The 57671-nt window shown below is 34.1% G+C and carries 53 protein-coding genes, 2 tRNA genes and 1 other RNA gene (2 of these 56 cut by a window edge); 32 read left to right on the plus strand and 24 right to left on the minus strand.

Annotation, left to right across the window (positions count from 1 at the left end; genetic code table 11):
• The 3 genes from C8N37_RS00255 to C8N37_RS00265 form a co-directional block, all read left to right on the plus strand.
• A protein-coding gene (locus tag C8N37_RS00255; RefSeq protein ID WP_108157023.1) for a Gfo/Idh/MocA family oxidoreductase crosses the window boundary here: on the plus strand, positions 1 to 903 show its 3' portion. 123 nt of this gene lie to the left of the window's left edge; the window shows 903 of its 1026 coding nt (coding positions 124-1026); the start codon falls outside the window, past its left edge; it ends in the stop codon at positions 901 to 903.
• Positions 904 to 1062: 159 nt separating this feature from the next.
• Entirely contained in the window at positions 1063 to 1950 is an 888-nt protein-coding gene (locus C8N37_RS00260; protein WP_108157024.1) for a Ppx/GppA phosphatase family protein, read from the plus strand.
• 80 nt (positions 1951 to 2030) lie between these two features.
• Positions 2031 to 2114 (plus strand) — tRNA-Leu (locus C8N37_RS00265).
• A 47-nt stretch (positions 2115 to 2161) separates the two neighbouring features.
• Here C8N37_RS00265 and C8N37_RS00270 read toward each other — a convergent pair.
• From C8N37_RS00270 to C8N37_RS00305, 8 genes are all read right to left on the minus strand, one after another.
• Positions 2162 to 2956, minus strand: coding sequence for a (Fe-S)-binding protein (locus C8N37_RS00270; protein WP_108157025.1), 795 nt, complete (start codon positions 2954 to 2956; stop codon positions 2162 to 2164).
• Positions 2957 to 2977: 21 nt separating this feature from the next.
• Complete coding sequence (locus C8N37_RS00275) at positions 2978 to 4276, minus strand: (Fe-S)-binding protein (RefSeq protein ID WP_108157026.1); 1299 nt, start codon at positions 4274 to 4276, stop codon at positions 2978 to 2980.
• 485 nt (positions 4277 to 4761) lie between these two features.
• Complete coding sequence (locus tag C8N37_RS00280; protein WP_228115839.1) at positions 4762 to 5334, minus strand: OmpH family outer membrane protein; 573 nt, start codon at positions 5332 to 5334, stop codon at positions 4762 to 4764.
• 108 nt (positions 5335 to 5442) lie between these two features.
• Complete coding sequence (locus C8N37_RS00285) at positions 5443 to 5976, minus strand: OmpH family outer membrane protein (protein ID WP_108157027.1); 534 nt, start codon at positions 5974 to 5976, stop codon at positions 5443 to 5445.
• 78 nt (positions 5977 to 6054) lie between these two features.
• A complete protein-coding gene (bamA, locus tag C8N37_RS00290) occupies positions 6055 to 8622 on the minus strand; it encodes an outer membrane protein assembly factor BamA (RefSeq protein ID WP_108157028.1) in 2568 nt (855 codons plus the stop codon).
• Between the two features lie 122 nt (positions 8623 to 8744).
• Positions 8745 to 9482, minus strand: a complete 738-nt coding sequence (locus tag C8N37_RS00295) for an isoprenyl transferase (RefSeq protein WP_108157029.1) — start codon at positions 9480 to 9482, stop codon at positions 8745 to 8747.
• 417 nt (positions 9483 to 9899) lie between these two features.
• Positions 9900 to 10787 (minus strand): NAD kinase, encoded by an 888-nt coding sequence (locus C8N37_RS00300; protein ID WP_108157030.1) that lies wholly within the window; start codon positions 10785 to 10787, stop codon positions 9900 to 9902.
• Between the two features lie 74 nt (positions 10788 to 10861).
• On the minus strand, positions 10862 to 11524 hold the full coding sequence (locus tag C8N37_RS00305) for a CBS domain-containing protein (RefSeq protein WP_108157031.1): 663 nt from the start codon (positions 11522 to 11524) through the stop codon (positions 10862 to 10864).
• Positions 11525 to 11755: 231 nt separating this feature from the next.
• Between C8N37_RS00305 and C8N37_RS00310 the strand changes: the two genes are divergently transcribed.
• Positions 11756 to 12589, plus strand: a complete 834-nt coding sequence (locus C8N37_RS00310) for a 1-acyl-sn-glycerol-3-phosphate acyltransferase (protein ID WP_108157032.1) — start codon at positions 11756 to 11758, stop codon at positions 12587 to 12589.
• Between the two features lie 4 nt (positions 12590 to 12593).
• A complete protein-coding gene (locus C8N37_RS00315; RefSeq protein WP_108157033.1) occupies positions 12594 to 13553 on the plus strand; it encodes a GNAT family N-acetyltransferase in 960 nt (319 codons plus the stop codon).
• A 28-nt stretch (positions 13554 to 13581) separates the two neighbouring features.
• On the opposite strand, the gene C8N37_RS00320 is transcribed toward C8N37_RS00315, so the two are convergent.
• The 4 genes from C8N37_RS00320 to C8N37_RS00335 form a co-directional block, all read right to left on the minus strand.
• Entirely contained in the window at positions 13582 to 14895 is a 1314-nt protein-coding gene (locus C8N37_RS00320) for a DEAD/DEAH box helicase (protein ID WP_108157034.1), read from the minus strand.
• 106 nt (positions 14896 to 15001) lie between these two features.
• Positions 15002 to 15322, minus strand: a complete 321-nt coding sequence (locus tag C8N37_RS00325) for a GNAT family N-acetyltransferase (protein WP_108157035.1) — start codon at positions 15320 to 15322, stop codon at positions 15002 to 15004.
• A 170-nt stretch (positions 15323 to 15492) separates the two neighbouring features.
• Complete coding sequence (locus tag C8N37_RS00330) at positions 15493 to 15909, minus strand: VOC family protein (protein ID WP_108157036.1); 417 nt, start codon at positions 15907 to 15909, stop codon at positions 15493 to 15495.
• Positions 15910 to 16036: 127 nt separating this feature from the next.
• Positions 16037 to 17428, minus strand: a complete 1392-nt coding sequence (locus C8N37_RS00335) for an arginine decarboxylase (RefSeq protein ID WP_045752429.1) — start codon at positions 17426 to 17428, stop codon at positions 16037 to 16039.
• 109 nt (positions 17429 to 17537) lie between these two features.
• Here C8N37_RS00335 and argS point away from each other — a divergent pair, with 109 nt between their 5' ends.
• The 5 genes from argS (at position 17538) to C8N37_RS00360 (ending at position 23534) form a co-directional block, all read left to right on the plus strand.
• Positions 17538 to 19322, plus strand: a complete 1785-nt coding sequence (gene argS, locus C8N37_RS00340) for an arginine--tRNA ligase (protein ID WP_108157037.1) — start codon at positions 17538 to 17540, stop codon at positions 19320 to 19322.
• Positions 19323 to 19330: 8 nt separating this feature from the next.
• Positions 19331 to 20413, plus strand: a complete 1083-nt coding sequence (locus C8N37_RS00345) for an oxidoreductase (protein WP_228115838.1) — start codon at positions 19331 to 19333, stop codon at positions 20411 to 20413.
• A gap of 9 nt (positions 20414 to 20422) precedes the next feature.
• Positions 20423 to 21616: a BaiN/RdsA family NAD(P)/FAD-dependent oxidoreductase gene (locus C8N37_RS00350; protein ID WP_108157038.1), complete on the plus strand. Its 1194-nt coding sequence runs from the start codon at positions 20423 to 20425 to the stop codon at positions 21614 to 21616.
• Positions 21617 to 21683: 67 nt separating this feature from the next.
• An RNA gene (gene rnpB / locus C8N37_RS00355) (RNase P RNA component class A) lies at positions 21684 to 22064 on the plus strand.
• A gap of 57 nt (positions 22065 to 22121) precedes the next feature.
• Positions 22122 to 23534: a sigma-54-dependent transcriptional regulator gene (locus tag C8N37_RS00360; protein WP_108157039.1), complete on the plus strand. Its 1413-nt coding sequence runs from the start codon at positions 22122 to 22124 to the stop codon at positions 23532 to 23534.
• A 109-nt stretch (positions 23535 to 23643) separates the two neighbouring features.
• Here the strand turns inward: C8N37_RS00360 and C8N37_RS00365 are convergent, their stop codons facing one another.
• From C8N37_RS00365 to C8N37_RS00375, 3 genes are all read right to left on the minus strand, one after another.
• On the minus strand, positions 23644 to 24306 hold the full coding sequence (locus C8N37_RS00365) for an HAD family hydrolase (protein ID WP_108157040.1): 663 nt from the start codon (positions 24304 to 24306) through the stop codon (positions 23644 to 23646).
• A 75-nt stretch (positions 24307 to 24381) separates the two neighbouring features.
• On the minus strand, positions 24382 to 25392 hold the full coding sequence (locus C8N37_RS23240) for an acyltransferase family protein (RefSeq protein WP_108157041.1): 1011 nt from the start codon (positions 25390 to 25392) through the stop codon (positions 24382 to 24384).
• 148 nt (positions 25393 to 25540) lie between these two features.
• Positions 25541 to 25915, minus strand: a complete 375-nt coding sequence (locus tag C8N37_RS00375; protein WP_108157042.1) for a hypothetical protein — start codon at positions 25913 to 25915, stop codon at positions 25541 to 25543.
• Positions 25916 to 26387: 472 nt separating this feature from the next.
• Between C8N37_RS00375 and C8N37_RS00380 the strand changes: the two genes are divergently transcribed.
• Entirely contained in the window at positions 26388 to 26885 is a 498-nt protein-coding gene (locus C8N37_RS00380; protein WP_108157043.1) for a hypothetical protein, read from the plus strand.
• Between the two features lie 175 nt (positions 26886 to 27060).
• Positions 27061 to 27720: a sterol desaturase family protein gene (locus C8N37_RS00385; protein ID WP_228116016.1), complete on the plus strand. Its 660-nt coding sequence runs from the start codon at positions 27061 to 27063 to the stop codon at positions 27718 to 27720.
• 179 nt (positions 27721 to 27899) lie between these two features.
• On the opposite strand, the gene C8N37_RS00390 is transcribed toward C8N37_RS00385, so the two are convergent.
• Together C8N37_RS00390 and C8N37_RS00395 are read right to left on the minus strand one after the other, a co-directional pair.
• Positions 27900 to 27987, minus strand: a tRNA-Ser gene (locus C8N37_RS00390).
• Positions 27988 to 28110: 123 nt separating this feature from the next.
• Entirely contained in the window at positions 28111 to 28995 is an 885-nt protein-coding gene (locus tag C8N37_RS00395) for a bestrophin family protein (protein ID WP_108157044.1), read from the minus strand.
• Positions 28996 to 29063: 68 nt separating this feature from the next.
• Between C8N37_RS00395 and C8N37_RS00400 the strand changes: the two genes are divergently transcribed.
• The 3 genes from C8N37_RS00400 to trxA all read left to right on the plus strand — a co-directional run bounded on the left by C8N37_RS00400 (position 29064) and on the right by trxA (position 31083).
• A complete protein-coding gene (locus tag C8N37_RS00400; protein WP_108157045.1) occupies positions 29064 to 29918 on the plus strand; it encodes a glycoside hydrolase family 25 protein in 855 nt (284 codons plus the stop codon).
• 131 nt (positions 29919 to 30049) lie between these two features.
• Positions 30050 to 30787: a rhodanese-like domain-containing protein gene (locus C8N37_RS00405; protein ID WP_108157046.1), complete on the plus strand. Its 738-nt coding sequence runs from the start codon at positions 30050 to 30052 to the stop codon at positions 30785 to 30787.
• Positions 30787 to 31083 carry a thioredoxin gene (gene trxA, locus C8N37_RS00410; RefSeq protein ID WP_153197976.1) on the plus strand — a complete coding sequence of 99 codons (297 nt, stop codon included), beginning with the start codon at positions 30787 to 30789 and terminating at the stop codon, positions 31081 to 31083. Before C8N37_RS00405 ends, trxA begins: the two co-directional genes overlap by 1 nt.
• 15 nt (positions 31084 to 31098) lie before the next feature.
• Here trxA and C8N37_RS00415 read toward each other — a convergent pair whose 3' ends face one another.
• Complete coding sequence (locus tag C8N37_RS00415; RefSeq protein WP_108157048.1) at positions 31099 to 32397, minus strand: hemolysin family protein; 1299 nt, start codon at positions 32395 to 32397, stop codon at positions 31099 to 31101.
• 140 nt (positions 32398 to 32537) lie between these two features.
• Complete coding sequence (locus C8N37_RS00420) at positions 32538 to 33881, minus strand: Gfo/Idh/MocA family protein (RefSeq protein ID WP_108157049.1); 1344 nt, start codon at positions 33879 to 33881, stop codon at positions 32538 to 32540.
• 252 nt (positions 33882 to 34133) lie between these two features.
• On the opposite strand from C8N37_RS00420, the gene C8N37_RS00425 reads away from it, so the two are divergent.
• Entirely contained in the window at positions 34134 to 35246 is a 1113-nt protein-coding gene (locus C8N37_RS00425) for a phosphotransferase enzyme family protein (RefSeq protein WP_108157050.1), read from the plus strand.
• A 66-nt stretch (positions 35247 to 35312) separates the two neighbouring features.
• Entirely contained in the window at positions 35313 to 35966 is a 654-nt protein-coding gene (locus C8N37_RS00430) for a carbohydrate-binding family 9-like protein (protein WP_170114443.1), read from the plus strand.
• Between the two features lie 26 nt (positions 35967 to 35992).
• Here C8N37_RS00430 and C8N37_RS00435 read toward each other — a convergent pair whose 3' ends face one another.
• Complete coding sequence (locus C8N37_RS00435; RefSeq protein WP_108157052.1) at positions 35993 to 36331, minus strand: DUF2853 family protein; 339 nt, start codon at positions 36329 to 36331, stop codon at positions 35993 to 35995.
• Positions 36332 to 36568: 237 nt separating this feature from the next.
• On the opposite strand from C8N37_RS00435, the gene C8N37_RS00440 reads away from it, so the two are divergent.
• The 6 genes from C8N37_RS00440 to C8N37_RS00465 all read left to right on the plus strand — a co-directional run bounded on the left by C8N37_RS00440 (position 36569) and on the right by C8N37_RS00465 (position 41518).
• Positions 36569 to 36817, plus strand: a complete 249-nt coding sequence (locus C8N37_RS00440) for a type B 50S ribosomal protein L31 (RefSeq protein ID WP_084405389.1) — start codon at positions 36569 to 36571, stop codon at positions 36815 to 36817.
• 78 nt (positions 36818 to 36895) lie between these two features.
• On the plus strand, positions 36896 to 38116 hold the full coding sequence (locus C8N37_RS00445) for a putative sugar nucleotidyl transferase (RefSeq protein ID WP_108157053.1): 1221 nt from the start codon (positions 36896 to 36898) through the stop codon (positions 38114 to 38116).
• Positions 38117 to 38122: 6 nt separating this feature from the next.
• Complete coding sequence (tpiA, locus tag C8N37_RS00450; RefSeq protein ID WP_108157054.1) at positions 38123 to 38890, plus strand: triose-phosphate isomerase; 768 nt, start codon at positions 38123 to 38125, stop codon at positions 38888 to 38890.
• A gap of 9 nt (positions 38891 to 38899) precedes the next feature.
• Positions 38900 to 39739 carry a 50S ribosomal protein L11 methyltransferase gene (gene prmA, locus C8N37_RS00455; protein ID WP_108157055.1) on the plus strand — a complete coding sequence of 280 codons (840 nt, stop codon included), beginning with the start codon at positions 38900 to 38902 and terminating at the stop codon, positions 39737 to 39739.
• A 4-nt stretch (positions 39740 to 39743) separates the two neighbouring features.
• The gene (locus C8N37_RS00460) at positions 39744 to 41114 is read left to right on the plus strand and encodes a Mur ligase family protein (RefSeq protein ID WP_108157056.1); all 1371 of its coding nucleotides are present in this window, start codon (positions 39744 to 39746) and stop codon (positions 41112 to 41114) included.
• 74 nt (positions 41115 to 41188) lie between these two features.
• Complete coding sequence (locus C8N37_RS00465; protein WP_045753225.1) at positions 41189 to 41518, plus strand: helix-turn-helix domain-containing protein; 330 nt, start codon at positions 41189 to 41191, stop codon at positions 41516 to 41518.
• A gap of 118 nt (positions 41519 to 41636) precedes the next feature.
• Here C8N37_RS00465 and C8N37_RS22700 read toward each other — a convergent pair whose 3' ends face one another.
• The 3 genes from C8N37_RS22700 to C8N37_RS00475 form a co-directional block, all read right to left on the minus strand.
• The gene (locus tag C8N37_RS22700; RefSeq protein WP_153197523.1) at positions 41637 to 41810 is read right to left on the minus strand and encodes a hypothetical protein; all 174 of its coding nucleotides are present in this window, start codon (positions 41808 to 41810) and stop codon (positions 41637 to 41639) included.
• A gap of 154 nt (positions 41811 to 41964) precedes the next feature.
• Complete coding sequence (gene scpB / locus C8N37_RS00470; protein ID WP_108157057.1) at positions 41965 to 42525, minus strand: SMC-Scp complex subunit ScpB; 561 nt, start codon at positions 42523 to 42525, stop codon at positions 41965 to 41967.
• 3 nt (positions 42526 to 42528) lie between these two features.
• Entirely contained in the window at positions 42529 to 43653 is a 1125-nt protein-coding gene (locus C8N37_RS00475; protein ID WP_108157058.1) for a CofH family radical SAM protein, read from the minus strand.
• Between the two features lie 263 nt (positions 43654 to 43916).
• On the opposite strand from C8N37_RS00475, the gene C8N37_RS00480 reads away from it, so the two are divergent.
• The 8 genes from C8N37_RS00480 to C8N37_RS00515 all read left to right on the plus strand — a co-directional run bounded on the left by C8N37_RS00480 (position 43917) and on the right by C8N37_RS00515 (position 55354).
• Complete coding sequence (locus C8N37_RS00480) at positions 43917 to 45233, plus strand: D-alanyl-D-alanine carboxypeptidase (protein WP_108157059.1); 1317 nt, start codon at positions 43917 to 43919, stop codon at positions 45231 to 45233.
• A 51-nt stretch (positions 45234 to 45284) separates the two neighbouring features.
• Positions 45285 to 46583, plus strand: a complete 1299-nt coding sequence (locus C8N37_RS00485; RefSeq protein ID WP_108157060.1) for an MFS transporter — start codon at positions 45285 to 45287, stop codon at positions 46581 to 46583.
• Positions 46584 to 46606: 23 nt separating this feature from the next.
• Positions 46607 to 47335 (plus strand): (Fe-S)-binding protein, encoded by a 729-nt coding sequence (locus tag C8N37_RS00490; protein ID WP_108157061.1) that lies wholly within the window; start codon positions 46607 to 46609, stop codon positions 47333 to 47335.
• A gap of 26 nt (positions 47336 to 47361) precedes the next feature.
• A complete protein-coding gene (locus C8N37_RS00495) occupies positions 47362 to 48249 on the plus strand; it encodes a sugar phosphate isomerase/epimerase family protein (protein WP_108157062.1) in 888 nt (295 codons plus the stop codon).
• A 337-nt stretch (positions 48250 to 48586) separates the two neighbouring features.
• A complete protein-coding gene (locus C8N37_RS00500; protein WP_108157063.1) occupies positions 48587 to 50170 on the plus strand; it encodes a peptide MFS transporter in 1584 nt (527 codons plus the stop codon).
• A 60-nt stretch (positions 50171 to 50230) separates the two neighbouring features.
• Complete coding sequence (locus C8N37_RS00505) at positions 50231 to 51823, plus strand: peptide MFS transporter (RefSeq protein ID WP_108157064.1); 1593 nt, start codon at positions 50231 to 50233, stop codon at positions 51821 to 51823.
• Between the two features lie 180 nt (positions 51824 to 52003).
• On the plus strand, positions 52004 to 53770 hold the full coding sequence (locus C8N37_RS00510) for a peptide MFS transporter (RefSeq protein WP_108157065.1): 1767 nt from the start codon (positions 52004 to 52006) through the stop codon (positions 53768 to 53770).
• A gap of 51 nt (positions 53771 to 53821) precedes the next feature.
• A complete protein-coding gene (locus C8N37_RS00515; RefSeq protein ID WP_094772830.1) occupies positions 53822 to 55354 on the plus strand; it encodes a peptide MFS transporter in 1533 nt (510 codons plus the stop codon).
• A gap of 59 nt (positions 55355 to 55413) precedes the next feature.
• Here the strand turns inward: C8N37_RS00515 and C8N37_RS00520 are convergent, their stop codons facing one another.
• Complete coding sequence (locus C8N37_RS00520; RefSeq protein WP_045753215.1) at positions 55414 to 56415, minus strand: acyl-ACP desaturase; 1002 nt, start codon at positions 56413 to 56415, stop codon at positions 55414 to 55416.
• A 183-nt stretch (positions 56416 to 56598) separates the two neighbouring features.
• On the opposite strand from C8N37_RS00520, the gene C8N37_RS00525 reads away from it, so the two are divergent.
• A protein-coding gene (locus C8N37_RS00525; protein WP_186812873.1) for a cysteine desulfurase crosses the window boundary here: on the plus strand, positions 56599 to 57671 show its 5' portion. 166 nt of this gene lie beyond the right edge of the window; the window shows 1073 of its 1239 coding nt (coding positions 1-1073); the start codon lies at positions 56599 to 56601; its stop codon lies off the right edge, out of view.

The raw sequence follows: 57671 nt of genomic DNA on the forward strand, positions 1-57671 counted from the left end.
AAGAATGCGCATGTAGATTATCCTTCAATTATCAGTTATGATCGCGTTGATGATCTGTTAGCAGATAAGGAAATTGAACTAGTTATTGTCAATACGCCCAATGATACACACGTAGCATTTGCAAAGCAAGCTTTATTAGCGGGAAAACATGTATTGATAGAAAAACCATTTGCACCAACGGTCGCAGAAGCGAAAGAATTGTTTGATCTGGGAAGAAAGGTTGGTAAATTTGTGCTGCCGTACCACAATAGACGATTTGATTCGGATTTTAATTCTTTAAAGTCTGTTTTAGAATCCAATAAGTTGGGCGGACCGGTTGAACTTCATTTACGATTTGATCGTTATCGTGCAGAAATAGGTCAAAAGGTTTTCAAAGAAACTAAACGTCCTGCTGCGGGTATCTTATTTGACTTGGGGTCACACCTATTGGATCAGGTGATCTCTTTATTTGGGAAACCTATTTCTGCAGTGAAAAGAACATCTATTCATCGTAAAGATTCGGAGGTGGATGATTTTGCAACCTTATTGCTGACTTTTGATCAAGGGCTGACTGTATTTATTACAGTGAGTATGTTGGTTTTGGAATCACAATATAGTTTTTTGCTACATGGTACAAACGGAACTTTTGTGAAGAACCGTACCGACGTTCAAGAAAATCAATTACTTGCTGGTGTCAGTCCAATTGATGATCACTATGGCGAGGAAAATGATGATGCGCTAGGCTTATTGACTTATCTAGAGCATGACAATTTGATTTCTGAGCACATAAAAGCACTGAAAGGTGATTATATGCAACTTTTTGATGCTGTATATGATCAAATCAGAAATCATAAAGCATACTTTGTTACAGAAGAACAGATTTATTGGCAGTTGGAAATATTGGAGCAGCCATCCCTATGTTAAATTATTATTTTGTTTATAATAATTTAACATAAAATGCATCTTGGCTTCATTTATTATTTATATTTTCGAAACAATTAAAGAGGTATTGTTGAAAAGGCATAAGTTATTCCCTTTCAATAAGAAATCAATTTCATTTTTATTTACTTTAACTGTATTAATGTGAGGTATGCTGCGATCGATATCGGCTCAAATGCTGTCAGACTTTTAATTGCTGATATTATTCAAGAAAAGGATGGTTTTTCATTTAAAAAGAATACTCTTTTAAGGGTGCCACTTCGTCTTGGTGATGATGCTTTTATTCATCAAAAATTATCGCCAAAGAAAGCGGAGAATTTAGTGAAGACTATGCGTGCTTTCCGAGATCTGATGGATGTGTATAATGTTGAAGATTATATGGCTTGCGCTACATCTGCTATGCGCGACGTATCTAATGGCCCTGAAGTAGTTAAGAAAGTAAGTGAAATTGGCATAGACATCGCTATTATTGATGGCACTACAGAGGCTGAAATCATCTACAATAGTCACTTGGAGGCAAAGATGGATCTGGATAAGGTGTATTTATATATTGATGTTGGTGGAGGTAGTACAGAGTTATCTTTATTTGCGAACGCAAAACTTGTGAATTCTAAATCTTTTAATTTGGGCACAATTCGTATTCTAGATAATAAAGATGAACAGGAAACGTGGGATGATCTAAAAGAATGGGTAACTAACAATACAAAAATGTACAAACAGGTATATGGTATTGGTACGGGTGGAAATATCAATAAACTTTCCCGATTGGCTAGTGAAAAAGCTGATAAACCTATTTCTTATGCAAAATTGAAAGCCCTTTATCATTATTTAACATCGTATTCTTTAAAAGAGCGTATTACGTTATTGGGTTTAAATGATGATCGTGCTGATGTTATTATTCCTGCTACAGAGATTTTCATGACAATCATGAAGTATGGACATTTAAAACAGATCATGGTGCCACGTGTGGGGTTAGTTGATGGGGTGATCCATACCTTAATAAAAAAGAATTTATTAAATCAGGGTGGATAAAATAAAAATTAGGATCTAAGTAAAAAATACTTGCAGATTTTAAAAAAACGTTTAAATTTGCGTTACCATTTTGAAAATAGGCCCAGGTGGCGAAATTGGTAGACGCACCATCTTGAGGGGGTGGCGCCTGTATGGGTGTGGCAGTTCGAATCTGCTTCTGGGTACATCATATTGATGATATAAAAAAGGTCTGGATATTTCCAGACCTTTTTTATATATTATTGGCTCTTACCGTTATTTCTGCAATGTCTAAGACCTCTATCTCTGATTCCTTTTCTTTGATTTTGACACCATCTTTAAGCATTGTCATACAAAATGGACAAGCAGCAGCAACAATTGTTGCCTGACTGTCGATAACTTCTTCGATTCGCTCTATATTGACGTCTTTTGTCCCTTTCTCGGGTTCTTTGAACATCTGACCTCCACCAGCTCCACAACATAGCCCATTGCTCTTACATCTCTTCAATTCAATTAATTGTGCATCTAGACTTTCCAATACTTTTCTAGGAGCCTCATATACTTCATTTGCACGACCTAAATAACATGGATCATGATATGTAATCTTTTTGCCCTGAAATATGTTTCCATCTGCTGGTTTTAACTTTCCTTCATCAATCAACCCTTGGATCAATTGGGTATGGTGAATGAGTTCATAATTGCCTCCTAGAGCTGGATATTCATTTTTAAGAGTGTTAAAACAATGTGGGCAAGCGGTAACTATTTTTTTTACATGGTATCCATCCAATACCTGAATGTTCATCATGGCTTGCATTTGGAATAGAAACTCATTTCCAGCACGTTTTGCAGGATCTCCTGTACAGCTTTCTTCTGTACCTAATATTGCATATTTGATGCCCACATGTTGTAAAATACGACAAATGTCACGGGTTATTTTCTGCGCTCTTTCATCAAAACTTCCGGCACAACCTACCCAAAATAGAATATCTGCGGTTTCACCTTTAGCCGTTAATTCGGCCATAGTTGGGACGTGTAATTCTTTTTCCATGATTTTAGTTTTATAAAAGTATTATTGTTGGGAGGTCCAGTTTGCACGATCCATCTGTGAATATTTCCATGGAGCACCGTTATTCTCTACATTTCCAAACATGGCGTTGATGCTCGCTGGCGCTTGAGATTCTTCCATGACAGCATACCTTCTTAATTCAACAATAATTTCAAGGGGATTAATATTAACAGGACATTGTTCTACGCATGCATTACAGCTCGTACAAGCCCATAGTTCTTCACGTGTTATGTACGTGTCTAATAACGATTTTCCATCGTCGACAAAGGTTCCATTTGCCCTTATATTTTTACCTACTTCATCTACACGATCACGGGTATCCATCATGATCTTTCTAGGGGATAATAACTTGCCTGTGATATTAGCTGGACAAGAGGCTGTACAGCGACCGCATTCGGTGCAGGTGTAGGCATCAAGTAGATTTTTCCATGTCAAGTCTTGGACATCTTTTGCTCCAAATCGAACTGGCTCATCTGTAGTAGGAGGGGTAAAGCTAGGATCGAGCATTGCTTTTACCTCATTTGTTACATTTTCCATATTCGTTAATTCTCCCTTAGGTTTTAAATTTGAAAAGTACGTATTGGGAAATGCCAAAAGGATGTGTAAATGTTTTGAATAGGGTAAATAATTGAGGAAGGCAAATACACCTAAAATATGGAACCACCAACAAATTCGCTCAATAAGAATTAAAGATGAAGGATCGGATGGTAAAAAGGAAATGATATACTGACTGATTGGAAAAGATCCTGCTGTGATGTAATGTGATTCGCCATACAGCTGTAATTTTTGATCTGCTGCATTCATGAGTAGGAAAGCCGTCATTAACAGAATTTCTGCAATTAAAATAAGATTGGCATCAGTCTTGGGCCAATTTTTCAACTCAGGGCTATTGAGACGTTTTAGATGAACGACATTTCTACGCATGAAGAAAATGATACAGCTTACAAGTACCCCAAATGCTAACCATTCAAATGATGCAATCAAAAAATTATAAGAACCTCCTAAAAATGATAAAAATCGATGTGTTCCAAACATTCCATCAATGACAATTTCGATCATTTCAATATTAATGATGCAAAAACCGATATAGACGAAAAGATGCAAAACTGCAGGTACAATTCTCTTGAACATTTTCTTTTGGCCGAAAGCGACCAATAGCATGGTCTTAAGTCGTTCTGCAGGTTTATCGTTTCTATTGAGCGCTCTTCCTATTTTAATATTTTTATATATCTGTCTTGCATTTCTTGCAAACAGAATAATCGCGCTAACAAAGCATAATATAAATATAAGTTGGCTAATCATATCTTTTTATAACAGTATATACACAAATATAATATAAATAATATATTATGCTTGCATAATATATTATTTAGAATTTTTAAAAATTAATGGCTTATTTGAATAAAATGGTTTATTTCCATCTTTAAGGTATTTGATCAGAAAGCATATTAGCATTGACAATCTGATGGTCCATTTGTTTATCTTTTAAAATTAAATATTTGCTGTATTGATTTTTTGTCTAACATACCAATATGAATGTTGTGATGATGGTCAATTTAAGTGAAATTATTTTACAAATAAGCCAGTCATAGAGTAAGGTAAGGTAAGGTAAGGTAAGGTAAGGTAAGGTAAGGTAAGGTAAGGTAAGGTAAGGTAAGGTAAGGTAAGGTAAGGTAAGGTAAGGTAAGGTAAGGTAAGGTAAGGTAAGGTAAAACAAAAAACAGCAATCCTTGTGGAGATTGCTGTTTTTTGTTTTTATTCTGAAAAATCTTTCAGAGACAATTCACTTATTTTTTTGCTGGAGTAGGAGCAGCAGTAGCTGAAATACCTAATTTGGTTTTCACAGCAGCAGTTAAATCATCACCACCTTGAAAATAAGGAATGTTTGTACTTGAAATATCAAAAACATAAGCATATCCTTTTTCTTTGGATACGTTATTAAGTGCTTCTGACACTTTTCTATGAATCGGAGAAATTAACTCTTCTTCTTTTTTGTTTAAATCTTCTTGAGCAACACGTTGATTTTCGTTGATACGAGTTTCGATATCACGTAATTCAGTTCCTAGTTTTTGCAATTCAGCATCTACCGTTTCTTTGTTTGCTTCACTTCTATTACGTGCTTTGTCATTTGCTTCTTTTTGTTTTGTTTGATACATAGCATACATATCTTGAAGCTCTTTTGTTTTTCCATCACTTAACGTTTTCAATTGGCCTTCAGCCGTTTTGAATTCTGGAGTTGATTGAATAATTTCTGCAAAATTGATATGACCAATTTTTTGTTGTGCATGAGCTAACTGAGTTGCAAAAAAAACTGCTACAAATGCAATAGCACCTTTAAATAAATTTTTCATTCTTTTCATGTTAATCTTAAATCGTCTCTTTAAATTATTTCGAGACAAATTTTTGTGTTTCTAATTTAATACTTAATAATACTCCTATTCGTTCTCGCAATATTAATAAACTAATATCTAGTTTGCAAGTGCAGGATTAGGTTTTAATCCTAATTTAATAATGACATCATTACTTTTGTCGAGTTTTGGATTAGCATAAAGAAACGTCACTTCTTGACCTCTATCTAATATGATATCTAAACTTTGTGCTTGAGCTAAATCTTGAATTGCTTTAGAGACACGTTGTTGTATGGGTTGAACCAGTTTTTCACGTTGCTTAAATAACTCACCTTCAAAACCAAATTTTTGCTTTTGATAATCTTTAACATCTTTTTCTTTTTTCACGATTTCATCTTCACGACGTCTACGCATATCTTCGTTTAATAAAACTTGATCATTTTGATATGCTTTATACAGTTTTTCTATTTCAGCGTATTGCTGATCGACATCTTGTTGCCATTTTTGAGATAAATCATCTAATTGTTTTTGAGCAGACGTATATTCAGGAATATGTTTTAAAATATATTCTGAATTCACATATGCAAAATTTTGTGCAAAAGTAGCTGATACGGTAACTACAACAAATGCTATTACTAAAACTATTTTTTTCATGTTATTTATGTTATACTTTCAACTAATATATGAATTTCTTCTTTATGACATTTAATATTGCAAAAAGTTTAAGCGAGATTAAAATCCTCCCATGTTTTGCATAATACTAAATGTAAAGTTTTGTTTCCATGTACTGCTTGGTAAGCCTGGGATCGGATCAAATGCATGACCGTAATCAATACCTAACATACCAAATATAGGTAAGAAGATACGTGCTCCAACACCTGCTGAGCGTCTTACTTTGAATGGATTATATTCTGAAAACTTATTCCAAGTATTACCTGCTTCAGCAAAAGCTAATACGAAAACCGTTGCTTGTTCATTTAACATTACAGGATGTCTCAATTCCATTTGGTATTTGGTATAAATTGGACTTCCTGAATTTCTTGCAATATTAACATTTTGAGTCCCTTCTGGAATAATAACACCATTTGCATAACCACGCATCGCGATGATCTCAGATCCTTGTAAGAAGTCAAACCCTTGCATACCATCACCACCGACTTTGAAACGTTCAAATGTAGAAATGCCTGTTTTATTAGAATAACTACCTAAGAAACCAAATTGTGCCTGTGCTTTGAATACCAATTTACCAGCAATTTTTGCATACCATTGTGAATCAAATTTCCATTTATGATATTCTGTCCATTTGTATTTCACATTATTTTCTGCTGTTTCATAATTGATATTATTAAATAGCGAGTATGGTGGCGTAACTTGAACGGAGAACTTAAGGTTAGATCCTGAAGTTGGATAGATCGGCGCATCAATTGTATTACGGCTGAATTCCTGTGTTAAGTTTATATTGTATGCTGTACCATTGTCAAATAAGAAATAGTTGGCATAATTCTGCAATTTGTAACGTTGAAACGATAGGGAAGTGTTGGCTTGGAACCAGTTATCTGGCCATTGTAAACGCTTACCTAAGGTTGCGGTTACACCTGTCATCCATATCCGGTTCAGTTCTGAATCTTTTACCGTTTGCTCTCCAGTATAGTAATTAAAACCTCCATATGATGAACTAGATGTATAGGCGCTTAAACCAAAATAGATTGGTTTTTTACCACCTAACCATGGCTCTGTAAAGGAGAAACTATAGGATTGGTAACGTTTACCTGAAGTCTGTCCACGGATACTTAATTTTTGTCCGTCACCACGCGGCAATGGCTTCCAAGAGCTCTTATTGAAAAGATTACTTGTCGAGAAGTTATTGAAGGTCAATCCTAAAGTACCGATGATCTGTCCGGCACCGTAACCTCCTGATAGCTCCACTTGATCTGAGGGCTTCTCTGCTACGTTATATAAGATATCTACTGTTCCTTCAGCATGGTTTAAATTTGTAGGAACTGGATTTGTCTTTTGCTCATCAAAATTACCCAATTGTGCAATTTCTCGAACAGAAGTCATAATTGCTTCTTTTGAAAACTTTTGACCTGGCTTGGTACGAATGGATCTTAATACCACACGGTCATTGGTCACATCGTTTCCTTTTATTAATACATTATTAATAGTATACTGTGCACCTTCATATACGCGTAAATTGAGATCAATCGTATCGTTATATATGCGTGTTTGTTCTGGATCAATCGAGAATGTCAAATAGCCATCATTCATATATAATGAAGAAATGTCATCACTATTTCTACCACCGCCCAACAATTTAGTATTCAGTTTTTCTTCGCTAAAAATATCACCTTTGCGTATACCTAAAATTCTATTTAAAACGGTGTCTGTATATTTCGCATTTCCAGACCATTTGATATTACCCACATAATATTTAGGACCTTCATATACATCAATATTGACTAAGACATTTTTATCGTCAACTTTAATGACAGAGTCTTGTATGATTTCTGCATCTCGGAAACCTTTGTTCTGCATTTTAGAAACCAAAGTTTCCTTTGCTTCTTTATATTTTTCTTCTTTGAATTTTCCAGGACCAAAAATACGGAACCATGCTTTTTGCTTAACTCCTTTTAAATTCTTTCGGAGTTGTTTCTGTGTAAATTCTTTATTGCCTGTGAATGTTATCTTTTTTACACGAACTTTGTTTTTACGATCTACATCGGCAATTAATATCTCATTATTGGCCTGAGCACTATCTTTTTCGGTGCTAATTTTAATTTCTGGATATAAATAAGCTTTCTCTCTTAAGAAACGTTGGATGGTATTGCGTGTGGTATTGATCAAATTTTCATTGACAACTTTACCGGCGTTATCATTTAATCTTTTACGAACTTCTTCTGTTTGGCTTTTACTCAAACCTTTAATATCTATTCGCGTTAAACGAGGTCTTTCAACAACACGAATGTTTAGAAAAATGGTTTCACCTTCTATTTTTTCTGACCATAATTGTACGTCATCAAAAAGCCCTTGAGCCATCATCACTTTCACTACATTGGATGTGGCTTCACTAGGAACTTCAATGTATTGCCCCACAACAAGTTTAGATATCGTAATTAATACATTGTTGTCAAGATGCTGCGTTCCTGAAACTGTCACACCACCAATGATATAGTCTTTAGGGGATAAATAACTTATTTGGTTGGGATCATTCAGGTTTATAGCAGTTCCATTCACTTGAGCTTGTGCGAATTGTGGTTGGGTACATGCTAAAAATAATATAACAATAAGTATGCGCTTCATTTATAAATTTTTATTGATGCTAAAGTACATCAATCAGTTGTTAATTTTTGTTAATTAAGAAAAATTTAAGAACCAGCAAAATATGAAGGTTTAAAATCAGTCAGCAAAGTTACTAATAAAGATTAGATCTGCTCACTTGTTTTTCCAAATCTTCTCTCACGCTGTTGATAATCAAGAATAGCCTTAAATAGATCTTCTTGTTCAAATTCTGGCCACATCTTATCTAAGAAACAAAATTCAGCATAGGCAATCTGCCATAAAAGGAAGTTGCTAATTCTGTATTCTCCACTTGTACGTATTAATAAATCAGGGTTTGGTATGTTGGATGTATAGAGATTTTGTTGAAATACTTCAGTTGTAATCTCGTCGACGTTAAGTTCACCTTTTAATACTTTTTCTGCAATATTTTTTGTGGCCTGTACAATTTCCTCTTGAGAACTATAGCTTAATGCCAGCGTTAACACACAATTGGTATTGTGTGCAGTCATATCCATTGTTTCTTGTAATTTTTCTTGACAATTTTTAGGAAGTTTAGACAGATCTCCGATGGCATTTAGACGGACACCGTTTTTCTGAAAAGTTTTGATTTCTTTTTTTAGTGAAGAAACCAATAGTTCCATGAGGGCTATTACTTCTAATCGAGGACGATTCCAATTTTCTGTAGAGAAAGCATATAAAGTAAGATGTTTTACCCCAACTTGAATAGTTGCTTCTAGTGCCTCTCTAACAGCCTTGACACCATTTTGATGACCAAAAATTCGCAATTTCCCTTTTTCCTTTGCCCATCTTCCATTGCCGTCCATAATAATGGCAATATGTTGTGGAAGCTTATTTTTGTCAATATGATCTATTGTGCTCATGTTCTATTTCTTTACTTCTGCCTATCTCGCGATTGGTAAAACCATTTATATCTATAACCTTATATCATACATGAAATAGGTATAGTCGTGATTCCATCAAAATTAGCCTTATCTTTATATGCATAACGGTATGCTATCTGTCGTTATGATTGAATGTTGATCGTCTAATTATATGTATGAATTGAAAATTACTTTGATCAACAATTATAGCTTGTCTTCATCTATATTTCTTTTTTTGATTTCAAATTCAATAACTCGCCGTTACTATTATTAAGTGAATAATCAGCATTGAGCGATTTTTGCTCAATAAATCTCAATTTTTTGAATAGAGTAAGCTAAATGAATAAGTTCTTCAAAATATTTTGTGGTAAATATAAATCTTTTTGATGAATAGAGAATTAGAAATTATTGCTAATATCAATAATTTCTAACGTCGAGCCCCCAAAGTAATTTCTCTCTTAGGGTCTCAAAATAGCTTTCTCCATCTAACCTGATTAAATTAATGTAGAATGGTGCTTTTGTGATTTTCAATTTAACGTTACTCGCAATTGTTTCATTTTTTGAATCACAGCTCAAAATATATTTTTCAGATCGGCTTTCAATTTCTAAATCTAATTCAAACTCAGATGATATGACTACAGGACGTACATTCAAGTTGTGCGGGGAAATTGGAGTGATCACAAAATTGCCACTTCCCGGCATGATAATAGGACCCCCACAACTTAGAGAGTAGGCAGTCGAGCCGGTCGGAGTGGCAATAATCAGACCATCTGCCCAATAAGAATTTAAAAGTTCTCCATTTAAGTAGGCATTAATAGTGATCATGGCAGAGCTATCGTACCTAAAAACAGTAATATCATTTAAAGCATAATTGCTGTTTCCTCCAAACAATTCTTTATCTGGGGATTCAACTGCCAAAAGTGCTCTTTTTTGAATTTTATAATTTTTAACAAGAATTTGATCAATGGATGTTTCAAAATCAGTTTTATTTATCGAAGCTAAAAAACCCAATCTTCCGAAATTGATACCAGCGATGGGTATGCCTGAGTTGTGAATTAGTGATACTGCGGATAACATGGTCCCATCTCCGCCGAGGCTTAACATAAAATCGGTATCTAGAGGAAGGTCAATATTAGAAGTGTAGGTCGAAAAGTTTTTATTACACTCAAATTGGTTCTTAAGGAAGTTGTAAAAACTATCGTAAATCCATATTTCTACATCTTTCGCAATTAAATATTCTAGTAAATGTCTTACATGGGGAATAACTGAAGGAGTAAATTCTCTACCATAAATTGCCACTCTCATATTTGTACAGTATTTTTTATCTAGCAGTAATGATTGTCTTTGTTTGCCAAAGATGAGAAAAAACAAGCGTATTGCTAAATATTGATGTAATTCATTAATTGTTTGTACCGATCTTCTAGATCATCAAACTCTTGTAAGGTGTTGAAACTTGCCATGACCTTATAATTTTGTCTTGCGAAAGAGGAAAGTAAATTTGCGATATTTGATTGATCGACTTTTATAGTTACTTGGATTGTAGCATTTTCAAGCACTGCTTGTGTTGAACAATTCAATATTTGACAATTCTCAACTTCAACCAAGTGGGCAATTTTGGACAATGAAAAATCATGAGCACCGATTTCTAAAACTATAATAGCTCCAACGTCATTAAGGGATTGTAGAACCGAAATCGTTTTGATTAACTCTAAGGAAGTCAATAGTCCTCTAAAATTATTGTGTTCATCTAAAACTGGCAAGATATCCATATGGTATGCTGTCATTAAGCGAATCGCATCATAAGGATGCTGACTTGCCATGACATATATAGGATCTGTTCTTAAATGAATCGTAGCAACAGTGAATTGATCATCAAGGGCATTTAATAAATCATTTTGGGTTATATAACCCAAATAGTTATCGCCGTCTACGACTGGTAGTAAATGAAATTGGAAATCTTCCATTCGATCTAAGGCAAAGGCGATCGTGTCAGTTTGCTTTATAGTCGTGTTTTGTGATAGGGGGATGTTCGCTATATACATGTCCGTTGTTTATCTGTATACTATTGACCTTAAATTTAATAAAATGTTTAAACAATCCGATTTTTATTAATAAAAAAGATTGATCACGTTAAAGGTCATTAAATTTTTACTTTAACTTTGCACTGTTTATATATTATTGATAATGGATTGTACAAATTTTATCTACTTTTACAAAAGTGCGATTTATATTTTGAATATGTAACGTAGTTAAATCATAGTACTGGAATTTTTATGGGTGAGGTTGCAAGTCAGAAATTTATTGAAGTTAGGGAAGTAATTCGAAAGAAGAGTCCAAAATTAGCCAAATGGATTCCCTCTTTCTTATTAAAATATTTAGAGCGAACTATTCACGAGGATGATATCAATGATATTATGACTCGTTTTGCACATTTACAAGGATTGGACTTCGTAGATGCCCTAATAAAAGATTTAGGCGTCCATGTCGAGTTAAGGGGCGCGGAAAATATTCCCACTCATGAAAGTGTTATTTTTGCTTCTAATCATCCCTTAGGAGGTCTAGATGGGATTGCATTTATGCATGCTATCGGACAATATCGTAAAGATGTTAAGTTTCTGGTTAATGATATATTAATGAATGTAGGTAATCTGCAACCCTTATTTATACCAGTTAATAAATTAGGCGGGCAGGGAAAGAGTGGTATTGCTGCTATTGAACAGGCTTATGCTTCTGATACCGCGCTATTGGTATTTCCGGCGGGTCTAGTCTCTAGAAAGCAATCAGATGGGAGGATTGAAGATCTTGAATGGAAGAAAAGTTTTATAAATAAGGCAAAGAAATATAAAAAAGATATCGTACCGGTATACATTGAGGGTAAAAACTCTAACTTTTTTTATAATTTTGCAAGGCTAAGACAGAAGATTGGCTTAAAGGCAAATTTGGAAATGCTTTATCTACCTGATGAAATGTTTTCTCAACGCAACCAAACTGTGACGATTGTTATCGGCGAGAAAATATCTTACACACATTTTGATCAATCTAAAGGCGAAAAAAAATGGGCTGAAGAGGTTAAGCGATTGGTTTACGGAATGTCTCAAGAAAAATAGAATTATGCAAGAAATTATTGCTCCAGTTGATAGAAAGTTGTTAAAAGCAGAGCTAGGTAAAGATGCTTTTATACGTTACACTAACAACGGAAATAACGAAATATACTTAATCAATTATCATAATGCACCCAATGTGATGCGTGAGATAGGACGATTAAGAGAATTAACTTTTAGAGGTGCCGGTGGTGGTACTGGATTATCAATCGATATTGACGAAAATGATACCTGTGAAGATTGTTATGATCAATTGATCGCATGGAATCCAGAAGAAGAGGAGGTTGTTGCTGGTTATCGTGTGATTAAATGTGCCAATGCCTCTATGAAAGATGGTATTCCGAATTTATCTACTGCACATTATTTTCAATTATCAGAACGATTCAAAAGTGACTATTTACCTTATACCATTGAATTAGGTCGATCATTTGTACAACCCAAATTTCAGCCTGCCATCGATAATCGTAAAGGAATCTTCTCATTAGATAATCTGTGGGATGGACTTGGCGCTTTAGTGATGATCAATCCGGATATCAAATACCTATTTGGAAAAGTGACCATGTATCCTCATTATAATAAAGAAGCGCGTGGTATGCTACTTTATTTTATGGAGTATCATTTTCCTGATAAGGAAAATCTAGTAGTACCTATTCCTAGTTTGAATTGTGAAAATGATTTTTCACAGTATGAGGGTATGTTTGACGGTTTAGATTATAAAGAATCCTATAAACTATTAAATAGTAAAATACGTGCATTGGGAGAAAATATCCCCCCTTTAATCAATACCTATATGAATCTTTCACCAACGATGAAATCATTTGGAACAGCTATTAATGATGAATTTGGTGAGGTAGAAGAGACTGGAATTTTGATTACAATAGCGGATGTATATCCCGTTAAAAAGGAGAGACATATGAATACTTTCGAACGCGATCGTGAGTATGGCAACAAAAAACCAAAGAGAGGCTAAGCCTCTCTTTTTTTATATGTTTCTTTATTTAAGAATCTCTTCTTCTAGAAGCACTTCGATTTCTATTTTCTGATCTTGGACCTGATGAGGTTCTTCTTCTATTCGCACCAGTACCTCCATGATTAGAGCTTTGACCATTTCTGGATGTCGACGCAGGTCTTCCTGATTTCTTCGCTGCAGCAGGCTTTTTTGGTGCCACACCTGAAATATGTAAGGCGTAAGGATGCTTTTCAACTAAAGGAATGTCCATTCGGATGGATTTTTGAATATCCAATAGAAAAGCATATTCTTCTTCATCACAAAATGAAATCGCCTGACCATCTTTACCTGCTCTACCTGTACGGCCAATACGGTGTACATATGACTCTGGGATATTGGGTAAGTCATAATTGATCACAAAAGCCAATTCGTCAATGTCAATACCGCGAGCAGCGATGTCTGTTGCGACAAGTACACGTAGCGTACGATCTTTAAAGCTTTTAAGCGCATTTTGGCGTGCACTCTGAGATTTATTTCCGTGAATGGCTGCCGATTGAATATTCTTTTTAGCCAGATCTTTAACAATGCGATCAGCACCATGTTTTGTTTTAGAAAAAACTAACACATGATTTATATTTTTCTCCTTTAAAATATGGATCAATAAATCTTTTTTGTCATTTTTCTTTACATAGTAAACCTCTTGCTGTATTTTTTCTGCAGTAGTAGATTCTGGAGTGACTTCTACTTTGATTGGGTCTACCAAAATGTGATTTGCCAATTTCTGAATTTCAGGAGGCATAGTTGCAGAGAAGAATAACGTCTGTCTTTTTTCAGGTATTATTTTGATCAATTTCTTCACGTCATGGATAAATCCCATATCCAACATACGGTCTGCTTCATCTAAAACAAAAAATTCTAAGTGTTTTAAATCAATATAACCTTGACCGTATAAGTCTAATAAGCGACCTGGCGTCGCAATAAGAACGTCGACACCTCTTTTTAGCGCATCACGCTGTGGCTGTTGTCCAACACCTCCAAAAACCACAAGACTTTTGAGAGGAAGATCTTTTGAATATTGATTAAAGTTTTCTTCAATTTGAATCGCCAGTTCACGTGTAGGTGTTAAAACTAATGCACGAATATTTTTTTTCGCAGTTTTAACTTTTGAATAGCTTAACATTTGAAGTATAGGAATAGCAAAAGCAGCTGTTTTTCCAGTTCCTGTTTGAGCGCAGCCTAATAAATCATTTTTCCTAAAAATGATTGGAATTGCCTGTTCCTGAATTGGGGTAGGAGTAGTATATCCAACAGCATCCAATGCCTTAAGGATTGGTGCTATGAGTTTTAAATCTTGAAATTGCAATCTAATTATTTATTTGTAAGCGACAAAGGTAACTTAATTTTATGGATTGCAGTTGTAATTTGTTGAAACATTTATTTTATATTTCAGCTAAAAATAAGATTTATACCTACTTATCTTGTTCGAATCCCTCAAAACTAGAGTCGACAATTTCTTTCCATTCAGGATGCTTTTTTATATAGGCATATACTAAGGGACATAGAGGAAACAATGTATAATGATGGTCTTTTAGATATTGAAGTGTTTTTTCGATAATTGCAGTTGCGACTCCTTGGCCAGCTAGTTGTGGATCGGACTCCGTATGTATAAGCCAAATTTTGGTAGGTCTTTCTTTAAATGCAATAAAAGCTTGATACTCTCCTATATGAAGCTCGAAATGATTCACTTGATCATTTTTGGTTAAGGATAGATTGATAAATTCTTCTTTCATAGTATTGTTGTTTATTTATATAGCATAATAACAGTCGTATTGTTATTGTTTTACATGTCAAATAATTATTTTTCTATGGCTACAGTGTAAATTACATTGTATATAATGACGCTGCTGACGGATCGATTTTAAGTAGTCGCTTTTACGGGTCTGCTGTAAAATTATATTTCTTATGACGCCTCTTCTAATCCCTTAATATTAATCTTTTTCATCTTCACTAAAGCTTCCATTGCTTTTGGATTTGAAATGAGCACATGAATTTTTTTAGGAATGATTTGCCAAGAAAATCCAAATTTATCTTTTAACCATCCACACATATTTTCCTGACCTCCATTTGCGGTCAACATGTTCCAATGATGATCGATTTCTTGTTGATCTTCACATTCAACAACAAATGAGATCGCATCGGAAGGTTTATATGATGGACCTCCGTTAAGTCCCATAAATCGAGTGTTGTTAATTTCAAAAATAACGACCAAAGGATTGGATGAAATGATTTTTCCATCTTTAAAGACTGAACAGTAGAAGTTTGCTGCATCTTGGGCTTGACCATCAAACCATAAACAATTATAAATTGAATCTGTCATAACTATGGTTGCGTTAAATTATTATACACCTAAAAATACAAATTAATCATGAATAACAGATATTAAATAAAACAAAAAAGGTTAGAAATGAAAATTTCTAACCTTTTATTATGAGTCGACTACGCTCTTATTGGTAGCCCAATAATTTCATAACCTGTTTTGAATTTTGTTCCTCACCAAAAACTTCGTAATTGAACGTTTCGTCGCGGTTACGGCGAATCAGTACATGCTTTGGAGATGGTAATAAACAATGATGAATACCTCCATATCCACTTAGTACATCTTGGTAAGCTCCTGTGTGGAAAAAACCTAAATATTGTAACTTACGTGTCTTAGGCATAAATACAGAGCTGGTATGTGCTTCTTGATTATAGTAATCTTGACCATCACATGTAATACCTCCTAAATTTACACGTTCGTATTCTGAATCCCAATTGTTGATTGGAAGAAGAATGTATTTTTGATTTAATGCCCAAACATCTGGTAAGTTAGTGATGAATGAACCATCGATCATAAACCATTTTTCACGATCATTTTGTAGTTTTCGACCTAATACTTTGTATAAGATACCAGAAGCTTCTGCAACGGTATACTTTCCAAATTCAGTAATAATATCTGGTTCCATTACTTCATGCTGTGCACAGATCTGTTTGATCCTGTTTACAATTTCATTGACCATGTATTCATAGTCGAAATCATGAACTAAAGAATCTTTGAAAGGCATGCCTCCACCAATATCTAAAGTGTCTAAATCTGGGTTTACTTTCTTAAACTTACAGAATAGTGTCACATACTTTTCTAATTCATTCCAATAGTACGGTGTATCCGATATACCTGAATTGATAAAGAAATGTAACAACTTAACTTTGAAGTTAGGGTTGTTTGCGATTTTGTTATTATAGAATTCTATAACTTCCTCAATCCGAATACCTAATCTTGATGTATAGAACTGAGAGTCTGGTTGTTCCTCTGAAGCGATACGTATACCCAAGGCACATGGCTCTTCCAATTCAATTTCATCATCATAGAGATTGAATTCTTCTTTGTTATCTAAGACGGGAATAATGTTTTTATACCCATCGTGGATCATATCAATGATGTACTGTTTGTACTGATATGTTTTGAAGCCATTACAAATCACTGTAATGTCTTTTGTTACGGTACCTTGACGTTCTAAAGAGTCAATCATCGGCATATCAAATGCAGACGATGTTTCTAAGTGAATTTCATTCTTCAGTGCCTCTTCAACAATATGTTTGAAGTGGGAAGATTTAGTACAATAACAATATTTGTAGGACCCTCTGTAGTTGTGTTTCAAAATTGCGGTTTGAAACAAAATTTTCGCTTGTTGAATTTTTTTGCTGACGATTGGCAAATAAGTAAAACGCAACGGCGTACCGTACGTTTCTATCATTTCCATTAAATTCAAATCGTGGAAATACAATTCGTCGTCGATGATTTCGAATCCGTCTTGCGGAAAACCAACACTTAGGTCAAGAAATTCCTGATAGCTCTGCATTTTTTATTATTTTTGCAAAGATATACTTTCAATATGAATACAAGAACAGGGAAGGTGAATTATTTTTGTATTCTATATCAGGGAGTTGCATATTTTACATAATCATTACATGGCGAATTCTATTCAAAACAGACTTATTGAAGTCACTGTTCAAGCTGTAAAACAGCTTTATAATGCAGATATTTCTGAAAATCAAATTGCTTTGCAAGAGACACGCAAAGAGTTTGAAGGACAAATTACAATTGTAACTTTTCCTATTACCCGATTTTCTAAGAAATCTCCTGAGCATACTGGTACGGAGATAGGTGAATATTTGAAAGGTCAGATTACAGCTATCACAGATTTCAATGTCATTAAAGGATTCTTGAATATTTGTCTTTCGGACGCTTATTGGATTTCTCTTTTAAATGAAACGATCGCGAAAAGTGATTTTGGCGTATTTCCAGCAAATGGTAAAAAGTTAATGGTCGAGTACTCTTCTCCAAATACCAATAAACCGCTTCACTTAGGACATATTCGTAACAATCTGTTAGGGTATTCTGTCGCTGAACTTTTAAAAGCGTATGGTTATGAGGTGATCAAAGCGAATTTGGTGAATGATCGTGGTATTCATATTTGTAAATCGATGCTTGCATGGCAAAAATTTGGAAATGGAGAAACCCCTGAGTCAACTGGGATGAAAGGTGACCATTTGGTAGGTAAATACTATGTTGTTTTTGATAAAGAATATAAAAAAGAAATTGAAGCCCTTAAAGCTGAAGGACAATCGGAAGATGACGCCAAGAAGAATGCACCATTGATAAAAGAAGCGCAAGCGATGTTGCAGCAGTGGGAAGCAGGAAATGAGGTTGTGATCGAACTTTGGAAAACGATGAACAGCTGGGTATATGCAGGTTTTGAAAAAACGTATAAGCAGTTAGGTGTTAATTTTGATAAGTATTATTATGAGTCAAATACCTACTTGCTAGGAAAAGATATTATTCAAGAAGGATTAGATAGTGGTGTTTTCTTCCAGAAAGATGACCATTCTGTTTGGATTGACTTAACAGAAGAGGGATTAGATGAAAAGCTCGTATTGCGTGGAGATGGAACTTCAGTCTATATTACACAGGACTTAGGTACGGCTCAATTGAAATATGATGAATTCAATATGAATGATTCTATTTACGTCGTAGGGAATGAACAAGATTATCATTTTAAGGTATTGTTCTTAATATTGAAAAAACTGGGTAAGCCGTGGGCTAATGGGTTATTTCATTTGTCTTACGGCATGGTTGATTTACCTTCTGGTAAAATGAAATCTCGTGAGGGTACAGTTGTTGATGCTGATGATCTCATGAGTGAGATGATTGAAACAGCGAAAGAACGTACAGAGGAACTGGGTAAAACGGAAGGTCTGTCTGAAGAAAATAAGAATGCGCTTTATAACACCATCGGTATGGGAGCTTTGAAATATTTCTTATTAAAGGTTGATCCTAAGAAACGATTATTATTTGATCCAAAAGAGTCTGTTGATTTTCAGGGAAATACGGGGCCGTTTATTCAATACACGTATGCTCGTATCAAATCCGTGCTTTCAAAGGCAAACTTTGATGAGTTGTCAGCAGTTTCAGTTCCTGCATCTATATCGGCATATGAACGTGACTTGATCATGAGTTTAGGAAATTTTCCGAGTATCATAGCGATCTCTGCTCAAGAATTTAGTCCTGCTCAAATGTCCAACTACATATATGATGTTGCGAAATTGTATAATAAATTTTATCATGAGGAGACGATTTTGAAAGCTGAAATTGAAGAGGTCAAAAACTTCCGTCTACATCTTTCAGCATCTGCTGCAAAAATTATTGCTAAAGGAATGAATTTATTAGGGATTGAAGTTCCTGAACGTATGTAATTTAAAAGATGATGACTCAGAAAATTCGTGTAGGTTTAGTTGGTTTTGGTATTTCAGGACAAGTGTTTCATGCTCCTGTTATGCGATCCATTCCTGAACTTGAATTAGTGAAAATAACTGCTCGTAAAGCAGAACAAAAAGTAATCGTAAGTGAAAAGTATCCTACAGCACTAGCTGTAGATCACATTGATGACATCATAAATGATGAATCCATTGATTTAGTAGTAATCGCGACTTCAAACGATATGCACTATCCTTTTGCTAAGCAAGCCTTGTTAGCAGGGAAACATGTTGTGGTAGAAAAACCATTCGCGAATACTTCTGAACAAGCAGATGAGTTGATTGCTTTAGCTAAAGAAAAAGGTAAAATTATATCCGTATATCATAATTTAAGGTTCAATTCTGATTTTAGAACTATTCGCGAAGTGATCAAGGATGAGCGTTTAGGTCAAATCAAAAATTTTGAAGTCCGTTATGATCGTTTTCGTAATCATCTGAGACCTGGCGCTTGGAGAGAGGAGAATTTACCGGGATCTGGTATTTTTTATGATCTTGGAGCTCATTTAATTGACCAAACTTTACAGCTTTTTGGTAAGCCTGATGCTGTATTTGCTGATTTAACGATTCAAAGACCTGGAGCCAAAGCTATTGATAATTTCGAATTGCTACTTTATTATCCGGAAATGCGCGTTTCATTAAAAGGGGGAATGCTGGCAAAAGAACCTACTCCACGCTATACAATCTTTGCTTTGAATGGAAATTTTCTAAAAAATGGGGTAGATCCACAAGAAGATTTATTACGAGCTGGTGCGTTTCCAGATGAGGATCCAAATTGGGGTAAAGAAGATCCATCAATTTATGGTAAGTTAAATTTACTTTGGAATGGAACAGATCTGGAAGAGATTGTTCCATCAAAATTGGGTAGTTATCCTGACTATTATCAAAATGTGGCAGATGCTATTTTGGGTAAAGCTCCACTGATAGTGACTGCAGATCAAGGACGAGATGTGATTAGGATCATTGAGTTGGGCATTCAGAGTCAGGAACAGCGTCGTGTCGTATCATTAGATAATCAATTAATCGCCTATTAAAATAATAATATGAAGCAGTATGATGCCATTATAGTGGGAGGGGGAGCGTGTGGGCTTATGTGTGCTGCTCAGGCCGGATTGTTGGGTAAAAGTACTTTGATAATTGAACGGAATGATAAAGTAGGGGCCAAGATTTTGATTTCTGGAGGAGGCCGGTGTAATTATACGAATTTAGGTACTGGTATCGAAAACTTTGTCTCTCAAAATCCACAATTTTTGAAATCAACTTTTAGCCAGTGGACCGTACAGGATACCTTAGATTTTTTTGAGGCGCATGGGATTTTTGGCGAAGAAAAAACATTAGGACAATTATTTCCTTCCACCAATAAAGCGAAGGACGTAGTAGCTGTATTTACTAAAATTTTGTTTCAAACAGATCAAGATCTGAGATTAAATACTGTTGTTAAATCGATTGAAAAAGATGCCGAGGGTTTTCTATTAACAATAGAAACCGATGGACGTGAACAGTTAATAAAGGCTAAAAAAGTGGTTATGGCTAGTGGAGGCTTACCTGTTGCTAAGTTAGGGGCATCTGATTTTGCTATTCGCACTGCAAAAAAATTCGAACTGGCGATTGTTCCTACAGCACCAGCCTTAGTCCCATTAACTATTACGGGAAAGGAAGCGGAATGGTATGCTTCTTTGTCGGGGAATTCCATTTTTTCTAGGGTTTATAATAATAAAATCAGTTTTGAAGAAAATATTCTATTTACACATTGGGGTTTAAGTGGACCTGCTATTTTACAAATTTCTTCATACTGGCAGGCTGGCGAAGAACTTTTTATTGATTTGCTACCTCAGTTTAGATTGGATAAAATAATAAAGGAGGAACGTAATCAAGGTGGAAAACGACTGGTCTCAAACATCCTAAATGATTATTTTACCAAAAGAATGGTAGAGGCTTTGGGTAAATTTCTGCCATTAGATACTAAAATAGCTTCTTTAAGCAAAGTAGATGCAAATTTAATCATAGATACGATTCATAAATTTAAAGTTAAACCAGCAGGCGATAAGGGGTATGATAAAGCTGAGGTGATGCGTGGGGGTGTTTCGACAGCAGAGCTGAACGCTAAAACTTTGGAAAGTAAAAACGTAAGTGGATTGTTTTTTGGAGGTGAGGCTGTAGACATTACGGGTTGGTTAGGAGGGTACAATTTTCAATGGGCTTGGGCTTCTGGTTATGCAATTGCACAGGCGATATGATACAAAATTTCATTCTTTTCTTTTTTTAAGCTGATATTTATCAATCTAAATCCTACCTTTGCAGAAGAAGCAAACTGGTTCTATCGCTGCTCCCTAAAGGAGGAGAGGAAAGTCCGGGCAACGCAGAGCAACACGCTTCCTAACGGGAAGGATGCTATTGATTTAGTAGACAGAAAGTGCCACAGAAAATATACCGCTTTTCGGAGTAAGGGTGAAAATGTGAGGTAAGAGCTCACAGTCTTGTATGGCGACATGCATTACGGTAAACCTCGTGTGTTGAAAGACCAAATAGGTTGCGAAATTCGAAGGCTGCTCGTCTTCTTTTAGCTTCGGCTAAGATTCGTAATGGGTAGGTTGATGGAGCTAGTTAGTGATGACTAGCCTAGATAAATGGTAGAAACTCCGATTTTTCGGTTTACAGAACCCGGCTTATAAGGTTTGCTTCTTTTTTACTATATTACCAATAATTTAAATAATCTTTAAAGAGGAGTAATAAAACTTATTTATGAGTACCATATTAATTATTGATGACGAAAGGGCAATCAGAAATTCATTAAGAGATATCTTAGAATATGAAGATTACAATATACTGGATGTAGATAACGGTAGTGAAGGCTTAGAAATCATTAAAAAGGAAAAAATTGATCTTGTTCTTTGCGATATTAAGATGAATAAGATGGATGGTATGGAAGTTTTGGCAACAGCTCAAAAAATAAATCCAGATCTTCCTTTTATCATGATATCGGGTCATGGTACTATAGAAACAGCTGTAGAAGCTGCTAAAAAAGGCGCATTTGATTTTCTGGAAAAACCATTGGATTTGAATCGTTTATTGATTACGGTTAGGAATGGTCTAGAAAAAGTCTCTTTAGTAACGGAAACAAAAGTTTTAAAGAAAAAAGTTACAAGTTATAAAACCAAAGAAATTCTTGGTAAATCCGAGGCTATTGGTCGTATTAAAGAAACGATTGACCGTGTCGCACCTACCGAAGCTCGCGTGCTTATCACTGGTGCCAATGGTGCTGGTAAAGAGTTAGTTGCAAGATGGATTCACGAAAAATCTAATCGTGCTGAGGGTCCTTTAATTGAAGTCAATTGTGCTGCAATTCCTTCTGAGTTGATTGAATCTGAGTTATTTGGACATGAGAAAGGATCATTTACTTCTGCGATTAAACAGCGTCTTGGTAAATTTGAATTAGCTACTAATGGTACACTTTTTTTAGATGAAATTGGTGATATGAGTCTTTCTGCTCAAGCTAAAGTACTACGTGCTTTGCAAGAGCATAAGATCACAAGAGTAGGTGGTGATAAAGAAATTGATGTTAATGTTCGCGTTGTAGCAGCAACGAATAAAAATTTATTTAAGGAGATCGATGCAGGAAATTTTAGAATGGATTTGTATCACCGTCTTTCTGTAATTTTGATTCATGTGCCTTCATTAACAGAGCGTGTTGATGACATACCTTTGTTGTCTAAGAATTTTTGTGAAGAGATCTGTAATGAATATGGAGTTCCAGTAAAGGAAATTACTCCTGCGGCATTAAAAGAATTGTGTAATCTCCCTTGGACAGGAAATATCCGTGAATTGCGCAATATGATTGAACGCTTGATTATTTTAAGTGATAAATCAATTACTGATAGAGATGTCATTGCATTTGCCAACCCTTCCAATACAGTAAATGCAATCTCCAACACTCACCCGAATCATGAAGCTGATCCATCTAACCAAAATGGTAGTAAAGTAGATCTTGATAATTTTGCTTCTTTTCAAGATTTTAAGGATTTTGCGGAGAAAGAGTTTATCAAGTACAAATTGGAGAAAAATACTTGGAATGTTTCCAAAACAGCTGATGATTTGGATATTCAACGAAGTCATTTATATAGTAAGATTGAAAAATTTGGTCTAAAAAGAGATTAATTATTGGATTGAGAGAGGATATTGGGAAAGATCCAATCATCAATAAAAAAGAGTAGCAAACTTGTTTGCTACTCTTTTTTATTGATTTAAAATTTCTTATTAAGCCCTATTAAACCTTTTCTAATAACCTTAATATTTTATTGGCAGATATTTCTGTATAATCATTGATATATTCGTGGCATGTTGGTAACTGTTCTTTAGTATGTGAAGATAGCACAGCAACGACAGTCATACCGGCATTGAGTCCTGCTGTAATTCCTGAAAAGGAATCTTCAAATACAACACAATTTTTAGGGGCTATTGCTAAATTGTAGGCCGATTTTAAATATACTTCAGGGTCTGGTTTATGTGCACTAACATCTTCACTGCATAAAATAGAACCCATTTTAGTACGAATATCTAGTGCATCTAAAATTAAATCCATATTTTCCTTTGGTGCTGAAGTTGCGACTCCAGTTTTAAAATGATTACTTTTTAAATCTGCTAAGAAATCTATATAACCTGCTATTGGGGAGATTTCATCTTTGTAGATATCTCTAAAAAGTGCCTCTTTTTCAAATTCTAAAAGTTTTAATTCATCAGCAGATATGGGTCTCTTGAAAAAATGTTGCATGATATAACTATTATGCTTACCATACATGTGTTCCTCAAATTCCTCTTCACTACTTTCAATATTGTATTTTTTGAAAAAAGCATCAAAAGCTTTAGCATGATAAGGATTGGTGTGACATATAACTCCATCCATATCGAAAATCACGGCATAATTATTCATAGTGCTAAGGTACATTTTTGGTCTTAAAATAATTCCCTATAAATATGAATCTTTTGTCATCTCTAAATGAAAAAACTAAGAACAAAAGATAATTCGTAGTTGTTGTGCCATTTTTTCTGAGATTTGAAAATAAGTGATTGTATTTTCAATGATCTTTTGTTGTAAATAAGTTAAGAACATAGAAAGACAGACTATGAGAAACCAATTTAAATACCAGTATTCAAAATTGAATAGAAATAGAAATAGGATATGCCATAAGTAGATCCAAATTGTAGAGGATCCTATAAAGTTTAAAATTGGAGCTTTTATGTTTCTGAGATAGGGTTTTACCCAAAAGATAATAGAAAACATACTGATCGCATAAAAAATATAAAATGATCTAGGTGGATATTTAAGTGCTCCAATATCAAATGGTTTATCTAAGTAAAGTATAGTATATGCCAATCCTCCAATAGTTATTAGCATCGAGGTAATAAATATGATGTTTTTAGTCTTTAAAGAATAATTTTTGTATTGTGCTCCTAGCATAAAAAAAATAAGAAACCCCAAGCTATAAGATCCAAACTGATCTATATATCTTTGTACAGTCGGCTCAAAGAGATTTTTTGAATAGTGAATAATTATTTCATAGATAACATAATATAGTAATAGCTGCCATTTATTTTTTATAAAATTGCTACATAATGGTCCTAAAATAGCGATCATTAAAAAAATACGAATTATCCAAACATATCCAAACCCATCCATTAGCATATAACTTGATAAAATGATGTTTGGATATTGTGTGTAGTCAATCTTGAATAGAAAGGGGAAGAAATGTTGAATACTATAAAATAGGCTTAGAAATGCCCAAACAGGTAGTACGAGGCGCACAAAGCGTTTCCATAGATAAGAAGTAATGTCACGAATAGATTTAAAGGTTTGATTTTTACCGCCAAATAAATAACCAGAGATAAATACCATTAAGGGTACATCGAAATTTCGGACTTGGAATAGGATGAAGGGAGGGTTGACATGTGCTAATATAATGCAAAGTAATCCTAAGCTCCGTATAATATCAATTGATCTGTCCCTCTCAACCATCATTTTTTATTTACGAAGGTAGTGAATCTATCAAATTTTATGAGTAAAGGTTACCATAATTCCAGAGGATAATTAATCCTAATCATATAGCATCAGTAAACTCTCTAAATGAAAGCTGATATTAGTTTAATATTTAATAAAGAAATGTAGTTTATTCGGGTTGTTTTAGTAATTCTTGAATTGTTGCCGTAATTGTTAAAGCATCTTCTTCATCTTCTAAAAGTGAAAAAGCAATGTAAGTTGCATAAATCTCAATACTTAATTTCTCATGTTTATCCGCAATAAATTCGTCAATCTGATGCTCGGTACAGTCAAAACCAATTTGCTGTAATTCATTAAAAAGATTTGTTGAAATAGTTTCATGGTCTTCACCACAGGCAAAAGCCACCAATATATGAAATAAAAATTTGTCAATAATTTCACTATCAGTTTGTTTGAATAGGGATAGGATATGGTTATAATCAAACTTTGTTTTCGCACTATTGACAATACTATCCCAAATTTCATATTCTAAAGACGGTTGCATAGTTCAGTTGTTAATTAATTATAATCGGTAACTTAAATATAGTCAAAAACAATTGATAATAAAAAATTCTTTATATTTTTTTAAATTCTACAACGAGTTGTATGAATTTTAATAGGCTATTTTAACAGGTACATTATGAACTAAGTCGGATTGACAATCATTGCTCAAAGTGCATATCAGATTAGTGTAAAAACTATCTTTAAGCTAAATTACCATAAAACACTTTTTTAATATGAAGATATTAACTCTGGTTTATGAAAAAACATCATTAACTTTTTAATGAGTAATTCTGAATGCATCTTGATTTGATAAGTTTTATTTATAGTTTATTAATTATATATCACAATTTATTGGGCGTGGTATGATAATTGAATATGTAACTGAGGTTATTTTTGAAAATTAAAGGCTTTTATTAGCTTTAATATACCAAGGATATAGACTGATTCATTTTATTTATTTAAACTTTTTAATTATGGCGATTAGGTTTCTATTATTTTTTTTAATGATCTCATCACAGATTTCAGCTCAAGAACTGAATCTCCTTAAAATTAGGAAGGAATATTCTTCGGCAGTAAAGAATGAAGATCTCTGTGAAAATAATTTGAATTTATTACGATCTAAAGCTAAAGCTACAACAGAAAAAGGTTATTTAGCTGTGTATGAAATGGTTTATGCAAAACATATGGGTAATCCGTTTAAAAAACTTGGTCAATTCAATAAGGGTAAAAATTTATTAGAGAGTTTAATTGTGCAAGAACCTAATAATGTTGAACTTCGTTTTATTAGATGGAGTGTTCAGACACATGCCCCATCTATATTAAATTATAGTGCAGATATAAAAGAAGATAAGAAATTTATGATTGATCATCTTTATAGTATGCAAAATCCTGATGTTAAGGAAATAATATATAAATATATAAAAGGAGCAAATGCTTTTAGTGAGGTAGAATTGAAAGAGTTAGTGAAATAATCCCCATTTGAGTAAGACCTATTCTACGCAATATTTGATAAATCAGAGATTTAACTTTTAAATTGCAAAAGTCAGTAATTTGACTTTAGCTTGATGAATGGAAGGTCAAATGTTTTTTTTAATTATTATTTTTGCAGAAGTTAATCTGTAGCAATTTTATTATTAATTTGATGGTATGGCAAAGCGTAATTTTGTTTCAAATTCCACTGAATCTTCAAGGATGTTCAAAAATGATTTTTTAGAATCACTTACAAAGGTTCATTGGAGTGTTCCTATAATATTTTATTTACCCATAATAGGTTATTTTTCATGGAAGGCCCTAGTTCCTGGCGAGCTTGGTATTTTTAGTTATATTCAATATTTTGTCTTTGGACTTGCTTTCTGGACTTTATTTGAATATGCGTTGCATCGTTGGATTTTTCATTATCATCCAACTACGAAATGGGGTAAGAGAATCGCATTTATATTTCATGGAGTTCATCATGACTATCCAAAAGATAGGTTAAGATTGGTAATGCCTTTATCTGCAAGTATTCCATTAGCAGCATTGGTTTATTATTTATTTACATTCTTCTTCAGTTCGGATATTATATTAGCTGCATTTTTTTCAGGGTTTATGATTGGATATTTAATATACGATGAATGTCATTATGCGATGCACCATGCTAATTTTAAAAGTGGAATTTTTAAACGTATAAAACAACATCATATGTTACATCACTATTCTGATCCTGAACATGGATTTGGAGTGAGTTCGTCGTTATGGGATGAAATAATGCGTTCTGGCTTTCCAAAAGAAGGAGATAAGTCTGAAAAAGTTAATGTCGATAAATAATCTGTATGGTATAAATATTACTTAGAATATAAAAGGCCTGCCTCCTAGCAGGTCTTTTTATTTAAGATCAAATTCATTTTATGAATCTGATCTTCTATGGTATATGAGATCTAATTGAAATGGCTCCCAAAAGTCTATAAGCAACAAAAGCCCAAATTGCTTTGGGCTTTATTTTTTTTTGGCGGAGAGCGAGGGATTCGAACCCCCGGACCTATGACAGTCAACAGTTTTCAAGACTGCCGCATTCGACCACTCTGCCAGCTCTCCGACACAAAAGTAGAAAAATTCATTTAGTCACCAAAACTTATTTTTTAGTTGATTGAAAATGAGGGAGATTAATTTTTATTGCTTTTTTTAACCTTAAAAAAAGCAATAAAATAGCTTTAAACGCTATGGATGTAAGATTTCAGAACAATGTTTTTTGATATTACTTGCTATTTTATCAATGGGAAGATCATCTGTGTCTGTTCCAAAGGGTTCCTCTATTGATTCTCCAATTAGCTCTAATGAAGTGAGTACATAAAAGATAAAAGGTACTGCTGCGATAACAAAATAACCGATCGAAAAAACATATCCCATCGGGAGTGTTGCGGTATAGATTATGATAAACTTTTTTATAAATGCATTATATGATAAAGGGATTGGGGTATTTTTAATACGTTCGCATGCACCACAGACATTTGTGAAAGATTGTAGTTCATCATTGATAATGATAAACTGATCTCCAGTTATTTTTCCTTCTTTATATAGTGAATTGGTATTTTTAAAAATTAAAGATGCCACTTGGTTAGGTCCGTGCTTTTGATCATCTAAATTTTTTAATTCAGGATGCAAAACCTCATCTAACATGAATTTGGTATAATCTGAATGAAGAAAGGTGTAAAGAGTTTCGGCATATAATGGAATTGCCTTTCTGTAAAAGCTCCGGTTTACTTTATCATCATTCTCTAAAAAAGCATTCATTTTATACGCTAAACTTCTACTGATATTGGTTAAAGTTCCCCATTGCTTTCTTGCTTCCCACCAACGATCATAAGCTGTGTTTGTTCGAAAAACAAGTAATAAAGAGAGTACAAATCCAAGTAAGCTATGTACGATGGTGATATTTTTAATCCAACTTTTTTCAGCTAGTTTAAGATATTCAAGTTCAAGGTATGCAATCCCCCAAGAGTACAGTGCAGCTAAAATTAGATAGGGAAATAATTTACGAAAGGTATCCGTTTTATGAAGTTTGATAGTTGAAGTTAGCCAATCTTTCGGGTTGTAAACGATCATAGACAAAAATACAAAATGTTTATTTTAATTTTGATACTTTGTAAAAGATAGATTAAATTCATTTCCAAATGAAGAAAAAGAAAGTGCAGCTCAGTAAGGCGTATCATGTAGCTAACGTTAAAAGTAAAAAATGGAATTATATAGCATTAGGTGGTACACTTCTTTTACTTCTGCTTTTAGCGATTGCATGGCATTATCGTGCAGGTATTAAATACTATGTTGGCACTTGGGGGATAGGTCGTGGAGTGGCAAGTAAAGAAGCTAAGTATGATATCCGAAATGTAGAGATCATGTCGAGCCATTCAGATAAAATTTTTGGTATTGATATTTCGCAATATCAAGGTGATATTAACTGGAATGAAGTAAATACGATCAATGATCAATTTCCCATCGATTTTGTCTTTATAAGGGCAACTATGGGCGAGCGCAATGTGGACGATAGGTTTGAAGATAATTGGGATGCTATTGCTAAAAGGGCAAATTTAAGAGGAGCTTATCATTATTTCCGACCTAATGAGAATTCCGTTAAGCAAGCTAAGAATTTTATTAAAGCAGTTAGGCTTGAGCCAGGAGATTTGCCACCTGTCTTAGATATTGAGGAGATGCCTAAGCATCAACCCATGGATAGTTTGAAAGTAGGATTAAAGCGATGGTTGGATGAAGTCGAATCACATTATAAGGTTAGACCAATTTTATATTCAGGAGATAAATATTTTACAGATTTTTTGCAACGAGAATTTAGCGATTATGTATTGTGGATTGCAAATTATAATTTTTGGGTTGAAGATTTAAAAGATCATTGGGATTTTTGGCAATTTTCAGAAAAAGGAACGGTAAGAGGGATTAAAGGAAATGTAGATTTAAATATCTTTAACGGAAATATTGAGGAATTAGAAAGATTGTCCATTCCTTTTAAAAATTAATATACAAAACAGTCATGAATGTGTAGATGATCATTGTAATGAATGAACATAATCCCTTTAAAAAAAATAAATCGATTTTCTGGGGATTGGGATATCCGGATCGCAAACTATAATCATAGTAATCAATCATAATGAAAAATATAGAAAAAAAAATAGCAATCTCAGTTATACTCCTTACGTTCGTTACCTTTCTAAGTTTTGGAAAGGCTTTTGCGACAATGAATAAGTCTTTTTCCTACAGTGTCAATCAAGATAGCATCCGTCCTTTACCCTTAAATCTGACTCAATTTATGGCTTTAGAAGCTACTGGAGCGGTTATATTGGATGCTAGATCTTCTGAGGAATTCAAAGCGGGATATATCCCTAAATCTATTCATATCGGATGGAAAGGTCTATTTAAAATTTGGGTTCAAAAAATATTCACCGACAAACATCAGCCTATAATATACCTTGCTGACCATTCATCTATTAAACTTGTGTTTGAAATGCTCACTGAACTTGGTTATACACAAGTACTGGGTTATCTCCATGATGGAGTAGATAGTTATAAGAAACAGTATTTGTTAAATACTATTAATGAGGTTGATGCATCAACTTATTTAGATTTATCAACAAAAGGTCAAATAATTGATGTTAGATCGGAAAAAGATTTTGCAGAAGGTCATATTGACAATGCGATGAATTTTCCACTTAAAGATTTAGTTAACTTTAACATTAATTTACCAGAGCATATCAATTATTATGTACAATGTCTTTCTGGATATCGCAGTATGATCGCTATATCTATTTTAAAAGCAAAAGGAATTGAAAATGTAATTAATATAAAAGGTGGTTATCAAGCATTGAAAAAAATAAAGGAGGAAAAATAATGGCTACATTCGATGAGATTATAAAATCAAATAACGTTGTATTAGTGGATTTTTTTGCAACTTGGTGTGGACCATGTCAAACGATGGCCCCAATATTACAAGATGTAAAAGAATTTTATGATGAAAGTTTGTCAATTATTAAAATTGATGTGGACAAAAATCCTAAGATAGCGGCAATTTACAAGGTAAGTGGTGTACCTACATTTGTTCTGTTTAAAAATGGTACGCAAGTATGGAGGCAAAGTGGAATGATCACAAAAGCTGACCTCCATAAGCTTATTGATTCGCACAAATAGAAAAAGGATGATGATTTAATCATCATCTTTTTTTCTGAACAAAATCTTGTCAATTCGATTACCATCCATATCAAGAACTTCAAATTCAATATTTTTATAGTGAACTTGTTCCCCCTCTAAAGGCACATGGTCAAGCAATAAAAATACGAGCCCTCCAAGTGTTGTAATATTATTGATTTCATCTTCATCTTCTTCAGAAAGACCAATTTCAAATTCTTCCATGAATCGATCTAATTGATACTGTCCATCAGCAATGTAAGATCCATCTTCACGTTTTCGAATTCGGGGTTTGCCTGTTGATTGATCTTCTGGTAAATTACCTACTAAATCCGAAAGAATATCTCGAAGCGTAATTACGCCTTGTGTTGATCCATATTCATCAATTACAATAGCTTGATGAATATGTGAAGCCCTAAGAATAGCTAATATACTATAAGCAGAACTATGTTCGTTGACAAATTTAATGGGTTCAATCAATTGTTGTAAGTCAATTGGTTTTTCTTTTAGGTATTGTGATAATAATTTTTTTACATGGACAACTCCTTTAATATTGTCTAAGTTACCTTCACAAATGGGATACATAGTATGCTCTGTATTCATGATGATATGTCGATGCTCCTCGAAGCTATCTTCTAAATCTAAGAAAGCAATATTACTTCTGTGTGTCATTAGATTTATCGCTTTTTTATCTCCCAGACTTAATAGACGATCTACAATATCATGTTCTATTCCTTCAATAGCTCCACTATCAACTCCTTCATCTACCAATGCTTTTATTTCTTCTTCAGTTACTGAATTGTGCGTACTTTTGATATTAAATAATTTGACAATAAAATCTGTTGAAATACTTAGCATCCATACAAATGGACGAACGATTTTACTCAATAGATTCATAGGGTATGCGATCACCATTGCATACTTTTCTGGAATAGCCATTCCAATTCTTTTTGGGACAAGTTCTCCTAATACTAAGGAGAAGAATGTAATAACAAAAACAACTATGACGACCGATAATTGCTCACTATAAGGGGCTAAAAAAGATATCTGTACAAATAATTGTTTCAGGTAGGTGCCAATGCTTCCTCCACTAAAAAATCCTGTTAAAATCCCGATTAATGTTATGCCGATTTGAACGGTAGATAAAAAATTATTCGGTGATTCTTTTAAAGCTAAGGCTATTTTTGCTGCGGGGTTATTTTTGTCAGATGCAGCTTGTAATCTGGCTTTTCTACTGGAGACGATTGCAATTTCAGATGCAGATAATACTCCATTTAGAATAATTAGAGCTAATATAATAAGGACTTCTGTGAGCATGTTTTTTTAATACTTAGGCTAAATGTAGTAAAATTTTAGAAATTTAAATGTAAAAAAGATGGAGACATCTCTTTAGTCGTGATTTAGCCTTAGTCTGAAATACAAAAGGCTTCTGAATAAGAAGCCTTTTGTATTTGATTTTATAATCCGCTATCATCAAGCATAAATGTGTTTTTCTTTGATTTCCATTTTCCAGAAGTGAAATCAGGAAATTCAACTGTCTTGTTTCCTTGTTTGATTGAATCCGTTGATAATGGAAATACTGCACTCATAGTGACAGAGTCATAGACGTCAAATGGAGTTTGTTTACCTTGCTTAGTCGCTTGTATGAAAGAATTGAATACAAACCAATCCATACCACCGTGACCAGAACCTGTTGCAAGTGTTTCATATTTTTTCCAGATTGGGTGATCATATTTATCTACCCATTCTTTTGCAGGATCCCACGCATGTGGTTTTGATTTTCCCTCGATATGAATACCTTGCGCTACATCCATCCATATTCCTTCAGTACCTTGTACACGGAAACCGATCGAATAAGGTCTTGGTAAGTGTGTATCATGTGTTAATAAAATAGTTTCACCATTTTGACATTGAATCATAGTTTGGGTGATATCACCATTTTTATAGTTCAATTTAGCATTCGGATGACCTGGAGCTTTCTTTTCAACATAAGATGCTAGGCCTCTAGCTTTACTTGAATATGATGTTAAGTGTGTAAAACGATTTCCAGCATTGATATTGATAAAAGGAAGAATAGGTCCTAACCCGTGAGTAGGATATAAATCCCCATCTTGCTCTACATTATATTTTGTGCGCCATTGTGCTTCAGAAATAGCTTTTGGACCAAATTCGACACCGTTACCATAGTAACTTTTACCATCATTGAAAAGTACTTCACGTAAATCATGTTGGTACCCCCCTTCTAAATGTAATAATTCGCCAAATAATCCTTGACGGTGCATATTAAGGACAGCCATTACATCACGACGATAAGCAACATTCTCTAGGGTCATATAAGGCTTACCTGTCTGCTCAGATGCTTTAACGACATCCCAGTGATCTTGTAAAGTCAAACCTGCGATAACTTCGCATCCTACATAAAGACCTGCTTTCATCGCGTCAATCGCTTGGTCTTTGTGAAATTCCCATGGAGTAGCAATGATTACAGCATCAAGCTTCTCTTTGCTTAACATTTTCTTATAAGCCTCTATACCCCCAGTATATTCTTTTGGAAGCTTTATACCTTTTTTGTCAAATTGCTTGCGGCACTGTGATAAAGACTCTTCTTGTGTGTCACAAATTGCTACAACTTCGACATCATCACGGTTTAATGCAATCGCAACATGGTTACGACCTCTAAGTCCTACACCTATAAATGCCAACCTTACTTTACCATCTTTTGCAAATAGATCTGTACTGGAAAGGATGCCCAATCCCGCAGTTGTTACTGCTGTAGATTTTATGAAATTTCTTCTGTCCATAATTTTTGTTCTTTTATAATGAGGGTATTAAGTACCCTTTTTTAATAACATGTGAGTTTAGTTTGATATAACTTAATTCGCTATTAAACAAATATATAAAATTGGAAATATAAACTTAATGTGCAAACGTTTGTCTAAAATGAAAAAAAAGAACAATCGTTTGTGTTAATATTTTATTAGAACTTTTCACAACTATTTGGGATATTGCAATCCAGTTAAAAACTTAATTATTTATAGTTAGTATAATTTTTAATGTCAAATTCGAATCAAATAAATGGTCTGAAAGCTGCAGCTGCGTTTTCTTTAAGTGAGGATATCATTAGTGTAGATGCTTTTGGTTCAGGACATATCAACGATACATATCGTGTAACAACAAAAAATACACATGGTAAATCCTTTTTATTACAAAGGATCAATCATTATATTTTCCAAAATGTAGATGGTCTTATGCTTAATATTAAGCATGTAACAGATCATTTAAAAACAAAAATTGCACATTTACCACCAGAGGTCCAAGAATCGAGGGTGTTAACAATAATTCCAACAAAATCAAATGATCTATATCATCTGGATGATGATGGCAATTATTGGCGCATGTTTATTCTTATCGATGACACCAAAAGCTATGATGTTGTGGAGACGACAGTTCAAGCATCAGAGGGTGGAAAAGCTTTTGGTCAATTTCAGTTGCAATTAGCGGATTTAGATGCATCTCAGATTGTTGAGGTATTACCTAATTTTCATAATATTCAATTTCGTTTGGACAATTTGAATCGTGCAATTGCTGCAGATGCTCACAATCGGGTTAAAGAAGTGTCTGATATTTTAGATTTTATCTCGTCACGAGAAGATCGTATGAAAACAATTCTTAATCTAGCCGCTCAAGGAAAGCTGCCCTTGCGTATTACTCATAATGATACTAAATTTAACAATGTACTACTGGATCAAAATGATCAGGCGCAGTGTGTCATTGATTTGGATACAGTAATGCCTGGTTACGTCGCATATGATTTTGGTGATGCCATACGAACGATAATTAACCCAGTTGAAGAGGATGAAAAAGATTTATCTAAGATTGTTTTAAATATTCCTTTATACGCGGCCTATGCGGAGGGCTATCTTAATGAAGCAAAGGAGTTTTTGACCGATGTGGAAGTTCACTCTTTATTAGAAGGGGTATTTTTATTACCTTATATGCAAGGGGTGCGTTTTTTAACAGATTATCTTGAAGGAGATCATTATTTTAAAACAAAATATAATGATCATAATTTAGTAAGAACAAAAACGCAATTTAAATTGGTTGAGGAAATGGAACGACAAGAAGAAGAACTGAAATCAGCTATTAGCTCAGTTTTACAAGATTAATAATTAACGGTTGAGCTCGTCGTTCAACCAATGCGCGCGCTCTGTTTAAATTTAGTATTATTGTATATGACAAATTCAATCATTATATCGTCAGTTGATCTTGGAATTGAAGAATTAAAGGGATATCAGTCTTTAGATAAAGTACTATCTGCAATTTCTTGGAATGAAATCGCCATTGCGAATTGGAGCGGTGATTATCCGTATGTGCCTCAAGCAAAATTTAGGCTAGCATATGATCAAAATGCAATAATCATCCAATATGAAATAGAAGAAGAAGTTATAAAGGCACAATATTACTTGCACAATGACCACATTTGGGAGGATAGCTGTGTGGAGTTTTTTATTTCTTTTGATAATAAGGAGCACTACTATAACTTTGAGTTTAATCCTATAGGAGCTGGATTGATCGGTTATGGTACCAATATTAAAGCAGAGCGCTCGAGGTTAACAGAGGAACAGATAAATCAAGTCGAAGTGTTTACGTGTATAGAGCGTGGCAAATTGGGCTCGAAATGGAATTTGATTCAATATATTCCATTTAATGCTTTTGTTCATAGTGAAGTGACTCCTGCTTTTTTGAAAGAAAATCTAATTTTTGCTAATTTTTATAAGTGTGGAGATCATTTACCAAAACCTCACTTTTTATCTTGGAATAAAATAAATCATCCAACTCCTAATTTTCATTTACCAGAATTTTTTGGTGAATTAGTTTTTGAATAAGGGTTGGATGACTCTTAATTTTGAATTTATTTGTATACACTTTCTTTTTTAAATTTCTTAACGAGCATAGCATATACCAGTACTCGGTATTTATTACGATTTGATTTGCCAATTTGAGTGAAAACTTCTTCGATAGCTGTGTCGAGTTTTGCATCATCGGTGAGACCTAATTTTTTGATCAAAAAATTAGTTTTCAATCTTTTAATTTCTTCAGGATCTGAGGAAGCGATTGTTTCTGCATCAGCTTTATAAATAGAAGGACCAAGTCCTTTTGTAACAGACTCAATGAGAGAATTTTCCAAGGGCAATTTTAATTTTTTTGCTTCTGCCATATATGCAGCGATTTTTTCATCTAATTTGCTCATAATAGGGGGTTATTAAATTGATTTTTATAATTGATCATTAAATTAAACAATATTCCTTAAATAAGGAATAAATTTTATCTTTTTTAATCTTAAAATTGCCTATCTTTGCATTAGGCGTGAAGGATAAAAAATAAATCACTTACCTTGAATATTTGTTACGGAATATTCTTGCAAATAAGGTTTTAATAAATTATCTTTGCACCTCAATTATTGAATATACGTAATCATAAGATAAAAATGAAAAAAGATTTGCATCCTTCAAATTACAGATTAGTTGTGTTTAAAGATATGTCAAATGACTATTCTTTCATCACAAAATCATGTGTTGATACAAAAGAGACGATCACTTGGGAAGATGGTATTGAATATCCAGTTGTGAAATTAGAGATTTCTCATACTTCACACCCTTTCTATACTGGTAAAATGAAATTGGTTGATACGGCTGGTCGTATTGATAAATTCCGTAGCCGTTATAACAAAAAATAATTTTTGTTATCCTAAGGGTATCACAATATTAAAACTCGATAATATTCATTATCGAGTTTTTTTTGTTATTTTTATAAGGTGATAGTTGTGTTATTTGATCAATCGACGCAGTCTAGTTATCTGCAATGTTTTAATGGATTGGGGAATCTATTTAACCCTGATTCTTTATGGCCATTTACGAGTATCAAATCTACTGCTTCGTTACGTGTCGGCATATTACCGCTGTTTGAAAAATGGGTACATGCATTAGATGCTGTAGTCTTGTACGATTCCCTGGCAAGTAAAATACCCCTTGATGAACAAATTGCTTCATGGTCATATGAAGCTCAGGAACTCTTCTTCGTTTCTGTAAATATTATTCCTACTGAATCCTTTGTTAAAAAATTAATTTCTTTGTCAAAAGGACAATATTTGCAATCAGATAATGACTTACTCGCATTGAGAGCTGATTTTGATCAACCCTGCAAAGCTAAGGTAGAGAAAATATTGTTTGATCAAGATGTTGTACAGTTAAAATTTATTGAGGATTTGTATTTAACAATTGGATCTGAAATCATACGTGAATTTGGAATCTTAATACAGCAAAAAACATCAGGGTTGTACTCAAATACAAATACGGTTTTGGGAGATCAATTGTTCATTGGTGAGTCAGTGGACATGGATTGTGTTACCTTAAATACCAAGATGGGTCCGATTTATATAGATGATGGCGCTGTTATTATGGAAGGTTCTAATTTAAGAGGTCCTTTGTATATTGGTAAAAATGCTGTTGTAAAAATGGGAGCGACTATTTATAGTAATGTCTCTATTGGGGATTATGCTGTGGTAGGAGGAGAAATCTCGAACTCAAGTATAGGAGACTTTAGTGCAAAGGGGCATTATGGATACTTAGGTTGTTCAGTCGTCGGAGACTGGTGTAATTTAGGTGCTGGAACAACAAATTCAAATCTCAAAAACAACTTGTCTTCAGTCAAATTATATGATTATATGTCTGATTCATTGCGTGATACCGGATTAATGAAGTGTGGCTTATTCATGGGAGATTTTACTCGTACCGGTATTCAATCGATGTTTAATACAGGGACTGTTATTGGTATGGGGTGTATGTTGTCGATAACCGGTTTTTATCCTAAATTTGTATCTTCATTTACTTGGTTATATAACGAAGGGAAAGGGACTTATCAACTTCAAAAGTTTGTTTCTGATTTAGAAGTTGTATTTTTATCAAAAAATAGAAAATTAGACAAGAAGCTAATTGAAAGAATTATAGAAATTAATCAATCAACATTTAAAAACTAAAGTATTATGCGTAAGAAAATTGTAGCAGGGAATTGGAAAATGAATTTGGATTACCAAGATGGGGTGAGTTTATTCTCTGAGGTAGTGAATATGGCTAAGGATGAAATTGTTGGTGATCAACAAGTAGTTGTTTGCAGTCCATTTATTCATTTACATAGTATTGCGCAATTAGCAAAAACAGCATCACATGTTGCTGTTGGTGCTCAAAACATTCACCAAGCTGAATCAGGAGCGTATACAGGCGAAATTTCTGCAAGCCAAATTAAATCTATTGGTGTTGAATATGTCATTTTAGGGCATTCCGAACGTAGAGCTTATTTCGGAGAGACAAATGCGTTATTAAGTGAAAAAGTGGATGCGGCATTAAAGCATGGTCTATTGCCTATTTTTTGTATCGGTGAAACAAAAGAAGAAAGAGAATCAGGTAAGTTTTTTGACGTAATAAAAACACAATTGGAAGAAGCTGTGTTCCATCTATCGAAAGAAGAGTTTGCACAGGTTATATTAGCTTATGAACCAGTATGGGCTATTGGTACTGGCTTGACCGCTTCTCCAGAACAAGCTCAAGAAGTACATGCTTTTATTCGTGCTACTGTAGCAGCGCAATATGATCAATCTGTAGCAGATGAAACGAGTATTTTATATGGAGGTAGTTGCAATCCTAAAAATGCAGGTGAATTATTTGCACAAGCTGATATTGATGGGGGATTGATCGGAGGTGCATCTCTTAAGTCAAGAGATTTCTTGGATATTGTAAAAGTCTTTAATAAGTAAGAATCTATTATGAAATATAGTGAGGTAATATTTACAAGAAAAGTAGGGGAAGAGTGGCAACAGGATCTGTTTATTGCCGAACTAGCTGATATAGGTTTTGATACTTTTGAACATACCAAATCAGGGTTTGCAGCCTTTATTCCAACTGCAAACCTTGATCTTCAAGCTTTGGAAACTGTTTTAATGCAACAAGATGGTTTTGAAGTTGAGTACGAGGTGGTCGATATTGAAGATCAAAATTGGAATAAACTATGGGAAAGTAATTTTAGCCCAATTTTAATCGATGATCAGTGTTATGTTAGAGCAACTTTTCACGATACCAAACCTGAGATTCCTTATGAAATTGTAATAGATCCTAAGATGTCTTTTGGTACTGGTCATCACCAGACTACGACGATGATGCTTCGTTATATTTTGGAAAATGATTTTCAAGGTAAGGAAGTGTTAGATATGGGGTGTGGAACAGGTATATTAGCGATTTTAGCTTCTCAAAAAGATGCAAAACAGATATTTGCAGTAGATTTTGATGATGTCTGTGTAGATAGTGTGGAGGAGAATAAGCTGTTAAATAATATTACTAATATAGAATCAAAATTAGGATCTTATGAAACGATCGTAGATCGTCAGTTTGATACCATTTTAGCTAACATTAATCGTAATATATTAATGGAACAATTTCCACAATACAGTAAATCTCTACGATCAAAAGGAGAATTATATATTAGTGGTTTTTTTGAAGGAGAAGATTTATCAATTTTGAAAACCCGTGCAGAAGGACTTGGATTGGAGTTCGTTTCTAATCAGGTACTAGACAATTGGTGCTCGGCAAAATTTGTGAAAGTAAATTAATCATATGCGCATACATTTTATTGCGATAGGTGGAAGTATCATGCATAACCTTGCGATCTCTTTAGAGAGGCAGGGCCATCAGATTTCTGGGTCGGATGATCAAATTGTAGAGCCTTCTCGTAGCCATCTAATTGATGCGGGATTACTTCCAGAGCAATTGGGATGGTTTGAAGAAAAAATTACCGACGATATCGATGCCGTTATTTTAGGTGCTCATGCTCTTATCAATAATCCTGAATTGATAAAAGCTCAGGAATTGGGTCTTAAAATTTATTCATTTCCAGAATTTATTCAAGAGCTTTCTCAAGATAAAACGCGGGTAGTCATAGCGGGTAGTTACGGCAAAACGACTATCATGAGTATGGTCATGCATGTTTTGAAAAATCTCAATAGACCTTTTGATTATTTAGTTGGGGCACAGCTTGAAGGTTTTGATAACTTGATTGAGATAACAAAAACAAATAAAATTATCTTAATAGAGGGCGATGAAAATGTAGCTTCTAGTTTGAGCAGTAAGTCTAAATTTATGTTTTACAAACCCAATATTGCCTTGATTAGCGGTATTAATTGGAATGAGTATAGTACTACAATCACTTTTGATCATTACTTAAAGCAATTTGAAGATTTTATTAATACGATAGAGGCAAAAGGAACTTTAATCTATAATAAGGAAGATAAATATCTGCAGAAGATTATTGCTGATACTAAATCATGTAAAATTAATCGACACGGATATCAAATTCCTGAATATGCCATTAATAAAGGGGTAACTTCTATAAAATCAGCCAAAGGGGATGTTCCTTTGCAAATATTTGGTAAGCATAATCTTTCTAATATCGCTGGCGCTTATACAGTATGTGAATGGCTTGGTATAAAAAAGGAAGATTTCTTTGAAACAATAAAAACATTTAAAAGTTCTATTCGTTATTTGGAATTTGTATCTAGTTTCGAAGGTTCTGTAGTATACCAAGATTTTGCTCATACACCGAAAAAACTTAAGGCAAGTATTCATGCTATTAAAGAACAATTTCCAAGTCAGAAGTTAGTTGCCATCATCGAACTAAATGCCTATGATAGCTTAGATGAAAAGTTTGTGAGTCAGTATAAGGACACGATGAATGAAGCCGATCTTCCTGTTGTGTTTGTCAATATGGAATCAATCAAGGAAGTTAATAAGTGTACTACGCATCTGTTGGAGGATATTCGAAATGCCTTTAACCGATCGGATTTGGATATTGTGACTAACTTAGGAGACCTATACAAGTTCCTTGAGAATTTTAAATCAAAAGGCAATAATTTATTGCTGATGAGCTCTGGCAATTACAGTGGGGTTAATTTGACAGAGCTAGCGGATCATTTTTTTAAGAATTATTAATAAAATTGCGTTAACGCTTTGATTAAAGATTTTTTTATTTTATATTTGTTTTGTAAATAAAAAATATCTACCAAATGAATGCATTAGGAAAAAAAATTAGGTTATTGAGACACCAAAAAGGGTGGAGTCAAGAAGATGTTGCGAAGAGATTAGATATCTCGATTCCAGCTTTTTCAAAAATTGAGACGGGGATTACAGATGTTAATCTTTCTCGTTTAAATCAGATTTCAAAATTATTTAATTTGTCAGTAGTTCAACTTTTATCAACTTCAGATATGGAAGAAGATAAAGAAGCTGTAAATGAATTGGCAGAATTAACTAAGAAATTGCAAGTACGTGAAACAGAAGTGATTGAATTGCAAAAGAAAGTAATTGATCTTTACGAGCAGTTACATAAGAAATAGATTTTATTCAATTTTGGGAATGAATAAAAGAAAGGCTTGCAGATTATCTGCAAGCCTTTTTACTTTCTTCTAATTGACAACTTAATTTGTTTTCTATAGATAGCGTGATTGATTTAGATTAAAAGTCGTCTTCGTCCCCGAAATCGTCAAATCCACCAATAGGATCAATGTCTTCTAAATTAAAGTCATCTTCTAAGATGTCATCAGAATCATCATCAGGTCCATTGAATGAACCAAATTTCTCTTCATCTACTGCATGCATAGATTCACTTTTCATCATTGCCGTGTTCATAAAATTATACTTTATTTTTGCTTATTTAATATTGTAAAATTATATAACAAAATTCGAAGTTTAAACTTTTTTTGAAAAAAAATAATTGACGTAAAATGTTGATTATTAGTGTAATTTGATAATTTGTTAATGATGAAAAAAATGACTATTGAAACTATTCAGCCACCTCGCCGATTTCATTTTCAACAGTAACAATATCTTTCAGTTGTGGCAGATCCCGAACACCATTGATGCCAAAATGATTCATGAATTGCGCACTTGTGCTATACAGAAGTGGTTTTCCAATAGTGTCAGATTTTCCAGTAATTTGAATTAACTTTTTCTCTAAAAGACGTTGAATGGAATAATCACAACTAACACCTCTAATTTGCTCTATTTCAAGCTTTGTAATCGGTTGTCTATAAGCTATAATTGCGAGTGTTTCTAATGCAGCTTGGCTTAACTTTTTCTTATCACGATGTAACTGTAATTGATTGATCGTTTCATGATAAGATGATTTTGTCAAAAATTGAAAAGTATTATTAATAATCTTCAATTCCAATACTTCGTCTTCACTTTGATGCTTATTGATTATTTTATCAATAAAGCTTTGTAATTCATCTTTAGAAATCTCAATAGCTAATGCCTCTTGCAGAACATGTTTGATATCCTGTAAAGTGACACCATCTTCCGAGGCATATATAATAGCCTCTATATTACGAATAATATCTTTCACGGATTAATAATTGATAACTTGTTCAACCATATGCTCAGGAAGTTCACGGAATTCGTAACGCTGTGTTCTTAGTTGAGGTTCAAAACCAGCTTCTTGTATAGCCTTTTGAATAGAATTTGCTGTAAATCTATGTGGAGCTCCAGCAGCAGAAACAACATTCTCCTCAATCATAATCGATCCAAAATCATTAGCTCCAGCATGTAGACATAATTGAGCTGTTCTCTTTCCTACAGTCAACCATGAAGCTTGAATGTTTTTGATATTTGGAAGCATAATTCTACTTAAGGCGATCATACGAATATATTCTTCTCCAGTTACATCATTAGTAATTCCTCTTAACCTTTTTAATAAAGTGCCATCATCTTGAAATGGCCAAGGAATAAATGCGACAAAACCAAAATGCCCTTCAGGCTTTTCTGCCTGTACCTCCCTGATCCAAACCAGATGTTCAAAACGTTCTTCAATCGTTTCAATATGACCAAACATCATCGTTGCTGAAGTTGGTAGATTAATTTGATGGGCAGCGCGCATCACATCTAACCATTCTTTACCACCACATTTACCTTTAGATATCAGGCGTCTAACACGATCATTTAAAATTTCAGCCCCAGCTCCGGGTAAGGAGTCTAAACCCGCTTCTTTCAATGCTTTTAAAACCTCAATATGTGACATGTTTTCTAATTTAGCAACATGCGCAATTTCTGGTGGGCCTAAAGAATGTAACTTTAATGTCGGGTATAGTTCTTTCAATTGTTTAAATAGATCAGCATAAAATGTTAATCCTAGGTCGGGATGGTGCCCCCCTTGTAACAATAATTGATCTCCACCATACATAAAGGTCTCTTCAATCTTTTGCTTATAGGTTTCGATATCTGTAATATAACTCTCATCATGACCAGGTCTACGAAAGAAATTACAAAATTTACAGTTTGCAATACAAACATTTGTTGTATTTACATTACGATCTATTTGCCAAGTAACCTTACCATGAGGTACTTGTATTTTACGTAACTCATTTGCAACATAGCTTAAATCAGCTGTGGCTGCATGATGATATAAATATATACCTTCATCTTTGGTTAAAAACTCAAATCTTAAGGCTCTTTCTAATAAATTGCTTACATCCATTAAGAACAAATATAAGCACCTTTTGCTTTATATTTATTGATTGACTGTAAGTTTTCATTAATACTAATTTGAAGGCTTTAAAACCAGCGGATCTCTTTTTTGTTGGTTATGGCATCACGATGTCGTCATCTTTCGATCATTAATTTATGATCATCACGTATTATAGTTGTCAAAATATAGATTGCAGCAGACTTCAACTCTTTTTAAATTGATTAAAAGATGTTAAATCAATTTTATATATCAATTTTCGTAGTTTTACGCTGATGAAATTTTTAAAGAAGATACTTTTTTTTCTAGCTGTAGGTACATATAGTTTTAGTTCTTTTGCCCAACAATATAATGACGTTTATACTAAACTACAGCAATCCTCAATACTTAACGATCACTTTTTTGGATTTTCCTTATACGATTTGGATAGTAATCGATTTGTTGTCGATATCAATGGGCACAAGCATTTTACACCAGCTTCCAATACAAAGGTGTTCACACTTTATGCCGCTTTAGAGTTATTGGGTGATTCTATTCCAGGATTGCAATATGTAGAAAAAGGTGACTCTCTTTTATTTTGGGGAACAGGTGATCCGACATTTTTACATAGTAAAATGGACTCTCACATCGTTTATAATTTTCTAAAGAAAACAGATAAAAAACTATTCTATGTTCCAAGTCCGATGCGAAATCGATTTTTTGCTGCTGGGTGGTCTATGGATGATTTTGATGCATATTATCAACCTGAGATTGCCACATGGCCTATTTATGGAAATGTGGTAACGTTTAGAGCGACGGGAAATAATAAAATGAGCATCGTTCCAGCTTATTTTCAAGATAAGCAAACCATACAACCCATGCTTGACAAAGGTCAATTTGCATTGAGTCGATCATTTACTGAAAATGAATTTTTACAATCTCGAGAAAATATTCCTGCCAATTATGTGAATGAAATCCCATTTAAATACTCGGATGATTTGGCGGTTAAATTATTGTCTGATACGCTAAATAAAAATATTCAAATCATTGATTATAATAAGCCCACAGAGGTAAAAACACTATATTCTAATGCTACAAATTATGTTTTACGTGAGATGATGTTACCAAGTGACAACTATCTTGCAGAACAAATTTTAATGATGGCATCTCTTCAGAACTTTAAAAAATTTGATACCTATTTAGTTCGAAAATGGATGCAGGATAACTATTATAAATATTATTCTGATGAGACTGTATTCCATGATGGATCCGGACTATCATCCTATAATAAAATAAGCCCCCAAAGTATGGTAGATGTTCTAGTTGCAATAAAGAATAAAATTCCTGATGAAACGAAAAGATTTAAACTATTTTCAGCTGGTGGTGTCGATGGGACATTAAAAAGAGCATATAGTAAAGATCTTGGTGTTCCTTTTATATTTGCAAAGACAGGTACGATCACTTCTGTATATTGTCAGAGCGGCTATTTAATTACAAGATCAGGTAAAAGATTAGCATTTTCTTTTCTAAATAACAATTTTATTGATGAAAATGGAAGTAATATTAGAAAAGAAATGGTCAATATCATGACCTACATCAGACAAAATTATTAATATTTCAGTTTATACGGGTTAATCATTATTTTTATCAACTAAACCATAAGTATGTCTGTCATCCAAAAAAATAATAAAAAACTAATTCGTTCATGGGCGATGTTTGATTGGGCTAATTCAGCCTATAATCTGGTCATTACTTCGACGATTTTTCCTGTTTATTATACTACAATTACTAATACAAAAGAACATGGTGACGTGGTACGTTTCTTTGGTATTGAGTTTGTCAATACAGCCTTATCAAATTTTGCTTTGGCCGTTGCTTATCTGGTCATGGCATTGACCCTGCCGTTTATTTCTTCCTATGCAGATGCTAACGGAAAGAAAAAACAAATTATGAAATTTTTTACTACGGCAGGAGCTATTGCTTGTATGGGACTATTCTTCTTTAAATTAGAAACATTAGAAATCGGTATTATTTGTTTTGTGATAGCTGCTATGGGGTATATTGGTGGTGTTCTCTTTAATAATTCATATTTACCTCTTATTGCTTCTGTTGATCAGCAAGATAAAGTGAGTGCGCAAGGTTTTTCATATGGTTATGTCGGATGTGTGACGTTGCAGATTTTGTGTTTCATTGTTGTATTGAAGCCGGAATGGTTTGGCATATCAGACCCTTCTTTGCCCGCAAGGATTTCATTTTTAATGGTTGGAGTTTGGTGGTTAGGATTTTCACTTATTCCATTTAAATATCTTCCCCATATTCCTGCAACAAGAAAAGGAGAAGGCTTATCTTTAGTTGAGAAAGTAAAAGCTGAAATTACTTCTGTTTGGAGACATATTCAACAAATTCCAGAAATAAAAAAATTTTTACCTGCATTTTTCTTTTATAGCATAGGTGTGCAGACTCTAATGATCGTAGCGTCTGCATTTGGAGAGAAAGTACTACATTTGGGTGCCACTAAATTAATAGGAACCATCCTGTTGATTCAACTTGTTGCGATAGCTGGAGCATTCATCATGTCAGCTATTTCAGCTCGTATTGGAAATGTTAAAGTATTGATGTTAGTCGTTGTGATTTGGATCAGTATCTGTATTTCAGCTTATTTTTTAACAACAGAGATTCAGTTTTACATATTAGCGGCATTAGTTGGCTTGGTAATGGGTGGCATTCAATCACTTTCAAGATCTACATTTTCAAAGTTAATTCCTGAAGATATACAGGATACGACCGCATTTTTCTCCTTTTATGACGTGACAGAAAAAATAGCCATTGTTGTGGGATTATTTTCATTCGCAATGATAGAACAAATCACACATAATATCAGATATTCGGCATTATCCTTATCTTTATTTTTTATAATTGGATTGTTACTATTAGTTCGTCTATTGCGGTACAATAAATCCTAAATTTAAATTTAAGAATATACGATATGAAAGTTGAACTTTTTGTTCCTTGTTTTATTGATCAGTTGTATCCGGAAACGGCTTTTAATACCATACGATTGTTAGAGAAAGCAGGATGTGAAGTTACTTATAATGCTGAGCAAACGTGTTGTGGCCAACCGGCTTATAATGCTGGTTTTTGGGATGAAGCAACGATAGTTGGGCAAAAGTTTTTAAAGGATTTTAGTGCAGATCATTATATAGTTTCTCCATCAGCGTCATGTACGGGGATGGTCAAACATAGTTATAATGATTTGTTCACAGGTTCCATAGAGCAGTCGCATTGTCGATCGATTCAGAAAAATATATTTGAAATTTCTGATTTCTTAGTCAATGTAGTAAAGAAAGATTATTTTGGAGCAGAATTGGAAGGAATCGCAGTTTATCATGATGCATGTTCAGCATTACGTGAATGTAAAATCAAAGAAGAGCCAAGGCATCTATTGAGTAAAGTACTTGGCTTGGAAATGGTCGAAGTCAAGGATAGTGAAGTTTGCTGCGGCTTTGGAGGAACATTTTCTGTTAAATTTGAAGGAATATCATCGGCAATGGCAGAGCAAAAAGTGAGAAATGCTCTTGATATGCGTGCGGATTATATCATTTCGACAGATGCCTCTTGTTTGTTACAGTTACAGGCTTATATCGACCAATATAAATTGCCTATCAAAACTATTCATTTGGTTGATGTGTTGACAACTGGCTGGGGTAATATTTAAAAGAACTTAAACTAAATACTAAAATTATGAATTCAAGAAGAGATTTTCTCAAAAATTTGGGTTTAACTGCTGCAGGAGTAGCGTTAATGCCGAGCCTAGATTTGCTGGCTGCTCCTAAGAACTGGTTTGATATTTCATTGGCTGAATGGTCATTGCATAAAACACTTTTTAAGGGAGATCTGAAAAATATAGATTTTCCAGAACTAGCAGCTAAAAAATTCGGAATTTATGGTGTAGAATACGTGAATGCCTTTTTCAAAGATAAAGCGAAAGATATGACGTATTTGAAAGATCTAAATAATCGTGCGAAAGATAACGGAGTTCGCAACGTTTTAATTATGATCGATGGTGAAGGAAATCTAGGAGATGAAGATGCAACCAAACGTAAGCAAGCAGTAGAAAATCATTATAAATGGATAGATGCGGCTAACTTTTTAGGATGTCATGCGATACGCGTAAATGCTGCTGGTAAAGGAACTCCTGAGGAAGTGAAAAAGGCAGTGGTTGAAAGTCTTTCAACATTAGCCGATTATGGTAAAAAATCAAAGATTAGTATTATCGTTGAAAACCATGGTGGGATTTCATCTCATGGTGATTGGTTGGCAGATACTTTAAAAACTGTCGGTAAGAAAAATTGTGGAAGTTTACCAGATTTAGGTAATTTTTATGAGTACGATCGTTATCAGGGAGTAGCAGATTTAATGCCTTATGCTAAAGGAGTGAGTGCTAAAACACATGATTTTGATGTTAATGGTAATGAGACTCAGATCGATTATGCACGTATGCTTAAAATTGTAAAAGATGCTAAATTTAAAGGTTACATCGGTATTGAATACGAAGGAAGTAAGCTTAGCGAAGAAGAAGGAATTTTTGCAACAAAAAAATTATTAGAGCGTTTACGTCCAACGATTTAAGAATGATATCGTAATTTTGGTATTAAATTTTACGATCAATATCTATATATTAGAAAGGGGAGATCAATGATTGATCTCCCCTTTTTTGTTATCATTATTTTCGCCCTATATTCATTAGACTTTTTAGATATTCAATGAATCCAATCGTTATCTAAAGATATACCATCTAGTATAAGTTGAGGTTTACCGATTATCAAATGAAATATTCACAGATCTGATATGTGATAATTAATAGCGAAATTTAAGCCAATAAAATACTAATTTAATTCAGCAACTGAATTAAATTAGTATTTTGCGACACCTTTAAAAACAATCAATAAAAAAACAAACCATACCTATGAGTCAATTAAAAGATGAAGCCCTTGTTTCACATTTGGAGCAACTGCAAGTCGATAATATTTTAGTAAAAGGACATCCTGCCGGTCTATTTGTCTTATTTTTTACTGAGATGTGGGAACGTTTCAGTTATTATGGCATGCGTGCCTTATTAACAATTTTTCTGATTAGCGAAATTGTAAATGGAGGATGGGGGTGGAGTAATGAAGAAGCGATGAAGTTGTATGGACTTTATACGGGTTTTGTATTTTTAACACCACTGATTGGAGGAGTAATTGCAGACCGTCTGTTGGGTTATAAAAAAGCAATTTTAATTGGTGCGCTAACCATGACAGCTGGCCACGCTGCTATGGCTTTGGAAGGAATTCATGCTAATTTTTTCTTCCTTGGATTGATTTTGATGATTCTGGGCAATGGTATGTTTAAACCCAATATTGCCTCCATGGTTGGAAAGCTCTATCCAGATTCCAGTAGTAAGAAAGATGCCGGTTATACCATTTTTTATATGGGTATTAATGGCGGAGCGTTTTTAGGAATGATGCTTTGTGGATATATCGGAGAAAAGGTGGGTTGGCATTTTGGATTTGGTTTAGCAGGTATTTTTATGTTCTTGGGCATGTTGCAATTTTTCTTCGCTCAAAAAATATTTGGCATTATCGGTGATACTCCACAGTCTACTAAAGAGAAGGAAATAAAAGAAGTAAAGGATAATAGTGAGGTAACAACACCAGCACATGTTACTCGCGACAGATTAATTGTGATCGGTATTTTCATGTTTGCAAGCATCATCTTTCACTTGGCTTTTGAACAGGCTGGAGGTTCGATGACTATTTTTGCAAAGAATTATACACAACGTATTTTAGAAGGCCAAACTGCAGTTATTTTTAAATGGGTCGATGCAGCTTTGACTGTTTTTCCAATTCTTGTTGTATCGGCAGTTTTGTTTGCGTTAGCAAAAAAAATCTGGTTTAAGTATCCCCTTATTGTCATCTGCTCAGGACTGTCATTCGCGATCATCTGGGTGCTTTGCGGTTGGAAATTATATCGAGAATTTAATTCTCTAAGTTCCGAAGTTACTGTATCTTGGTTTCCTATGTTGAATTCCTTTTTTATCATCACTTTAGCAACTTCTTTTAGTCGTATTTGGGAAAAGGTATGGAATCCTTCAGGTCCCATTAAGCTAGCATTGGGTTTGGCAATTGTTGGTTTAAGTTTTGCCGCATTATCCTATGGAAGTTTAGCTATACCTCCGGGAGCAAAAACAGCATCTGTTAGTATGATTTGGCTGGTACTGGCTTATTTTTTACAGACCGTTGGTGAACTTTGTTTATCACCCGTTGGGCTATCTTATGTCAGTAAATTATCTCCTCAAAAAGTAATAGGACTTCTATTTGGCATCTGGTATTGTGGAAATGCCATCGCCAATTTTATAGGAGGTTTTATAGGCTCTTACATAGATAATATTACAGCAACACACTCGATGTCTTATTTCTTTGGGATGTTTACCGTTGTTTCTTTTATATTTGCTATTATTTTAGTTTTGTGTAGTTCGGGTATCAAGAAAATGATGCACGGAATTCATTAATTCGATATCTTTTTATTATTTTGCTAAAATTATAACTTAGAGAACCCTATTATTAAATATATGTATCAAGAAAGAGATGAAGCTCTTGTTATCCATTTGAAAAAACAAGGTGTGGATGATAAGATGGTAATTGGACATCCTGCGGGATTATTTGTCCTATTTTTTACCGAAATGTGGGAACGGTTTAGTTACTATGGCATGCGTGCTTTATTAACGCTTTTCTTAATCAGTTCCCTTGCTGATGAAGGATGGGGCTGGAGTAATGAAGAGGCGATGAAACTATATGGTCTTTATACGGGACTGGTTTATTTAACCCCGTTAATAGGTGGTATGATTGCCGATAAATTAACTGGATTTAAAAAAGCCATTTTAATTGGGGCACTAATTATGACCATGGGGCATCTATCCATGGCTTTTGAGGGAATAAATCCAAATTTCTTTTACGTAGGTCTTGGTTTAATGATTCTCGGTAATGGAATGTTTAAACCCAATATTTCTTCGATGGTTGGTAATCTTTACCCAGATGCAAGTTCCAAGAAGGATGCTGGTTATACCATATTTTACATGGGTATCAATGCCGGTTCATTTTTAGGTATGCTTTTATGTGGATATATCGGAGAGAAAGTAGGTTGGCACTATGGTTTTGGATTAGCAGGTGTTTTCATGTTCTTCGGTATGTTGCAGTTTTATTTTGCTCAAAAGATTTTCGGTGTTATTGGAGAATCTCCAAAAGCGACTAAAGCTTTCCATGATGAGAAAATCAAAAATCATGAAGAGGAACCCGAAGAGGTGATTCCTGCAAATGTGGTGAGAGATCGTTTGATTGTGATTGCTGTTTTGATGATCGCAAGTATTGTTTTCTTTTTAGCATTTGAGCAAGCAGGAGGATCGATGTCTATTTTTGCTAAAGACTATACGCAACGTGTCCTTTCAGGAAATACAGCTACTACTTTCAAATGGATCGATACGATCTTGACCATTGCTCCAATGGTAATTGTCAGTATAGTATTGCTAACACTAGCAAAGAAAATCTATAAGCAATATCCATTAACGATTATCTTCACAGGAGTTTCATTTGCTGTTATCTGGTGTCTAGGTTTATGGAAAGTTTTTAGAGAGTTTGGCGCAACAGAAACAGAAGTAGCTGCTTCTTGGTTTCAAATTCTAAATGCATTTTTTATCATTTCATTGGCTAATTCCTTTAGTAAATTCTGGGAAAAAATATGGAACCCTTCAGGACCGGTGAAATTTGCTTTAGGACTTCTTCTTGTTGGTATTGGTTTTGCTGCATTAGCTTATGGTGCAAGTGAAATCCCACAGGGCGCTAAGACTGCAACCGTGAGTATGGTTTGGTTAATTATTGCTTATTTCTTCCATTCTACAGGAGAATTATGCTTATCACCGGTTGGATTGTCCTATGTAAGTAAACTATCACCTAAGAAATTATTAGGCTTGCTATTTGGATTTTGGTTCTGTGCATCAGCTATTGCTAATTTTATAGGAGGCTATTTAGGATCTTATATTGATAAAATTACAGCTGAACATTCGATGTCATATTTCTTTATGATTTTTGCTATTGTTCCAGCAGCTACCGCTTTAATATTACTTATCTTAAATCCGGTGTTGAAGAAAATGATGCACGGTATTAATTAATCCATGCTCATTATATATTATTTTAAGAGACGTTTCAAAAGAAACGTCTCTTTTTGTTTCAAAAATGATGCCTTATAATAGAGATAATACAATTATTCAGTAAAAAATGCGATTGTTTTTTGTTTCTTTGTAGACTGTTATTAAAATTTTCAATACGCTTAATTAGATTAAATTGTAGATATGAGTCAAGCATCTAAGGCTTCATTTTCAGGAGGGACCACTTCTGATTTTTATAAATCAAATGTTTTAGGACAACGGTCAGGACTATTTGTCCTCTTCTTTACCGAGATGTGGGAACGTTTTTCGTTCTACGGCATGCGGGTATTATTAATTCAATTTTTAACGGCTACCGTCATACAAGGCGGATGGGCTTGGAGCGCAGAACAAGCCGGTGCTTTGTATGGTACATATGCGATGATGCTTTATTTAACACCAATATTAGGCGGTATTATTGCCGATAAATATATTGGATCACGCAAGGCAGTTATTATTGGTTCTGTGATCATGACGATTGGTCACGCTGCTATGGCGTTTGATACGCAGGTCATGTTCTTTATTGGTTTAGCATGTTTAGTTATCGGTACAGGTTTTTTTAAACCGAACATGCCATCAATTTTAGGAGAGATGTACAAAGACTTGCCCGAAAAGAAAGATGGCGCTTACACGATCTTTTATATGGGGGTCAATGCAGGTGCATTTTTTGGAATGATGTTATGTGGTTATGTTGCAGAAACACAAGGGTGGCACTGGGGCTTTGGTCTAGCAGGTATCTTTATGCTTTTAGGTACATTGCAGTTTGTATTTGCAAAACCGCTGATGGGTAATTTAGGTGTTTTAGACCAGTCTAAAGAAATGAGTCAGGAAGATCAATTATTAGCTGATGCAGATAAGAGAAATCCATTTACTACCCTAGATTATATTTTAATAGCCATTATATCGGTCGTTGGATTCCTCTATGCCTTTAATGATCCCCTGTCTAAAAATGGAATTATTGATATGTTTAGTGCATTAGATCTGCCATTTTTGAGAGGTCAATATCTGATGATCATTCTTGCTTTGATTCTTTTTATTTATCTGATATCATCTCGTATTAGAAGATACGATAAAGTGGTACGTGACCGTATGATTGCAGTTGTTTTCTTAGCTTTCTTTTTGATTTTCTTCTTTATGAGCTTTGAGCAGGGGGCAACATCTTTGGTACTTGTTGCACGTGATAATATAGATCGAAGTTTATCTGGAGGCGCACTTCAAATTTTTAATATTTTGAATGCCTTGTTAACTGTTGTTCCTTTAGCATTGATATCTTGGGTATTGGTGAAATTGGCAAAAGCTACATGGAGCAAAATTGCTTTATCAAATATCATCCTCATTGTTTGTTTTGTGTTGATATGGGGAGCTGCAATCTGGATGTTAAAAAATGAGTTTTCAAAAGAAGTATCTGAAATTAAGGTTTCTTGGTTTTCAACATTAAATTCGTTCTTTATTATTGCATTGGCTTCTACCGTTTCTAAATTATGGGAATCAAAATACAACCCTTCTGCAGCGATGAAGTATGGTTATGGATTGATATTAGTTGCCATTGGTTACTTAATTATTGGATTAGGATCTTGGGGAATAGCTGAAGGAGTTAAAATATCTATGGTATTTTTAGTCTTAACCTATTTGTTTCATACGTTAGGAGAGTTATTCATATCACCAGTTGGTCTTTCTTATGTTTCAAAACTGGTTCCAGCGCGTATGTTAGCATTTATGTTTGGGATCTGGTATTTAGCAATAGCGATTGCACAGAAAGTTGCCGCAGTATTAGGTGGACAAGTAGAAACTATTCAACAGGAGTATTCTTTGAGTCATTTCTTCTTTTTGTTTACCGCTATTCCAGCAGCAGCAGGTTTATTAGTAATGATACTCAATCCAATCATTAAAAAATTAATGCCTGGTATTAAATAGTAAAATATGATAGAGCTTCCTAAAATGGAAGCTTTTTTAATAATAATCGAAATGTCAAAACAAGGACAACAAACATTAGAACAGGTTCAACAGTTTGAAGGGAAATATCCAAAGCAGATTTGGAGTTTATTCTTTTCAGAGATGTGGGAACGTTTTTGCTTCTACGGAATGCGGGGTATGCTGGTTTTCTTTATGATCACTCAGCTTAATTTTGCAGAAAAGGAAGCAAATTTACAGTACGGTGCGACACAGGCATTTGTATACGCATTTACTTTTATCGGTGGATTATTTGCTGATAAAATTTTGGGATTTAGGAAATCACTTTTCTGGGGTGGAACTTTGATGATTGTTGGTAGTGCATTATTGGCAACAGATCCGCATCAATTTTTCTTTTTTGGATTAGCATTTATCATCATTGGAACCGGTTTTTTCAAGCCCAATATTTCGACGATGGTTGGCGAATTGTACCGTTCAGATGATAATCGTCGAGATGCAGGTTTCTCTTTATTTTATGCAGGAATCAATTTAGGAGCATTCCTTGGAGGTTATATCTGTGTGGCTATTGGTAAAGGTTATATGTTAGCTTCCGTTATTGATGAAGCGCATCGTTGGAATGTTGCCTTTGGTTTAGCTGCTGTGGGTATGCTTATTAGTCTTATCAATTTTCATTTTACTAAGTTTCACTTGGGACCTATTGGTTTGAAACCCGGTCATCCAGATGCGATAGTTAAAGTCAAGGAATTGCCAAAATGGGCTGAGTATGCGGTATATATAGGTACCTTATTATTAATTCCACTGGTACAGGTTATGGTTTCTAAAACGGAATATACGGATATCTTTATGTATCTGATAGGTCCATTGACACTAATCTACCTATTTTATGAAATGACAAAATTGAATAAGGTAGAAAGAAACAAATTGATTGCAGCTTTAGTTTTCATCTTGTTTTCTATCATTTTTTGGGGTATTTACGAACAAAGTGGTGGTTCATTAAGTATTTTTGCCGCAAAGAATTTGAACGATTCCATATTAGGAGGTTTATTTCATTTAGATCCAAATGGTGTAAACAACTCTGGAGGAGCATTTTTTATTATTATTTTAGCGCCAATTTTTGGGCTTTTATGGATTTGGCTATCGAAAAGAAAAATGGAACCCAATACCATTATTAAATTTGGATTAGGATTTATATTTCTTGGGCTAGGTTATTATGTGCTATTTGGAACCAAGTTTTTTGCGCAGGATGGTATTGCCTCTTTAGATGTATTCACCTTAGCACTTTTGGTGATCACTGTGGGAGAGTTATGTTTATCACCAATTGGTCTATCTATTATGACGAAGCTATCTCCTGCGAAGCTGCAGGGCATTATGATGGGGATGTGGTTTTTGGCCAGTGCTTACGGTCAGTATGTTGCAGGTTTAATCGGTGCAAGCATGGCAGAAGCTCGAGAAGGAGATTCTTTAGCAGATAAATTGATCACTTATACTGATAGCTACAAACAATTGGGTGTCTATTCGTTGATTGCAGGAATTGTCTTAATTGCTTTATCGCCAATCGTGAAGAAACTGATGAGCGGAGTGAAATAATCCTCTACTGATAATTTTTTGATAAAAAAAAAGCTCGATACTTTATATCGAGCTTTTTTTTATTTCTGATCGTAGATCCATTTAAATTTATATTCCTTTTCTGGGATTTTCATTCTATCTGCCAATCGTAGTAAACGATCAGGAAGTCTCATTAAATAATCCCTTGCTTTTTCTCCCTTTTCGTTTAAGCCACTCACTTGATCTATTTTCCAATCCGCATTAAGCTCTTTTAAAATGTCAACATAATCAATCGCAGTATAGATATTAAGACGTTGAGCCGCATCAGAGAAGTGTGCAAATGCTTCGCCTTGTGGTTCTCCAGATTCTCTTAAAAATTGAGCTGGCATTACAATTTTCTTGCGCATCATATCTTCAAAAGCAATCATCACCTCACTCGGATCAACGACCAACGCATGAGAGACAAAAGACATATATGCTTTGGCATGACGTGCTTCATCTGCAGCAATTACACCGCACATCTTTGCTAATAACTTATCCCCATTTTTCTTAGATAGCCCAGCTACACGTCTATGAGAAACGTTGGTTGCTAATTCTTGAAAAGAAGTGTAGATAAAGTTACGATAAGGATCGGCACCTGTACCAATGTCAAAACCATCTTTTATTAAATACTGGGTTGATATCTCGAATTGACGCATGTCAATTCTTCCTGATAAATAAAGATATTTATTTAAAAGGTCTCCATGACGATTTTCTTCTGCAGTCCAAGCACGTACCCATCTCATCCAACCACCTTGTTCATTTTTCTCCACATCTTCGACCATAGTTAACCAAGATTCGTAGGTAGGTAATGCTTCTTCTGTAATGGTATCACCAACTAATACAGCAACTAAATCATATGGAAGTTCTCTCGCACTTTCTTGTAAATCTCTAATTTCATCAAAAAATGTATCTCTAGAAGCATCCGGTAGAAAATCTGCTGGTTGCCACATTTCGTCTACAGGCTTTAAATACTCGCTCATCTCATTCAGCATGAACGGTTCCAAGTAGCTCATAACTTCTTTTCTTGAGCCTTCGGGTAAATTTAGAGGTAATTCTTGCATATCAATACAAAGATAATTAAATAGCTTCAATAAAAATTGTATTAAAGAAAGATTATACATTTATGTTGTAAAAAATCAGTAATGTAGCTTAATTGAAATGTGCGCTTTAAATGTTGGCCTATATTTAAAAAGTAGATAATGAAGACATTTTTATGCTAAAATACTCTTAACTTTGTTAATATCATGGAGCAAAAACAATTGAAAGATTTCGATATAAATAAGGTTCGGGCTGATTTTCCCATTTTGAAAAGGGAGGTTAATGGAAAGCCTTTAGTTTATTTGGATAATGGAGCGACTACTCAAAAATCGCAATCTGTTATTGATGCAATTACTCACTATTATTCAGAGATGAATAGTAATGTACATAGAGGTGTTCATTATTTAAGTCAAATTTCTACGGATGCTTTTGAAGTGACCAGAAGGAGTATTCAGGCTTTTATTAATGCAAAACATGAACATGAGATCATTATCACCACAGGTACTACGCATAGTATCAATATCATCGCCACTTGTTTTGGAAAGGTGAACATTGCTGCTGGAGATGAAATCATTATTTCTGCCATGGAACATCATTCTAATATTGTTCCTTGGCAGATGATCTGCGAAGATAAAGGAGCTTTATTGAAGGTGATTCCTATGAATGATAAAGGAGAGCTGGATATTGAGGCATATAAAGCACTATTTTCAGAAAAAACGAAGATTGCTTCTTTTACCTACGTTTCAAATTCTTTAGGAACGATCAACCCCGTAAAGGAAATGATAAGAATAGCACATGAACATCATGTTCCTGTGTTGTTAGATGCGGCTCAAGCAATTCAACATGTGAAAATAGATGTTCAAGATTTGGATGTTGATTTTCTTGCTTTTTCTGGACATAAGATGTATGGACCTACTGGTATAGGAGTGTTGTACGGGAAAGAAGATGCCTTAAACGCAATTCCACCATATCAAGGTGGAGGAGATATGATTAAAGAGGTTACTTTTGAAAAAACAACTTATAACGAACTTCCTTTTAAATTTGAAGCAGGAACTCCTAATATCGAAGCTGGTATTTGTTTAAATGCTGCAGTAGAATACATCAATGCTATTGGACTTGAACAAATTGCAGTATATGAGGAAGAATTATTGAATTATGCAACAGAACAACTTGCTACTGTACCTGGAATCCGTTTTATAGGTACCGCCGCGCATAAAAGTTCCGTTATTTCTTTCCTGATAGATGGTACTCATCCATATGATGTCGGTGTGATCTTGGA

The sequence above is a fragment of the Sphingobacterium faecium genome (assembly GCF_003054045.1).
Taxonomy (GTDB): Bacteria; Bacteroidota; Bacteroidia; order Sphingobacteriales; family Sphingobacteriaceae; genus Sphingobacterium; species Sphingobacterium faecium.

Excerpts from the sequence above, each read along its gene's own strand:
- C8N37_RS00270 (WP_108157025.1), bottom strand. The coding sequence starts at position 2,956 with ATGGAAAAAGAATTACACGTCCCAACTATGGCCGAATTAACGGCTAAA.
- C8N37_RS00275 (WP_108157026.1), bottom strand. The coding sequence starts at position 4,276 with ATGATTAGCCAACTTATATTTATATTATGCTTTGTTAGCGCGATTATT.
- C8N37_RS00280 (WP_228115839.1), bottom strand. The coding sequence starts at position 5,334 with ATGAAAAGAATGAAAAATTTATTTAAAGGTGCTATTGCATTTGTAGCA.
- C8N37_RS00285 (WP_108157027.1), bottom strand. The coding sequence starts at position 5,976 with ATGAAAAAAATAGTTTTAGTAATAGCATTTGTTGTAGTTACCGTATCA.
- bamA (WP_108157028.1), bottom strand. The coding sequence starts at position 8,622 with ATGAAGCGCATACTTATTGTTATATTATTTTTAGCATGTACCCAACCA.
- C8N37_RS00295 (WP_108157029.1), bottom strand. The coding sequence starts at position 9,482 with ATGAGCACAATAGATCATATTGACAAAAATAAGCTTCCACAACATATT.
- C8N37_RS00300 (WP_108157030.1), bottom strand. The coding sequence starts at position 10,787 with ATGAGAGTGGCAATTTATGGTAGAGAATTTACTCCTTCAGTTATTCCC.
- C8N37_RS00305 (WP_108157031.1), bottom strand. The coding sequence starts at position 11,524 with ATGTATATAGCGAACATCCCCCTATCACAAAACACGACTATAAAGCAA.
- C8N37_RS00310 (WP_108157032.1), top strand. The coding sequence starts at position 11,756 with ATGGGTGAGGTTGCAAGTCAGAAATTTATTGAAGTTAGGGAAGTAATT.
- C8N37_RS00315 (WP_108157033.1), top strand. The coding sequence starts at position 12,594 with ATGCAAGAAATTATTGCTCCAGTTGATAGAAAGTTGTTAAAAGCAGAG.
- C8N37_RS00325 (WP_108157035.1), bottom strand. The coding sequence starts at position 15,322 with ATGAAAGAAGAATTTATCAATCTATCCTTAACCAAAAATGATCAAGTG.
- C8N37_RS00330 (WP_108157036.1), bottom strand. The coding sequence starts at position 15,909 with ATGACAGATTCAATTTATAATTGTTTATGGTTTGATGGTCAAGCCCAA.
- C8N37_RS00335 (WP_045752429.1), bottom strand. The coding sequence starts at position 17,428 with ATGCAGAGCTATCAGGAATTTCTTGACCTAAGTGTTGGTTTTCCGCAA.
- argS (WP_108157037.1), top strand. The coding sequence starts at position 17,538 with ATGGCGAATTCTATTCAAAACAGACTTATTGAAGTCACTGTTCAAGCT.
- C8N37_RS00345 (WP_228115838.1), top strand. The coding sequence starts at position 19,331 with ATGATGACTCAGAAAATTCGTGTAGGTTTAGTTGGTTTTGGTATTTCA.
- C8N37_RS00350 (WP_108157038.1), top strand. The coding sequence starts at position 20,423 with ATGAAGCAGTATGATGCCATTATAGTGGGAGGGGGAGCGTGTGGGCTT.
- C8N37_RS00360 (WP_108157039.1), top strand. The coding sequence starts at position 22,122 with ATGAGTACCATATTAATTATTGATGACGAAAGGGCAATCAGAAATTCA.
- C8N37_RS00365 (WP_108157040.1), bottom strand. The coding sequence starts at position 24,306 with ATGAATAATTATGCCGTGATTTTCGATATGGATGGAGTTATATGTCAC.
- C8N37_RS23240 (WP_108157041.1), bottom strand. The coding sequence starts at position 25,392 with ATGATGGTTGAGAGGGACAGATCAATTGATATTATACGGAGCTTAGGA.
- C8N37_RS00375 (WP_108157042.1), bottom strand. The coding sequence starts at position 25,915 with ATGCAACCGTCTTTAGAATATGAAATTTGGGATAGTATTGTCAATAGT.
- C8N37_RS00380 (WP_108157043.1), top strand. The coding sequence starts at position 26,388 with ATGGCGATTAGGTTTCTATTATTTTTTTTAATGATCTCATCACAGATT.
- C8N37_RS00385 (WP_228116016.1), top strand. The coding sequence starts at position 27,061 with ATGGCAAAGCGTAATTTTGTTTCAAATTCCACTGAATCTTCAAGGATG.
- C8N37_RS00395 (WP_108157044.1), bottom strand. The coding sequence starts at position 28,995 with ATGATCGTTTACAACCCGAAAGATTGGCTAACTTCAACTATCAAACTT.
- C8N37_RS00400 (WP_108157045.1), top strand. The coding sequence starts at position 29,064 with ATGAAGAAAAAGAAAGTGCAGCTCAGTAAGGCGTATCATGTAGCTAAC.
- C8N37_RS00405 (WP_108157046.1), top strand. The coding sequence starts at position 30,050 with ATGAAAAATATAGAAAAAAAAATAGCAATCTCAGTTATACTCCTTACG.
- trxA (WP_153197976.1), top strand. The coding sequence starts at position 30,787 with ATGGCTACATTCGATGAGATTATAAAATCAAATAACGTTGTATTAGTG.
- C8N37_RS00415 (WP_108157048.1), bottom strand. The coding sequence starts at position 32,397 with ATGCTCACAGAAGTCCTTATTATATTAGCTCTAATTATTCTAAATGGA.
- C8N37_RS00420 (WP_108157049.1), bottom strand. The coding sequence starts at position 33,881 with ATGGACAGAAGAAATTTCATAAAATCTACAGCAGTAACAACTGCGGGA.
- C8N37_RS00425 (WP_108157050.1), top strand. The coding sequence starts at position 34,134 with ATGTCAAATTCGAATCAAATAAATGGTCTGAAAGCTGCAGCTGCGTTT.
- C8N37_RS00430 (WP_170114443.1), top strand. The coding sequence starts at position 35,313 with ATGACAAATTCAATCATTATATCGTCAGTTGATCTTGGAATTGAAGAA.
- C8N37_RS00435 (WP_108157052.1), bottom strand. The coding sequence starts at position 36,331 with ATGAGCAAATTAGATGAAAAAATCGCTGCATATATGGCAGAAGCAAAA.
- C8N37_RS00440 (WP_084405389.1), top strand. The coding sequence starts at position 36,569 with ATGAAAAAAGATTTGCATCCTTCAAATTACAGATTAGTTGTGTTTAAA.
- tpiA (WP_108157054.1), top strand. The coding sequence starts at position 38,123 with ATGCGTAAGAAAATTGTAGCAGGGAATTGGAAAATGAATTTGGATTAC.
- prmA (WP_108157055.1), top strand. The coding sequence starts at position 38,900 with ATGAAATATAGTGAGGTAATATTTACAAGAAAAGTAGGGGAAGAGTGG.
- C8N37_RS00460 (WP_108157056.1), top strand. The coding sequence starts at position 39,744 with ATGCGCATACATTTTATTGCGATAGGTGGAAGTATCATGCATAACCTT.
- C8N37_RS00465 (WP_045753225.1), top strand. The coding sequence starts at position 41,189 with ATGAATGCATTAGGAAAAAAAATTAGGTTATTGAGACACCAAAAAGGG.
- C8N37_RS22700 (WP_153197523.1), bottom strand. The coding sequence starts at position 41,810 with ATGAACACGGCAATGATGAAAAGTGAATCTATGCATGCAGTAGATGAA.
- C8N37_RS00475 (WP_108157058.1), bottom strand. The coding sequence starts at position 43,653 with ATGGATGTAAGCAATTTATTAGAAAGAGCCTTAAGATTTGAGTTTTTA.
- C8N37_RS00480 (WP_108157059.1), top strand. The coding sequence starts at position 43,917 with ATGAAATTTTTAAAGAAGATACTTTTTTTTCTAGCTGTAGGTACATAT.
- C8N37_RS00485 (WP_108157060.1), top strand. The coding sequence starts at position 45,285 with ATGTCTGTCATCCAAAAAAATAATAAAAAACTAATTCGTTCATGGGCG.
- C8N37_RS00490 (WP_108157061.1), top strand. The coding sequence starts at position 46,607 with ATGAAAGTTGAACTTTTTGTTCCTTGTTTTATTGATCAGTTGTATCCG.
- C8N37_RS00495 (WP_108157062.1), top strand. The coding sequence starts at position 47,362 with ATGAATTCAAGAAGAGATTTTCTCAAAAATTTGGGTTTAACTGCTGCA.
- C8N37_RS00500 (WP_108157063.1), top strand. The coding sequence starts at position 48,587 with ATGAGTCAATTAAAAGATGAAGCCCTTGTTTCACATTTGGAGCAACTG.
- C8N37_RS00505 (WP_108157064.1), top strand. The coding sequence starts at position 50,231 with ATGTATCAAGAAAGAGATGAAGCTCTTGTTATCCATTTGAAAAAACAA.
- C8N37_RS00510 (WP_108157065.1), top strand. The coding sequence starts at position 52,004 with ATGAGTCAAGCATCTAAGGCTTCATTTTCAGGAGGGACCACTTCTGAT.
- C8N37_RS00515 (WP_094772830.1), top strand. The coding sequence starts at position 53,822 with ATGTCAAAACAAGGACAACAAACATTAGAACAGGTTCAACAGTTTGAA.
- C8N37_RS00520 (WP_045753215.1), bottom strand. The coding sequence starts at position 56,415 with ATGCAAGAATTACCTCTAAATTTACCCGAAGGCTCAAGAAAAGAAGTT.